49 protein-coding genes and 3 tRNA genes (2 of these 52 cut by a window edge) are annotated in these 57671 nt (G+C 43.4%); 10 read left to right on the forward strand and 42 right to left on the reverse strand.

Annotated elements, in window-relative coordinates; all coding sequences use genetic code 11:
- Nucleotides 1–996, reverse strand: partial view of an endonuclease/exonuclease/phosphatase family protein gene (locus QL886_RS08360; RefSeq protein ID WP_290178341.1) — the 5' portion only. Its footprint begins 135 nt before the window's first position; only the first 996 of its 1131 coding nucleotides appear in the window; its start codon is at nt 994–996; its stop codon lies beyond the left edge, outside the window.
- A 439-nt stretch (nt 997–1435) separates the two neighbouring features.
- On the opposite strand from QL886_RS08360, the gene asd reads away from it, so the two are divergent.
- Nucleotides 1436–2569 (forward strand): aspartate-semialdehyde dehydrogenase, encoded by a 1134-nt coding sequence (asd, locus tag QL886_RS08365; protein ID WP_290178342.1) that lies wholly within the window; start codon nt 1436–1438, stop codon nt 2567–2569.
- Between the two features lie 64 nt (nt 2570–2633).
- On the opposite strand, the gene QL886_RS08370 is transcribed toward asd, so the two are convergent.
- Complete coding sequence (locus QL886_RS08370; protein WP_290178343.1) at nt 2634–3227, reverse strand: heme-binding protein; 594 nt, start codon at nt 3225–3227, stop codon at nt 2634–2636.
- A gap of 321 nt (nt 3228–3548) precedes the next feature.
- On the opposite strand from QL886_RS08370, the gene tgt reads away from it, so the two are divergent.
- Nucleotides 3549–4700 carry a tRNA guanosine(34) transglycosylase Tgt gene (gene tgt / locus QL886_RS08375; protein WP_057759140.1) on the forward strand — a complete coding sequence of 384 codons (1152 nt, stop codon included), beginning with the start codon at nt 3549–3551 and terminating at the stop codon, nt 4698–4700.
- A 125-nt stretch (nt 4701–4825) separates the two neighbouring features.
- Here tgt and QL886_RS08380 read toward each other — a convergent pair whose 3' ends face one another.
- From QL886_RS08380 to rimO, 12 genes are all read right to left on the reverse strand, one after another.
- Complete coding sequence (locus QL886_RS08380) at nt 4826–6178, reverse strand: sodium-dependent transporter (RefSeq protein ID WP_191114912.1); 1353 nt, start codon at nt 6176–6178, stop codon at nt 4826–4828.
- Nucleotides 6179–6479: 301 nt separating this feature from the next.
- Nucleotides 6480–7259 (reverse strand): acyl-ACP--UDP-N-acetylglucosamine O-acyltransferase, encoded by a 780-nt coding sequence (gene lpxA / locus QL886_RS08385; protein WP_057759135.1) that lies wholly within the window; start codon nt 7257–7259, stop codon nt 6480–6482.
- 172 nt (nt 7260–7431) lie between these two features.
- Nucleotides 7432–7968 carry a 3-hydroxyacyl-ACP dehydratase FabZ gene (gene fabZ / locus QL886_RS08390; RefSeq protein ID WP_057759133.1) on the reverse strand — a complete coding sequence of 179 codons (537 nt, stop codon included), beginning with the start codon at nt 7966–7968 and terminating at the stop codon, nt 7432–7434.
- A 52-nt stretch (nt 7969–8020) separates the two neighbouring features.
- Nucleotides 8021–9037, reverse strand: coding sequence for a UDP-3-O-(3-hydroxymyristoyl)glucosamine N-acyltransferase (gene lpxD / locus QL886_RS08395; protein ID WP_290178345.1), 1017 nt, complete (start codon nt 9035–9037; stop codon nt 8021–8023).
- A 146-nt stretch (nt 9038–9183) separates the two neighbouring features.
- Entirely contained in the window at nt 9184–11577 is a 2394-nt protein-coding gene (gene bamA / locus QL886_RS08400; protein ID WP_290178346.1) for an outer membrane protein assembly factor BamA, read from the reverse strand.
- Between the two features lie 262 nt (nt 11578–11839).
- Nucleotides 11840–13216, reverse strand: coding sequence for an RIP metalloprotease RseP (gene rseP, locus QL886_RS08405; protein WP_290178347.1), 1377 nt, complete (start codon nt 13214–13216; stop codon nt 11840–11842).
- Nucleotides 13217–13312: 96 nt separating this feature from the next.
- A complete protein-coding gene (gene ispC / locus QL886_RS08410; protein WP_290178348.1) occupies nt 13313–14521 on the reverse strand; it encodes a 1-deoxy-D-xylulose-5-phosphate reductoisomerase in 1209 nt (402 codons plus the stop codon).
- Nucleotides 14522–14700: 179 nt separating this feature from the next.
- Entirely contained in the window at nt 14701–15510 is an 810-nt protein-coding gene (locus tag QL886_RS08415; protein WP_290178349.1) for a phosphatidate cytidylyltransferase, read from the reverse strand.
- Between the two features lie 184 nt (nt 15511–15694).
- Nucleotides 15695–16453, reverse strand: a complete 759-nt coding sequence (gene uppS / locus QL886_RS08420; protein ID WP_290178350.1) for a polyprenyl diphosphate synthase — start codon at nt 16451–16453, stop codon at nt 15695–15697.
- Nucleotides 16454–16842: 389 nt separating this feature from the next.
- On the reverse strand, nt 16843–17397 hold the full coding sequence (frr, locus tag QL886_RS08425) for a ribosome recycling factor (RefSeq protein ID WP_057759123.1): 555 nt from the start codon (nt 17395–17397) through the stop codon (nt 16843–16845).
- Nucleotides 17398–17509: 112 nt separating this feature from the next.
- Nucleotides 17510–18235 carry a UMP kinase gene (gene pyrH / locus QL886_RS08430; protein ID WP_057759121.1) on the reverse strand — a complete coding sequence of 242 codons (726 nt, stop codon included), beginning with the start codon at nt 18233–18235 and terminating at the stop codon, nt 17510–17512.
- A 172-nt stretch (nt 18236–18407) separates the two neighbouring features.
- Nucleotides 18408–19994, reverse strand: coding sequence for a 30S ribosomal protein S12 methylthiotransferase RimO (rimO, locus tag QL886_RS08435; protein ID WP_290178351.1), 1587 nt, complete (start codon nt 19992–19994; stop codon nt 18408–18410).
- Between the two features lie 135 nt (nt 19995–20129).
- Here rimO and QL886_RS08440 point away from each other — a divergent pair, with 135 nt between their 5' ends.
- The 3 genes from QL886_RS08440 (at nt 20130) to QL886_RS08450 (ending at nt 23677) form a co-directional block, all read left to right on the forward strand.
- Nucleotides 20130–21494, forward strand: coding sequence for an ATP-binding protein (locus QL886_RS08440; protein ID WP_290178352.1), 1365 nt, complete (start codon nt 20130–20132; stop codon nt 21492–21494).
- 98 nt (nt 21495–21592) lie between these two features.
- Nucleotides 21593–23374 (forward strand): sigma 54-interacting transcriptional regulator, encoded by a 1782-nt coding sequence (locus tag QL886_RS08445; RefSeq protein ID WP_290178353.1) that lies wholly within the window; start codon nt 21593–21595, stop codon nt 23372–23374.
- Between the two features lie 218 nt (nt 23375–23592).
- Nucleotides 23593–23677 (forward strand) — tRNA-Leu (locus QL886_RS08450).
- 213 nt (nt 23678–23890) lie between these two features.
- Here the strand turns inward: QL886_RS08450 and QL886_RS08455 are convergent.
- The 3 genes from QL886_RS08455 to QL886_RS08465 form a co-directional block, all read right to left on the reverse strand.
- Nucleotides 23891–24289: a ribbon-helix-helix domain-containing protein gene (locus tag QL886_RS08455; protein ID WP_191114902.1), complete on the reverse strand. Its 399-nt coding sequence runs from the start codon at nt 24287–24289 to the stop codon at nt 23891–23893.
- A 57-nt stretch (nt 24290–24346) separates the two neighbouring features.
- A complete protein-coding gene (locus QL886_RS08460; RefSeq protein ID WP_290178455.1) occupies nt 24347–24907 on the reverse strand; it encodes a DJ-1/PfpI family protein in 561 nt (186 codons plus the stop codon).
- A gap of 167 nt (nt 24908–25074) precedes the next feature.
- On the reverse strand, nt 25075–26100 hold the full coding sequence (locus QL886_RS08465) for a protein kinase (protein WP_290178354.1): 1026 nt from the start codon (nt 26098–26100) through the stop codon (nt 25075–25077).
- A 192-nt stretch (nt 26101–26292) separates the two neighbouring features.
- Between QL886_RS08465 and QL886_RS08470 the strand changes: the two genes are divergently transcribed.
- On the forward strand, nt 26293–27264 hold the full coding sequence (locus QL886_RS08470) for an ATP-binding protein (protein WP_290178355.1): 972 nt from the start codon (nt 26293–26295) through the stop codon (nt 27262–27264).
- Nucleotides 27265–27304: 40 nt separating this feature from the next.
- On the opposite strand, the gene QL886_RS08475 is transcribed toward QL886_RS08470, so the two are convergent.
- From QL886_RS08475 to QL886_RS08505, 7 genes are all read right to left on the reverse strand, one after another.
- Complete coding sequence (locus tag QL886_RS08475) at nt 27305–28441, reverse strand: ribonuclease Z (RefSeq protein WP_290178356.1); 1137 nt, start codon at nt 28439–28441, stop codon at nt 27305–27307.
- A 103-nt stretch (nt 28442–28544) separates the two neighbouring features.
- The gene (locus QL886_RS08480; protein ID WP_102078140.1) at nt 28545–28856 is read right to left on the reverse strand and encodes a hypothetical protein; all 312 of its coding nucleotides are present in this window, start codon (nt 28854–28856) and stop codon (nt 28545–28547) included.
- A gap of 94 nt (nt 28857–28950) precedes the next feature.
- Complete coding sequence (locus tag QL886_RS08485) at nt 28951–29619, reverse strand: glutathione S-transferase (protein WP_290178357.1); 669 nt, start codon at nt 29617–29619, stop codon at nt 28951–28953.
- A gap of 194 nt (nt 29620–29813) precedes the next feature.
- Nucleotides 29814–30911 carry an EamA family transporter RarD gene (gene rarD, locus QL886_RS08490; RefSeq protein ID WP_290178358.1) on the reverse strand — a complete coding sequence of 366 codons (1098 nt, stop codon included), beginning with the start codon at nt 30909–30911 and terminating at the stop codon, nt 29814–29816.
- A 213-nt stretch (nt 30912–31124) separates the two neighbouring features.
- Entirely contained in the window at nt 31125–32195 is a 1071-nt protein-coding gene (gene rarD / locus QL886_RS08495) for an EamA family transporter RarD (protein WP_290178359.1), read from the reverse strand.
- A 176-nt stretch (nt 32196–32371) separates the two neighbouring features.
- Entirely contained in the window at nt 32372–35164 is a 2793-nt protein-coding gene (gene gyrA / locus QL886_RS08500) for a DNA gyrase subunit A (RefSeq protein ID WP_290178360.1), read from the reverse strand.
- Nucleotides 35165–35455: 291 nt separating this feature from the next.
- Nucleotides 35456–35635 (reverse strand): hypothetical protein, encoded by a 180-nt coding sequence (locus tag QL886_RS08505; protein ID WP_290178361.1) that lies wholly within the window; start codon nt 35633–35635, stop codon nt 35456–35458.
- Between the two features lie 469 nt (nt 35636–36104).
- Between QL886_RS08505 and QL886_RS08510 the strand changes: the two genes are divergently transcribed.
- Both QL886_RS08510 and QL886_RS08515 read left to right on the forward strand, forming a co-directional pair.
- Nucleotides 36105–36386 (forward strand): hypothetical protein, encoded by a 282-nt coding sequence (locus QL886_RS08510; protein ID WP_057759093.1) that lies wholly within the window; start codon nt 36105–36107, stop codon nt 36384–36386.
- Between the two features lie 55 nt (nt 36387–36441).
- Nucleotides 36442–37293, forward strand: a complete 852-nt coding sequence (locus QL886_RS08515) for a methyltransferase domain-containing protein (RefSeq protein WP_290178363.1) — start codon at nt 36442–36444, stop codon at nt 37291–37293.
- A gap of 33 nt (nt 37294–37326) precedes the next feature.
- Here the strand turns inward: QL886_RS08515 and QL886_RS08520 are convergent, their stop codons facing one another.
- The 7 genes from QL886_RS08520 to QL886_RS08550 form a co-directional block, all read right to left on the reverse strand.
- Nucleotides 37327–38652 carry an ABC transporter ATP-binding protein gene (locus QL886_RS08520; protein ID WP_290178365.1) on the reverse strand — a complete coding sequence of 442 codons (1326 nt, stop codon included), beginning with the start codon at nt 38650–38652 and terminating at the stop codon, nt 37327–37329.
- A gap of 124 nt (nt 38653–38776) precedes the next feature.
- Nucleotides 38777–40453, reverse strand: a complete 1677-nt coding sequence (locus QL886_RS08525; protein WP_290178366.1) for an iron ABC transporter permease — start codon at nt 40451–40453, stop codon at nt 38777–38779.
- A gap of 198 nt (nt 40454–40651) precedes the next feature.
- On the reverse strand, nt 40652–41776 hold the full coding sequence (locus QL886_RS08530) for an extracellular solute-binding protein (RefSeq protein WP_290178367.1): 1125 nt from the start codon (nt 41774–41776) through the stop codon (nt 40652–40654).
- Nucleotides 41777–42040: 264 nt separating this feature from the next.
- Nucleotides 42041–42763, reverse strand: a complete 723-nt coding sequence (locus QL886_RS08535) for a 16S rRNA (uracil(1498)-N(3))-methyltransferase (protein ID WP_290178368.1) — start codon at nt 42761–42763, stop codon at nt 42041–42043.
- On the reverse strand, nt 42760–44316 hold the full coding sequence (locus QL886_RS08540; RefSeq protein ID WP_290178369.1) for a 3-deoxy-D-manno-octulosonic acid transferase: 1557 nt from the start codon (nt 44314–44316) through the stop codon (nt 42760–42762). Before QL886_RS08540 ends, QL886_RS08535 begins: the two co-directional genes overlap by 4 nt.
- Before the next feature lie 132 nt (nt 44317–44448).
- A complete protein-coding gene (locus QL886_RS08545; RefSeq protein WP_290178370.1) occupies nt 44449–45948 on the reverse strand; it encodes a tetratricopeptide repeat protein in 1500 nt (499 codons plus the stop codon).
- A 119-nt stretch (nt 45949–46067) separates the two neighbouring features.
- Nucleotides 46068–47606, reverse strand: coding sequence for a cardiolipin synthase (locus QL886_RS08550; RefSeq protein WP_290178371.1), 1539 nt, complete (start codon nt 47604–47606; stop codon nt 46068–46070).
- A 388-nt stretch (nt 47607–47994) separates the two neighbouring features.
- Here QL886_RS08550 and QL886_RS08555 point away from each other — a divergent pair.
- Together QL886_RS08555 and QL886_RS08560 are read left to right on the forward strand one after the other, a co-directional pair.
- Nucleotides 47995–48070: transfer RNA gene (locus tag QL886_RS08555), tRNA-Val, on the forward strand.
- 37 nt (nt 48071–48107) lie between these two features.
- Nucleotides 48108–48184: transfer RNA gene (locus QL886_RS08560), tRNA-Asp, on the forward strand.
- A 157-nt stretch (nt 48185–48341) separates the two neighbouring features.
- Here QL886_RS08560 and modB read toward each other — a convergent pair.
- The 11 genes from modB to QL886_RS08615 all read right to left on the reverse strand — a co-directional run.
- The gene (gene modB, locus QL886_RS08565; RefSeq protein WP_290178372.1) at nt 48342–49043 is read right to left on the reverse strand and encodes a molybdate ABC transporter permease subunit; all 702 of its coding nucleotides are present in this window, start codon (nt 49041–49043) and stop codon (nt 48342–48344) included.
- 74 nt (nt 49044–49117) lie between these two features.
- Entirely contained in the window at nt 49118–49990 is an 873-nt protein-coding gene (modA, locus tag QL886_RS08570) for a molybdate ABC transporter substrate-binding protein (RefSeq protein ID WP_290178373.1), read from the reverse strand.
- On the reverse strand, nt 49983–50474 hold the full coding sequence (locus QL886_RS08575; protein ID WP_290178374.1) for a molybdenum cofactor biosynthesis protein MoaE: 492 nt from the start codon (nt 50472–50474) through the stop codon (nt 49983–49985). Before QL886_RS08575 ends, modA begins: the two co-directional genes overlap by 8 nt.
- Before the next feature lie 128 nt (nt 50475–50602).
- The gene (locus tag QL886_RS08580) at nt 50603–50884 is read right to left on the reverse strand and encodes a MoaD/ThiS family protein (protein WP_057759069.1); all 282 of its coding nucleotides are present in this window, start codon (nt 50882–50884) and stop codon (nt 50603–50605) included.
- 97 nt (nt 50885–50981) lie between these two features.
- On the reverse strand, nt 50982–51488 hold the full coding sequence (gene moaC, locus QL886_RS08585) for a cyclic pyranopterin monophosphate synthase MoaC (RefSeq protein ID WP_290178375.1): 507 nt from the start codon (nt 51486–51488) through the stop codon (nt 50982–50984).
- Between the two features lie 30 nt (nt 51489–51518).
- Entirely contained in the window at nt 51519–52262 is a 744-nt protein-coding gene (locus tag QL886_RS08590) for a molybdenum cofactor guanylyltransferase (RefSeq protein WP_290178376.1), read from the reverse strand.
- 18 nt (nt 52263–52280) lie between these two features.
- Nucleotides 52281–52811, reverse strand: coding sequence for a molybdenum cofactor biosynthesis protein B (gene moaB, locus QL886_RS08595; RefSeq protein WP_102078147.1), 531 nt, complete (start codon nt 52809–52811; stop codon nt 52281–52283).
- Nucleotides 52812–52940: 129 nt separating this feature from the next.
- Nucleotides 52941–54053: a GTP 3',8-cyclase MoaA gene (gene moaA, locus QL886_RS08600; protein WP_290178377.1), complete on the reverse strand. Its 1113-nt coding sequence runs from the start codon at nt 54051–54053 to the stop codon at nt 52941–52943.
- A gap of 130 nt (nt 54054–54183) precedes the next feature.
- Complete coding sequence (gene glp, locus QL886_RS08605) at nt 54184–55479, reverse strand: gephyrin-like molybdotransferase Glp (protein ID WP_290178378.1); 1296 nt, start codon at nt 55477–55479, stop codon at nt 54184–54186.
- A 406-nt stretch (nt 55480–55885) separates the two neighbouring features.
- Entirely contained in the window at nt 55886–57184 is a 1299-nt protein-coding gene (locus QL886_RS08610; protein ID WP_201605350.1) for a lytic murein transglycosylase, read from the reverse strand.
- 69 nt (nt 57185–57253) lie between these two features.
- On the reverse strand, nt 57254–57671 hold the 3' portion of the coding sequence (locus QL886_RS08615) for a peptidoglycan DD-metalloendopeptidase family protein (RefSeq protein ID WP_290178379.1). Its footprint extends 371 nt past the window's final position; the window shows 418 of its 789 coding nt (coding positions 372–789); its start codon lies beyond the right edge, outside the window; it ends in the stop codon at nt 57254–57256.

Below are 57671 nucleotides of genomic sequence, written 5' to 3' on the forward strand. Positions count from 1 at the left end.
TGCTTCTTCTGGCTCATATTGCAAGGTAGTCATCACAGGGAAATGATCAGATCCTACGGACGGCATACGCTGAATATCAACTACCGTAAAGCAGGCACTATGGAAAATATGGTCTAGAGCCCAACGCAGAAACGGGTATTTAACATGAAAGGTATTAATAAAATGTCGACCAATGCGAGGATCTAGCAAGCCAGAAATACGCTGAAAGCGACGAGTAGTTTTTGACCATGCGACATCATTGAGATCACCTGCCAGTATCGCCGTTTGGTCGTTTTCTTTTATATGTTTACCTACCATGAGCAGCTCAGCATCACGCGTAGTGGACTTATCAGCTTCAGTTGGACTAGGCGGCATGGGATGCAAGCAATATAACCAAATGACGCGGCCTCCTTGCAAACGCAGTTGTGTATGAATAGATGGTATATCATCTATCATCAAATACTTAACTTCAGGATCGATAAGCTCAAGCTTAGAATACAAGTGCATACCATATAAATTATCTAGTGGCACTTTTACAGTATAGGGATAGTCAGACTCAACTTGGTGTAAGGCTTGCTCCCATTTCTTATCACTTTCTAATGTAATTAAGATATCAGGCTGCTTTTGCTTAACTAAATCGACCAGCTTTTGCGTTTCGTCATTGGGCGTCAATACGTTTGATACCATGATTTTTATTTGATGCGCTTGCCCTTCTGGCTTGTCTTTTGCCTTTTGAACTTCTTTTTTCCACAGCTTAGTATATGGCAGTACCATTCTCAGCTGAAATGCTAACGTACCGCTCAGTACAACAAACAATATCCACTGCCATAATTCCCACTCTGAGAAAAACACTATCATGCCAACCCAAGCGATAATACCAAGCACCATTATTTGGATGCGTGGAAACTCAACACCACGCACCCACCAGTTATCTAGCGGCAGCCAGCCCCAGATTGTGACAAAGGCGATGAATCCTGCTAGACCTTGTAAGGCGTAATATAATAGTGAGAGATCCATAAGTAGGTACTAACCGTTGATTGAAATGTTGATAGAGCCGATGATGTATATTGGTTAAGCTTTTGTTTGATAAGAAATATCGTGTTTGTAACCCGCCTGACATCAAATAACTAACGTCGAGTAATTAGATTTGAGACTTACTTTAGCATTTCAGAAGATTCTCGCCTACTGGTGAGTCTCAATTATGCGACAACTATCATAAAACGTTACAATATTGGCTCATTCAATATAATGAGTGCTTTATTAAACATTATATTTTCGAGGTCGTCAGATAGCCAAGTATCTCTTCAATAGTAATAACTTAAAGTTATAGTCGACATAGTTAATAGTGTATGGAAAACGACCAAATAATAGCCAAAACGCCTTGCTTTTTCGCGCCATTCACGGCATTGTTATCGGTTGACGATGCAACAAATAATTGTAAATAGGATTGAACTTCATGAGTGATTTAACAGTAGGTTTGGTAGGCTGGCGCGGTATGGTAGGGTCAGTATTAATACAACGTATGCAGGAAGAAAATGACTTCAACGGTATTACACCGGTGTTTTTTTCAACCAGTAATGCTGGTGGTGATGCACCAAAATTCGATGGTATTGAAACCGGCCAACTAAAAGATGCTCATGATATTGAAGCACTTACTGCTTGTGATGTCGTTATTACTTGCCAAGGTGGTGACTATACGTCAAAAGTCCATCAACCATTGCGTGATAGTGGTTGGAATGGCTATTGGGTTGATGCGGCAAGTACGCTGCGAATGAAAGATGACAGCATCATCATTCTTGATCCAGTCAACCGTAACGTTATTGATAGTGCCCTAGCCAATGGTAAAAAAGACTTTATCGGTGGTAACTGTACCGTATCATTGATGCTGATGGCTATCGGTGAGTTGTTTAATAAAGGTTGGGTCGAATGGGTCAGCGCGATGACATATCAGGCTGCTAGTGGCTCTGGCGCAAACAACATGCGCGAGCTTATCAACGGTATGGGTGTGTTACGTGATGCCGTTCAAGACGAATTGGCTGACCCTGCTAGTGCGATTCTTGAGATTGATAAAAAAATTGCTCAGACTCAGCGCTCAGCAGACTTCCCTACACAATACTTCGGTGTACCACTGGCAGGTAGCTTGATTCCTTATATCGATGCTCAGCTAGAAAACAAACAGTCGAAAGAGGAATGGAAAGGCGGCGTCGAGACCAATAAGATCTTGGGTAATGATGATACCAGTACGATTCCTATTGATGGGATGTGTGTACGCGTCGGCGCTATGCGTTGCCATGCGCAAGGCCTAACGATCAAGCTGAAAAAAGATATTCCGCTAGAAGAAATCGAAGCTGCACTCAGAAACAGTGGCAACGAGTGGTTGGACTTGGTCGAAGATGACAAAGAAGCTACCATGAATCGCCTAACTCCAGTGGCAGTGACTGGCACCTTAACTGTTGCTCTAGGGCGCTTGCGTAAGTTGAATATGGGCCCTGAGTATCTGGGCGCATTTACCGTTGGTGATCAATTGTTATGGGGCGCAGCAGAACCATTACGTCGTATGCTTAATATCATCCGTGAGCAAAACGTCTAACTCAGATACCTTAAATAAAGCACAAAAAAGACAGCGATTGCTGTCTTTTTTTATGGATCGATTACTAGTTAGATTGATACGCAATCATCACCTCATTACGACGTAAAAATGGTAGCGTCCAAGGCGGGTTATAACGTGCCAATTCAGGCTCGCCTGTAGGCGTCAAATTCTGGTCTTGCATCCATGTTTGCAGCGCTTCGGTTTTTTCCGCTACTTTATCTTCTCCTGCGAGCCAAGAGAACTTAATCACACCGTACGTCTGTGCAGGCACCTCGATAATCTCAACGTTTGGATTATTTGGTTTAGGCAACGTTTGCATTGTATATTTACTAGGCATCGTAAATTGCACGCGCCACTTACCATCATCTTGTTGCATACTGACTGGTGCTGTCATGGCAATTTTCTGTGACTCATTATCACTTTCTTTGTTATCAGCTTGCATCGTGACAGGTGCCGTCATACTGATTTTACTACTGTCTCCACTTGGTGCGGTGTTATTACCAAAAATATAGTCCGCTAAAACCTTAAACCCTTCACGACTTGCTGCGTCTTGATCACCACTCACCCATGTTTGCGCTACTAGCTGCTCATCATAGCGACGCAACTCAAAGTCATCTACTTGGGTCAATACTGTGTATTTCGGCTCTTCAGTAGCCATAGCCCCTCCTGATATCAATAATGAACCACTCAACAATAAGTAAGCTGTCTTTTTCATATAATGTCTCCAGCATCTAAAAGCATGATGTGGCAATGATTATCACCTCACCTGTATAACCTCTACTGTATCAACAGACCTTTAGCACTGTCTGTGTCTTTTGGCGTGCTATCTGTGTTTTTTAGTTATGGCAAAATGCCATTAAATAAAGTCGCCAAAGAATACATTGACCACATATCGATAGCACTAAATATCCATGTCCAAAAAAATCACTAACAATGCTATAATTAGCGCCATTTTCATAGCTTAAATAGCGGTTATCATATGCAATTTGTCTTACATAAAACGGCCAGCGGTGCAACGCGTGCACGCCGTGGTACGGTTCATCTCAATCATGGCGACGTGCAAACGCCTGCTTTTATGCCTGTTGGTACTTATGGTACGGTCAAAGGCATGCTGCCACGTGATATCGAAGCCATCGGTGCTGATATTATTTTGGGCAATACCTTTCATCTATGGTTACGTCCGGGAACCGAAGTCATTGATAAATTTGGTGGCTTGCATAAGTTCATGCATTGGGACAAACCTATCTTGACCGATTCGGGCGGTTTCCAAGTATTTAGCCTCGGCGCAATGCGTAAAATCACCGAAGAAGGCGTCAATTTTAAATCTCCTATCGATGGCGCTAAGGTATTTCTATCACCAGAAAAATCTATGCAAATTCAGTACAGCTTGAACTCAGACATCGTTATGCAGTTCGATGAGTGTACGCCGTATCCAGCCACTCATGATGAAGCGAAAAAGTCGTTAGAGCTATCATTACGTTGGGGACAGCGCTGTATTGATGAGCACAACAGACTGGGCAGTACCAACGCATTGTTTGGTATCGTACAAGGCAGTATGTATCCTGATTTGCGTCAGCAATCACTTGAAGGTCTATTAGAGATCGGCTTCGATGGTTATGCTATTGGCGGTCTATCAGTTGGCGAACCTAAAGAAGAGATGATAGACGTCCTAGACTACCTGCCTGATGATATGCCAGCAGATAAGCCGCGCTATCTTATGGGTGTTGGTAAGCCTGAGGATTTAGTTGAAGGCGTACGCCGCGGCGTGGATATGTTCGACTGTGTGATGCCAACACGTAACGCGCGTAACGGCCATTACTTTGTGACGGGCGATGCAGACAATGCTGGCGTGGTACGTATTCGTAATAGCCAATATCGCAATGATGAAGGCCCACTAGATCCTGAATGCGACTGCTATACTTGCCAAAACTTTAGCCGTGCTTATCTGTACCATCTTAACAAGTGTAAAGAGATGCTAGGTGCTCAGTTAGCGACTATTCATAATTTACGCTATTACCAACGTTTGATGCAGGGTATTAGAGATGCTATCGAGCAAGATAAATTTGATGAGTTTGTCAGCGAGTTTTATGCCAAACGCGGTCAAACGGTTCCTGAGTTAAACTTGCGTTAATCCTGTTTAATATTTACTACTTGTTATCTAAATCTGTTGAAATAAAAAAGGGCTTAAGAATAATCTTAAGCCCTTTTTCTGTGCTGCTCTTATCATTTAATGATTCGAATAGTGTCCTTTGACTACTATCCCATCAATGACGTCACAAATACTACAATAACAGCGATTGGCGCGATGAATTTTGCAACGATTTGCCACAGCTGCCATGTACCATTGGATAAACCAAGCTCTTGCTGAATGTTACGTTGATCCATTTTCCAACCAACAAATACAATTGCAGCCAGACCTGTTAGAGGCAATAGGAACTTACTAGTAAGCTTATCTAATGCATCAAAGATACCATTACCCATGATAGTGAAGTCAGACCATAGGTTGAACGATAGCAATGCTGCAATACCTAACAACCAGATTACTGTACTTGCCACGATGGTCGATACAGTACGACTCATCGACGTACGCTCTTCTAACAGCTCAACGGTTGGCTCAAGTAACGAGATAGATGAAGTAATAGCGGCAAAGGTAATAAGCAAGAAGAACAATGCACCAATGATAGTACCCGCACCCATGCTACCGAAAGCAATTGGCAAGCTTACAAAGATAAGACCAGGACCTGATGCAGGATCTAGACCATTGCTAAAGATGATTGGGAAGATGGCAAGACCAGCAGCCAACGCAATAACCGTATCCAAAATAACAACGGTACGTGCTGTTTTTAGCAAGTTTACTTCACGGCCCAAGTAAGAGCCATAAGCGACCATGATACCCATACCAATTGATAGGGTGAAGAATGCATGGCCTAATGCTGCAAGCATAACATCAGCCGTTAGTTTGCTAAGATCTGGCGTAAATAGGTAAGCAACTGCTTCACCGAATCCACCGTTCATTACGTTGTAACCAACGATAACGAACAGAATCACACCCAATAATGGCATTAAAATCTTAGCTGTTTTTTCGATACCACTTGTCACACCAATACCAACGATGACAGCGGTTAAAATCATAAATACCGTATGCCAGATCGTCAATGTACCAGCTGATGCAAGCATAGCATCAAAGGTTGCAGCAACAGAATCACTGTCTTGACCAGCAAAGCTACCTGTTGCAACTTTAGTGATATAGTTAAGCGCCCAACCACCGATCACACTATAGAACGATAGAATTAAGAAGCCACCCAAAACACCAGTAGCACCAATAATACCCCAACTACGCGACTTACCTTCATTCGCTGCTACGTCTGAAAAAGTATTGACTGGGTTTTTTTGACCACGTCGACCAATTAACCATTCAGCAACTAATATCGGAAAACCGACCAGCGCGATACAGAACAAATAAGCAATAACGAAAGCCGAACCACCGCTTTCGCCAACCATGTATGGAAATTTCCATATGTTTCCTAAACCAACTGCTGAGCCTACTGCTGCCAATACGAAGCCAAAGCTTGAGCTCCATTGGGCATGTTCTTGTTTATTGATAGCCATTTTTTCCGTCCTCGTGCTTCAATTAACGTTACTGATAATCTTCCTTGATCAACATAAATAGTCAGCTTTACCATTGAGCTATTTAGTAAACGCTTCGATGTGAAGCGCCCAGCAACATTAAGAAAGAATTGATTACAATATCGTAAACGCTCAGTTTCTGCTAAGCGACCAAAAAAGTCAAGTGCTCATAAATATAAAAAGCCATAACAAATAGTTATGGCTTCTACGTAATTCGCCTTCATTCCATAAGAATTTAGCTTATTAAAAGTATCAAACTCATCATTAATCGATTTTTATTTTTTTAGCGCACAACACCACGACTGCTATTTTGTAATGAATCAATAAGCAGCTGAATTTTTGGCTCTTTAGCCAATAGCTCACTATGTAAGACTTCCAACGCTTGTGCAGTGGTCAAACCTGATCTAAAAATCGTACGATACGCTTGACGTAATACATTAATAGTTTCTTTTGACCAACCTTTACGGCGCATACCTTCGATATTGAGTCCATGAGCCTTTGCTGGATTACCAGATACCATCGTAAATGCAGCCACATCTTTTAGAATGAGGCTTGCTCCGCCAATCAAGCTATAATCATCTACTGTACAAAACTGATGTATGCCTGAGTTACCACCGATGATGGTATGGTCGCCAATAGTCACATGCCCTGCCACACCAACATTGTTAGCCAGTACGTTATGATCGCCGATAACACAATCGTGTGCGACATGGGTGTTTACCATCAGCAAATTATGACTGCCGATTTTAGTAAGCTCGCCGTCTTGCGCTGTACCACGGTGTAAGCTACAGGCTTCACGAATCGTATTGTGATCGCCGATTTCAAGCCAAGTGCGCTCACCTGCATATTTCAAGTCTTGAGGATCTTCACCAATACTCGCAAATTGATAAAACTCATTGTGTTGGCCAATACGAGTCAGTTTAGTCACAACCACATGTCTATGCAAAACCGTATGCGCACCAATGGATACTTCATCACCAACGATACAATAGGGCCCGATGATAGCAGTTTCGTCAATCTGCGCGGACGGTGAGATGAGTGCTGTAGGATGAATCTGACTCATAAGATGGGCCCTTGTATCATTTGATGCGAGTAAATAATAAAAAAGTATCGCTATTTCAGTCTTGCTAACGAAGCTAATACCAGTTGCGTTGTTGAGTTTACATATAGCTGTTTATTGTAGTTATAGTGAGCGAATTGATATCACTCTTTATACAGTATGGCTTATTAAAAACTTAAGCACCCTTCGTGTTCGCAGGTTTTTGCTGTTCCTGACGTGCAATCATGATTTGGGCACTAGCAGCCAGTTCATCTTCGACATGGACAGTACAATCAAATTTGTAGATACCATGTCTTTGCATCACGGTTTTTGCACGAATGATAAGCTGATCACCAGGAATCACACGGCGTTTAAAACGGACCTTATCCACACCTGCAAATAGATAGAGGTAACCGTCTTCTGCTGTCAGTCCTGCACTGATAAAACCAAGTACTCCTGACACCTGCGCCATCGACTCCACCATCAATACCCCTGGCATAATTGGCTCATCAGGAAAGTGACCGTTAAAAAACTCTTCATTAATAGTCACGTTTTTGATACCAGTAATACACTCGCCTGGCGTACAAGCTACAATACGATCTACCAGCATAAAAGGATAACGATGCGGTAAATAATGCTTAATCGTATGATACGTCAATGGTAGCGTAAGACCTTGCTCAGCCAAGCTTTTAACGTCTTCATCAGTTGGGATATCTATATTGTTATTGCTCATAATGACGCTTCCTTGCTGTGTTTTGAATATCTATTATTTGTTTGTGTTTGCATTAGTTATTGCCTAGCTGACGAAAACGTACAGCCGCACGTCGCCAATTAGCAGTCGGCATTGCAGCAGTACCAGATGAATATGAGCCAGCGGTTTTAATGGATTTGGTTACCATGGTCATGCCGGACAAAACAACATCGTCTGTAATCTCGATATGCCCTGTGATACCGACAGCGCCGCCTATTATACAGCGCTTCCCTATCGTAGTACTACCCGCAATGCCAGTTTGAGCAGCAATAGCAGTACCATCACCAATACGGACGTTATGGGCAACTTGTACCAAATTATCAATAATCACGTGATTACCAATAACAGTATCATCAATAGCGCCACGATCGATACACGTCTGGCTACCAACTCGTACATAATCACCAATAATGACACGGCCTAACTGGGCAATGCGCTCCCAACCTGTGTTACTAGGATCTTTAGTAGGCGCAAAACCGAACCCTTCAGATCCGATACTGACCCCTGCATGCAATCTAACGTGATTGCCAATGACACACTCAGGCCCGACAACAACTTGCGACTTAATGACACAATCGGTACCGATACTAGTATTGGCCTCAACCACGACATGAGCATCGAGTGAGCTACGCGCCCCTATTTGCACATTGTCACTAATCACACAAAAAGGGCCGATATTGACTTGCTCGCCAATAACAGCACTGTCTGCAATCACAGCACTAGGATGAATCCCATTAGATAAAGAATGACGTGCAAACAGCTGACTGGCACTGGCATAAGCCAGATATGGATTTGAGACGACTAGCGCTATCGCTGAGGTAGGCACTTGATCACGATATGCTTCCGTTACCAACACCGCACCTGCGTCACTGCTAGCCAAGCTAGAGATATAGTGAGGATCTGCCAAAAAGCTTAACTGCTGCTGACTGGCTGTCGTCAAACTACCGACGCTACTGAATGGTTGACACAATTGCTCAGTATCAATCTCAGCCTTATTAATAATAGGCTGACGCTGCTCAATTCGAGTAATGAGTTGCTCAATCGTTATCATAATGACTATTAATAAAATATGGTTATAAATGAAACGGTCGCCAAAATAACAATGCGTTTTGACGACCTACTAAGCTCTAATGATATTTCTGTCTATTTGAGACAATCTTTAAAACTGCTCAAATAGATGAGAATGATGTCATTAATTTAGAATGTATTACCAATCTGGAACTGGACTTTTTCAGTCTCATCGCCTTCTTTGTCACCAAATGGTACCGCGTAACTAAGTGAGATTGGACCAATTGGTGTATACCAAGTGACACCAGCACCAGCACTGTAGCGGAAGTCATTATCTTGAGTGATCAAAGTATAATCGGTTTCTCTGAAAGTCTCGTCTTCTTTCCCAGTCGTGTCAAATACTTGACCACCTTCAGCAAACAATACTGGACGTACTTGATCTGCCCAATCACCTTTAAATGGCATTGGTAGAATCAATTCAGCACCAAACGTTGCCAATGCGTTACCACCGACTTCTTCATCTAAGTTCCCAGCAATACCATTGACGGCATCATAATAGTTTTCTGATTTAGGACCTAGCGTTGAAGATTCATAGCCACGTACAGAGCCATAACCACCAGCGTAAAAGTTTTCGTAAAATGGTAAATCGTTACCATAGCCAAGCTTGGTATAACCGCGTGCGATCACATCTTTATAAAGAGGATAATATATATTACCGCTATAAGTTAGCTTTTGATAATTAGCATCACCTATCCCAATAGTTGCATCAACCTTATGACTCATACCTTTGGTAGGGAATACTGGACGGTCTAGAGTACTGTAATCCCAACCAAATAAAAGGTTGTAGGTCTGATAATCATTCTTAAAGGTGGCAATACCATCAGTCTCGTTCTCAGGTGTTTGTGTACCACCATCATCTAGAAGCTGCTGTACATTAGATATTCCTAAATATCGACCACCACGTACAGTAGTATTATCAACATTTAGACCAGCACTCAGGCGTTTGGTTTCATCAATAGGATAGCTATAGTTCAGCGTCGCACCATATGAATCGGTCACATAGTTACTAACGTTGTCGTCATCATATTTGGTTTTGCGATAATAACCGCTGATACCTTGAGAAACACCGTTTTCTGTAAAGTACGGATCGGTATAACCTAGGCTATAAGAGTCGCGTGTTTCTGAACGAGAAAGCGCAGCTTTAACACGGTTACCGGTACCCATAAAGTTGTTTTGAGTCAGATCCAACTGGAAAGTCACACCACCACTTTGTGAGTAACCGGCTGCAATCGTTGAGCTACCAGAAGGCTGCTCTTCAACCACATAGTTCACATCAACTTGGTCTGGCTGGTTAGGCACTGGCTTAACATCGACAGTAACATTTTTAAAGAATCCAGTACGCATCAAACGCGTGCGTGACAGCTGAATTTTGTCATTGGACGATAGCGTACCTTCTAACTGACGCATCTCACGACGTAATACTTCGTCTTGCGTTTTGATATTACCCGTAAAGTTGATACGGCGAACGTAGATAGGACGTGCAGGATCGATATAGTAATCGACATCGACCATTTTAGTATCATCATTGATACGTGGGACTGGTCTGATTTGAGCTAGATAATAGCCTTCGTTACCATAGCGTCTCTTAAGGGAAGCAGTGGTTTCGTCTAGTTTTGCTTGCGAGTATTTTTCATTAGATGCAAAGCTAACTAGCTCTTTTAGCTCACTGTTCTCAAAGGTAGGTTTACCTAAAAAGTTCACTTCGCCAAACTGGTATTGCTCGCCTTCGCTTAGGCTGACTTCGATAAACACACTACTTTTATCTTCGCTGATGTTTAGTACGGCATTATCGACTGAAAAACGCACATAACCATCGTTCTGATATAGTGCCTTTAAACTCTCTAGACTGGCAGCCAGTTTTTCTTGAGCGTATCGATCAGATTTAGATAATAGACGCATCCATGAAGATTCTTTTACCGCGAAAACGTCTTTGATCTCTTCATCACTAAAGTGCTTATTACCAATAATATTGATATCGACAACTTTAGCAGGCTTGCCTTCTACAAAGCGCACGTCAAGTTTTACGCGGTTACCATCAAGTACCGTTTGATCTACTTCGATATTACTATTGTAGTAACCTTGGCTAACGTATTGCTGTTGTAGCTCATTAGCCACGCCTTGCAAAGTAGACTGCTTGAGCACGTCACCAGCAGAAAGACCAGCATTTTTCAGTCCCTGCTCAAGTCCTTCTTTTGGAATGAGCTTGTTACCTTCAAAGGTTACTTCAGCGATCGTTGGACGCTCAATGACGTCGAACCTTAGCTTGCCACCTTCGACACGGCTTTGAATATCAGCAAAGTTCTCAGTTGCATATAGTGCCTTAATACTGGCAGCTAAGCTACTATCATTCACCGTATCGCCTACCGTAACAGGTAAGACCGGATAGAGGCTATCAGGGGTTAGGCGTTGTAGACCATTAAAACCGATGTCAGTTACTACAAATTCTGCAGCCTGTACTGGCATACTCATCATCGCTACAACTAACGGCAACCCAGCCGCGCTCATAATTAAAGGCGTACGCATAAACACTATCCGTCAATAAAAAAATTGCTTAAGTTAAGTTAAAAGGCACGTATTGTCTAACCCGTGCGCATAAGGTTATAAACCCATGCAAGGGTAACTCAGAACACTTTATATAAATTGCATCACAAAATAAACTAAAAATTACGATTAGTACAGAGGCTGCGACACAGAGTAGCATGCCTATCATAACAATAATCAGCCTATAATAGGCGTAAAACCATTAGTATATCGTGCTTTATCAGCCATATTGCTCATCCGCCGATCAAAATAGCCGGCTGATGTCATTACCAATTGCTAACACCATGAAACCTGCCAGCAAGAGTAAACCGATATTTAGACCGACCATTTGCACACCTTCAGACAGTGGCTTACCACGAATCAACTCAATAAAGTGATAAACAATATGACCACCATCTAATACTGGAATCGGCAAAAGGTTTAAGACGGCAAGACTCAGGCTAATAAGCGCCGCTGTCGATAATACCATCTGCCAACTGATATCAAAGCTTTGTTTGGCGACTTTGGCAATGGTAATTGGCCCTGATAGATTGTCTAAACCAATCATACCTGACAGCATTTTTCCCATCGAGCTTACGGTCATTACTGCGAGCTGCTCAGTCTTTTCAAATGACTTAACTAACGACTCACTAGGACCGTAGACCACGGTGGTCTTGTAATCGTCAGGGATAACAATCTCAGTCTGATCCACCATTGCACCAATTTGTCCGTAATCATTACCCAAGTTGTCTTTTTTGCCTTGAGGCATAATCTGCAACTGTACAGACTTGTCATCACGCAATACCGTAAAGTTCAATAGCGTTTCGGGGTTGTCACGGATGATACGTGTGGCAGTAATCCAATCTTCGATTGACTCATTATTAATAGCAGTAATGCGGTCGCCAACCTTTAGACCTTGGCGGCTAGCGGCACCATCGGGAGCCAAACCGCCTACAATCGGCGCAATCTGCGGCTGCCATGGCAACATACCAAAGCTGGTCAGTGCGTCTTTGCCTTGAGCCTCACCTTGCATAAACTGCGTAACTGGTGCTTGATAGGTCTTAGTCGACTGATCGGTTTGGGCGTCTGACTGCAAGGTAATGCTAACATTATCCGTCTCACCCATACGTCCTGCAAGGCGATAGTTAATACCTTCCCATGTCTGCACATCATGTCCATCAATCGCAACAATCTTCTCACCGACTGGCAACTCTGCCATTGCAGCAGGCGTATCTGGTAGTACCTGTCCAATCTTAGTCGCCAACTGCTCAGATGGGGTCATAAATAGTACCCAAAATAGCGCGATAGCGATAACAAAATTCATGATAGGGCCAGCTGCAACGATAGCAATTTTCTTGAGCGGATGCTGCCGATTAAACGCAAGGTGCTGCTCATCTTTTGCGACATTACCTTCACGCTCATCTAGCATCTTTACATAGCCGCCGAGTGGCAATGCTGAGATACGATAGTCGATACCGCTCTTTTTGCTAGTCCAGCCAAAAACTTTAGGACCAAAACCGATAGAGTACGTTAGCACTTTGACACCGCAAAGCCGCGCCACAATATAATGTCCCCACTCGTGTAAGGCAATAAGCGGGCCCAAGACAAATATTGCGGCAAGAAGTGTTAGTAAAAACGTCATGATTTTTTCTCAGTATTGTCTCTCAGCATTTTTATTAACATCTTCGCTAATATCGTTTATCAATGTCATATATCAGCTAAGAGACGCTTGCTACGATTATGTCAGCTTTGCTACCAACTTATCAGTCAAGTGGCGTGCAATCTTATCAATTGCCAATATGTCTTCTATGTCAGCAGTTTCGTTCAATGGTGGCAGCTGTATGTCATTTAAGGCTTGTTCGTTAATATTAGCAATGTCCGTCAAACGAATCTTCCCATCTAGGAACGCTGCTACTGCAATTTCGTTTGCCGCATTGAGCACAATCGTGGCTTGCGTCCCTGCTTGCATAGCTTGACGAGCCAAACGCAGGCAGGCAAATTTTTGCAAGTCAGGCTCAATAAATTCCAAACCACTAAGTACAAATAAGTCTAACGGCTGTGAGCCACTATCAATTCGTTCAGGATAGCTCAGCGCGTGTGCAATGGGCGTTTTCATGTCTGGACTGCCCAGCTGTGCTAAAAAGCTGCCATCGCTATATTCTACCATTGAGTGAATGATACTTTGTGGATGAATAACCACATTTATCTTATCTTCAGGCAAATCAAATAAATGACAGGCTTCTATCAGCTCAAGCCCCTTGTTCATCATCGTCGCCGAATCGACGGATATCTTTTGACCCATTGACCAATTAGGGTGTTTGACCGCTTCTGCGACACTTGCCTGCTGCATTTGCTCGAACGACTGCTGCAAAAATGGCCCACCAGAGGCTGTTAACCACAGTTTACGGACACCATGATTTGGCTGATGGATTTGCGTATTATCTTGCTGAATAGCAAGTGGTAAGCATTGAAAAATAGCATTGTGTTCAGAATCGAGCGGCAGCAAAGTAGCTTTGTGCGTCTTGACCGCATCGATCATAACCTTACCTGCCATGACTAAGGCTTCTTTGTTTGCCAATAAGATACGTTTGCCTGCACGTGCTGCTGCCAATGTAGACGGCAACCCTGCCGCCCCTACAATCGCCGCTACAACCGTATCAGTCTGTGAGTCAGTGGCAATATCTACCAATCCTACCTCGCCTCCTACGACCTCACTAGCAATTCCCGCGGACTTAAGCCTGTTAGCAAAGTCATCTACGGCTGACGTCGGCACACTGACGCGCTTCGGCAGAAATTGCTGACAGAGCGCAAATAGCTTATCTAAGCGATGATAGCCTGATAAAGCATAGACTTCATAGGTGTGCGGTTGTGCCGCTAATATTGCTAGAGTGCTATCGCCAATCGAGCCTGTCGCGCCTAGTACGGCGATGCGTTGCGTCATAACCATCAATGCCCATGATACTTAAAAATAATAAAAATAGAATATCGTCTGTTAACTATAAAGCCACCGCTCTGATAACTTTGCTTGTCATACCAATGCATTGCTCGCTCTCGGCTGACTTATACCAATATTATGGTGAACTGACGACAGTACAGGTTCAAATAGAAAAGTGCTGCTATATAATCTTACACCACTATCAAGCCAAGCTGCTGTATCGCCCAAAAACCAAGGGCAAATATCGGTGTAGCAGACAACAGAGAATCGATACGATCAAGGATACCACCGTGACCTGGCAAGATAGTGCCTGAATCTTTGACATCAGCACGGCGCTTGAGCATTGACTCAAACAAGTCTCCAAGTACAGAGGCAAGAATAGTAATGGCCGATAACGCTACAAATACGATTAACGGTATACCGGTCAGCTGTAATTTAAAGACGCTAATAGCTATCACAACTAACAGCCCTGTAACGAGGCCACCAGCCAACCCTTCCATGCTCTTATTGGGTGAGACATTGGGTGCCATTTTTCGGCGACCAAGCTTACGACCGACAAAATAAGCGCCACTGTCTGCACACCAGACTAATAAGAATACATACAGCAGCCACCACGCAGATAACTGCCAGAGATAGAACATCGCTGTGATAGATGCCGTTAAAATAACTGCGCCCATCATTGCCAGCTGGTTACCGTACCATCTCGTCTGTGTTGGGAAGACTCGAACCCAAGACAGAGCCATCAGCCATATGACTAATGAAGCCACCCACCAAAACAACCAAGTCACCTTGAACATCAGTGAGAATATAGTAAGTGCCAAAATCAATAGAACGAATACAGCAGGTTGACGCCACTTAGGCATCAATTTTGCCCACTCATGAGCAGCGATAATAACCCCAATGGCCAACAGTGGTGCAAATAAAATAGGTGTTTGGCTCGCAAACATTGCAATACCAACGATAATAACGAGAACAATTGCCGTCTTAATTCGTTGCCACATACTTATCGAGCCTTATAATAATGAAGAACAGATGGTCAAAAAATGCATTATAGCAGCTAACTAACGATGGCCTAGTGATAGCATTCAATACTCATTCAAGCCGTTTATCATTGCATAAACCAACCCTATTGACCAGTTATACAATACTAACTGAACCGACTGAACTTATCTATCAACTCACTGCTCAGTGACCTTGCTGCTCTATCACTACCTGCTCGCTGGTTTTGCCAAAGCGGCGTTGACGTTTTGCAAACTCTGCGATCATCAAAGCCAGCTCTTCTGCTGCAAAGTTCGGCCATAATGTAGGAGTGAAAAACAGCTCAGCATAAGCAGATTGCCACAATAAGAAATTAGAAATACGATACTCGCCGCCCGTACGTACCAGCATATCTACTGCTGGGGTGTCAGCTAATTGTACGTAGTTACCTAACAACTCTTCGCTGACATCTTCCGCTTTTAATTCACCAATTTGCACTTGCTGAGCCAGCTGTTTTGCTGCATTTGCAATATCCCACTGTCCACCGTAGCTAATTGCAATCACTAGCGTCATTGCATCAAAATCCGCCGTTTTTTCTTCTGCGTCAGCCATTAGCATTTGTAATGATTCACTAAGCTGACTACGGTCACCGATGAAACGCAAGCGAATACGATACTCATTCATGCGCGGCATTTGCTCATGAATTGTCGATATGAGTAGCTGCATCAACAATGCTACCTCATTAGGCGGTCTCTGCCAATTTTCGCTAGAAAACGCAAATACGGTCAGCACCTCAATGCCTGTATTGACACAGTAATCAACGATAGGGTCGAGCGCATCCTTGCCAGCCACATGTCCTTGACCGTGGCCCAAATCATTGGCTTTACCATAGCGATTATTACCATCCATAATGATGGCGATATGACGAGGAAGAATAGCGGGCGCCAAAACGGCTGAAGTGGACATAGGCTAACTTGCTTATTGTTAAGGTAAAATAATAATAACGTGTGTAACGGCGATTAAAAAGCGCCATTTATATAATTCACTAACTTATCACAATTGCATTGTTAGTTTTTAGCGTTCAGAATGCGATGGACATAGTTCAATCAACCACACCTTTAGCTTGCTTTAGATATGGCTTGATATAGTTGATTCAGTTTAAAAGAGAGACAGGGCAACCGAGTGCAGAGGTAACTGTGATACTTCAAGCGAGGTTAACGCTGTCACTATTTTATAGAGGACTGACTATATCAGCCTACACAATAATAAACAGCCAATAGCTATAAAGTATTGGCTGCTCAATTACAGATAATCTTACGAACTGATTCTTGCTATAAATACCAAATATATCAGTATTAAACTTCCATCAAATCGCTTTCTTTCTTGCTCAAGCGAGCATCGATCGTTTCGATATATTTGTCAGTGATTTTTTGTATATCATCACTAGCGCGGCGCTCATCATCTTCTGAGATTTCTTTTTCTTTTGCCAAGTCTTTGATATCGTTCATCATGTCACGGCGAATGTTACGGATAGAAACTCGGCTGCTCTCAGCTTCACCACGTGCAAGTTTTTGCATATCGCGACGGGTATCTTCTGTTAATGCTGGCATCGGCACACGAATCACATCAGCAGACATTGGGTTTAGACCCAAATCTGCTTCACGAATGGCCTTATCTACTGCTTGTACCATCGTACGGTCAAACGGTTGAACCAGTAAGGTACGTGAGTCTTCAACGTTGACGCTTGCTACTTGGTTCAATGGTGTATCAGAACCATAGTAGCTAACCATCACACCTGACAACATACCTGGATGCGCACGGCCAGTACGAACTTTACTGAAAGTGCTTTCAAGCGCTTCCAACGTTTTTTGCATGCGTGCTTCGCCGTCTTGCTTAATCTCTTTAATCATTGTGTATCCTTATTTATCGTTACCGACAAATCTTTTATTTGCTATTGGGATATTAATTATTTGTTGCTAATCGTTAGCTATTTACTGACGTTAGTTGCCAGTATCGCGTCAATTAATGAAAAACTCGTGTGCCTTCATTCTCACCCATAATGACATTCAATAATGCATTAGGCTTAGTCATATCAAACACTTGTAGCGGTACGTTATGCTCACGGCACAATGCGATAGCCGTTAAATCCATGACGCCTAGCTTTTGCTCTAGTACTTCATCAAAAGTCAGACCGTCATACTTGACTGCATCATCATGTAGGCTCGGGTCTTTGTCATAAACGCCATCGACCTTAGTCGCTTTTAAAATCAAACCAGCTTCGATCTCGATACCGCGCAAACATGCAGCGGTGTCAGTGGTAAAGAATGGGTTACCCGTACCTGCGACAAAGATACAAACTTCACCATTTTTGAGATAACGAATGGCATTACGACTGCTATAGCTTTCGGTGACTTCACCAATCGGTAACGCTGACATCAAGCGCGTTTTGATATTGCGACGCTCAAGCGCATCACGCATTGCCAGTCCGTTCATAACGGTCGCTAGCATGCCCATCTGATCACCAGTAACACGGCCAACGAGACCTTCTTTTTGCAACTGCGCACCGCGATATAAGTTACCACCGCCGACCACGATACCAACTTGGACACCAAGTCCACGCAAGTGAGCGATAGACAAGCTCATTTTATCGAGCACTTCGGTATCAATACCCATGTCTTTACTACCAGCTAAGGCTTCACCGGAGAGTTTCAGCAAGATACGAGCGTAACGCGGGTTTTTGTCAGACATGAGGTCACCTTGTTATCATGAAATTATAAAGAAAATTATCGGTAAAATACAAATCGAGTTTGCCCACAACGCTACACTTACAGCTAAGCGTATTAAAAAGGCTAAATTGCGCTAATTGTAGCAAAAACTGCCCGCCATTGGGCAATTTTCACTCGCATATCTTATTGGATATCTAGCCTTGATAACTGGCGAACAAATCGTATTCGCTAGCATCATCGATAGTCACGGTTAAGAACTGCCCTACTTTAACTTGAGCGTTGATGTCGTCAACATAGACATGACCATCAATTTCAGGTGCATCAGCATAACTACGGCAGATAGCAATATTTTCATCGCTATCAATTTCATCGACCAATACCGTTAAGGTTTTGCCGACTTTTTCTTGTAGCTTTTGCGCTGAAATATCTTGCTGTAGCGCCATTAAACGCTCATAACGAGACTGCTTGACGTCTTCAGGGACATGATCAGGCAAGTCGTTGGCCACTGCGCCTTCTACTTCTGAATAAGTAAATGCGCCCACACGATCGAGGCGTGCTTCAACTAACCAGTCAAGCAAGCACTGAAAATCTTCTTCTGTCTCGCCAGGGAAGCCAACCACAAAGGTCGAACGAATCACGATATCAGGACAGATATCACGCCACGCTTTGATACGGGCCAAGGTGTTTTCGCTATGTGCAGGACGTTTCATCGCTTTTAGGATACGATGACTAGCATGCTGGAACGGAATATCTAGATAAGGAAGCAGTTTCTTCTCACCCATCAACTCAACGACTTTGTCTACATGTGGATACGGATAGACATAATGCAAGCGAACCCAAATGCCCAAATCGTTCAATGCTTGGCATAAGTCATAAAACTTAGACTTGAGCGGAATACCATTCCAAAAGCTAGTTTTATACTTTAGGTCAAGGCCATAAGCTGAAGTGTCTTGCGAGATGATAAGTAATTCTTTCACGCCAGCTTTTTTGAGTGCCAGTGCTTCGTTCATTACATTATCAATCGGGCGCGATACCAAATCACCGCGCAAGCTTGGGATAATGCAGAACGTACAACGATGATTACAGCCTTCTGATATTTTTAGATAAGCATAATGGCTTGGGGTCAGTTTGATACCCGCTTCATTAATCAAATCTATTTTTGGATCATAGTTGGCGTCCTGACTGCGATTTGGCTTAGGCACATGCTGCGCTACTGCCGTAATCACTTCGTCATAGGCATGTGCGCCTGTCACTGCTAGTACAGCTGGATGCATCTCACGGATTTTGTCCGCTTCTTTGCCCAAACAACCAGTGACAATCACTTTACCGTTTTTGCTAATGGCCTCGCCGATCGCATCAAGTGACTCTTGTACCGCTGACTCAATAAAGCCGCAAGTGTTTACCACGACCAAGTCAGCACCGTCGTAATCACTAGCTACTTGATAACCGTCACGGCTTAGCTCAGTGATAATACGCTCACTATCCACCAATGCTTTTGGACAACCTAGTGACACAAAACCAATCTTTGGCGCTGCACTAACTGGCATCGTAGCAGTCGCATTGGCAGTCGTAACATCGCTGCTTTGAGCTACACTACGGTTCTGATTATGATTGGCTTTATGATGGTAAGGTTGTTTAGTATCTGTTTGACTGGCATCTGCCTGACTCTGCGCTTGTACTATGGTAGGCGCGGCAGGATTGAAGATAGTGGCAGTGTCTTTTACGGCAGATAGAGGAGCTGCTGCTGTCGTATTCACTGACTCGGTAGAAGTTTTGGACATGGCTGACCTTGCTAGAGATAAATTGGCTGAGCGCATTGTACGTTTTTTTTGCAAAAATCACCAGTTTTGCCGCTCTATAGTCTTGATTTGTGGTTAAATATTATCTCAAGCATCTGACTTTTTTGGGCCCTACCGATGAACGCTGATTTTATAACCGCTAAAACAACCCCTGACCTCGCATTTATATCTCAGCATTTATTCACCGCTATTCTATGGGTCAACGATGAGCTATCAATCACGCGGTTGAATGCTCAAGCCGAGCAGTTACTTGCCATTAGTAGCGGCAGACTGATCAATCAATCCATCTTGACACTGCTCGCACCCGATGAGTTAAAGACTAAAGATACTGCATTTATCGATAATAATAGTAATGATACAAATGAAAACGAGCCTTCGAGCGAGCCAGCTTACTCGTTGACCGAGCGCTTTGTGCAAGCACAGAACTACCAACAACCTTTTATTGATCATGACCACATCATAAAAACACCGCTAAACGGTAATTTATCATTGTCAGTCGACTATAGCGTCACGCCTGTCATCTATGAACAGCAGCCTTATTTTATTATCGAGATGTGGGGCAAAGATCGTCAAAGTCGTATCTCTGAGGAGCAGCGTCAACAACAGCAGTATACAGTGGCCCGTCATATGCTACGCTCAGTGGCACACGAAATAAAAAACCCTCTTGCTGGTATTCGCGGGGCAGCCCAGCTGTTGCAACGGCAGTTTATTAAATTCAGCGACGCATCTACTACTAACACCTCTAGCGCTGATAATGCTTTGACAACTACTAACATTGACACGCAGCATGATTTGCAAAAAATGAATCAAAAACTGCGCAACTATACGGACATTATTATTTCAGAAACTGATCGATTAACCCATCTTATTGGGCAGCTTCTGGGTTCCAATCAACTGCCAAACTGGCAAACGCTTAATATCCATGAGCCTTTGGAGCATGTCTTAACCTTAGTGACCAATCAGTATCCACAGGTAGTGTTACAGCGTGATTATGATTTATCATTGCCAGAGTTGTGCGCTGATAAGGATCAACTGATTCAAGTGTTTTTAAACCTCATTAATAATGCTTGTGAGTCGATGACTGAGTTCGAACAAACGCTACAGCAGAATAGAATCTCAGCGTCTCAAGAATCACCACAAGCTGCCATACAAACTGAGAGCAATTCTGACTATCAACCCACATTACATATTCAAACGCGAGTTGCCTTTCAGCATACGATCGTAGGGCAGCAGCACAAGCAAGTGATGCAAATTACCATTACTGATAATGGCTCAGGTATTGATCCAGCATTGATCGGTCAGATATTTTTCCCGATGGTCACTAGCCGTGCAGCCGGTACAGGTCTTGGATTATCCATCGTCCAAGATATTATCAGTCATCATCATGGTATGATTGATGTGAGCTCGACAAAAAAGCAAGAAGATAAGCAAACCCGATTTACGCTATATCTACCATTTACTCAACCCATCACTGAGACATAAAACAAATTATGAATTTATGAATTAAAGGCTGCTAAGTTTCATAACGCCAACTCCCAATCCCCAACTTACCATCAATAATTGCTGATTAGGCCCAATACATGACTGAATATAGCGACGACCTCCAACCTAAAAGCGATGATCAATCACCACAATCACAAATAGTAACTGTGAATAATGCACCCAGCGACCACCCTGCAACATTGTGGTTAATCGATGACGATGCAGCCCTACGTATGGTGTTGGCAGACACGTTTGAAGATGCTGGATTGACCGTTATCAGTTTTACTCAAGCCCAAGCAGCATGGACTCGCCTTAATGATGTGTTAAAACAGCAAGAGTCAGCTGAACAATTACCAGACGTCATATTGACCGATATTCGCATGCCAATGATGGATGGATTGTCTTTTAGCGACTGGGTCCATCAGCATTTTCCCAAAATGCCAATCGTAATTATGACGGCACATTCAGACCTGACCTCTGCTATCAATAGCTATCAGACAGGTGCTTTTGAATACCTGCCCAAGCCTTTTGACTTAGATGACGCGGTTGCAACGATTTATAAAGCCATCAACTACCAGCCTAATTTAGAAACAACAACTGTTTCCCTTTCAGATAAAACCAATACCAATATAGCGCCTGACACGTCTACTGAAAAGTTGCTAAAACCTAAAGTAGCACCTGCCAGTAAGACAACCAAAGACAATAAGAACAAAGGTGCCGGCGAAGGCAAAAGTAATAGTAACCCTAGCGGCATCATTGGACAGTCACCAGCCATGCAAACGGTGTTTCGTGCTATTGGCAGACTGGCTCAATCCCCCATTTCTGTCTTAATCACTGGTGAGTCTGGAACGGGTAAAGAGTTAGTAGCCAGTGCTTTACATCAACACTCCCCGCGTAAGCAGCAACCGTTTATTGCGCTTAATATGGCAGCCATACCGCATGACTTGATCGAGTCTGAGCTATTTGGTCACGAAAAAGGCGCGTTCACTGGTGCAACGACAATGCGTCAAGGCCGTTTTGAGCAGGCAGACGGCGGTACTCTATTTTTAGACGAAATCGGTGACATGCCTTTTAGCACTCAGACACGGCTGTTACGCGTCCTGGCCAATGGTGAGTTTTATCGTGTTGGTGGTCAGCAGCCAATAAAGGTCGATGTACGTATCATCGCAGCCACCCACCAAAACTTAGAAGAGCTAGTGAAACAAAGCCGATTTCGCGAAGACTTATTTTATCGACTCAATGTCATTCGATTACCCCTACCACCACTACGTACACGCCCTGAAGACATTCCTGCATTAGCCCTCTACTTTATGCAGTCTGCCGCAGAGCAAATGAGTACCACCCCAAAGCATCTACATCCTGCCGCATTGCAAATTATGCAGACGTTTGACTGGCGCGGTAATGTGCGTCAATTAGAAAACGTCTGTTTATGGCTCACCGTGATGGCCACTGGTGATACGGTGATGGCGACAGACTTGCCACCAGAGCTACTTGAAAACATCTCACCTAATACGGTGCTTTATGAAGAGCATGGCTCATCAAAGGAAGACGCTCAAGAGAACTTGGTACAAAGTGGCGATGTATTAAATAGTAGTGTGTTAAACAGTCATCAAAATGAGCGAAGTAGCCAGATGCCTAAAAGCCAAAGTTGGCAGCAAGCACTGGCTGATTGGGCTGAGCAGTCGTTAAGCACGGGTGAAACTGATATTCTGCAAACAGCAACCCCTGAGTTTGAGCGCGTTTTATTAACAGCAGCACTCAATCATAGCGGCGGTAAAAAGATAGAGGCAGCGAGTTTACTTGGTTGGGGACGCAATACTCTGACACGCAAATTGCAGCAATTGGATATCTCTGCCCCGAGAGTACCAACTAAAGAGTAAATAAACGCATAAAACACGATAACAAATTATGATTAATATCAATTACTTAAAATTAATATCGAAAATAAATGATAAATAATTAAAAATAATTGCAAATAGGGGTTGCCAAACAATTAAAACTCTATATAATAGCCAACCACTGAGACGCACTACCGAATCAGTTAACTATCTAGATAGCGTTTGAGTTTAATCGCTTTTGATGATAGAGTAACGAAAATGGGGCTGTGGCGGAATTGGTAGACGCACCAGATTTAGGTTCTGGCGCCGCAAGGTGTGAGAGTTCGAGTCTCTCCAGCCCCACCATTTTCGGATAGTACATCTTAGACCAAATATCAAAACCTGCTTTTTAGCAGGTTTTTTTGTGTCTGGAATTTGGTGTTAAAACTATAAAATAACTTATCAGAAGTATTAATCTACTTTTATAGCCTTTCTAAGTCATGCAGCACCTCATCCGTACTTTTATAGCACCTCTCTACCCGCTTTGCCAATATTTGCATATACCTGCTATAGGCATAATTAATTAATAGAAAGGTTTCCCTCACTATCGTTGAATAATGCACTACGTTGATTTTTACGGAGGGTTTCACGTTGAATGATATTTTTTGCATCGACTTTTTCTAAAGGCAATCTTGTTTCGCGGGAAAGATCGCCATCGGCTATTAAAGATAAATAACGAGAACAACACACTCTTAAAAAAGAGGTGAAATTGCCAATATCATGATCAGCATCGAGAGATTCAAGGTATAGCTTGGTAATCAGCTGATTGACTGTCATTTGATCGCGAAATGACAACTCTTCTAATATATCCCAAAAAAATACTTCTAAACGAATTGAGGTGACAACTCCCTGAATTCGAAGTGATTTGGTCTTAGAGCTCCACAAGCTGTCGTCAGCACTAATAAAAAGTTGGCACATATATATTCTCTCTCGATATTGGGGTCTATTGAACGTTCAACAGACCCGAATTAACGCTTATAGCAAGGCAACAAACTGCTTTAGCATCGCTGGGTGGGCGGGCCATGCAGGTGCCGTTACCAGTTGGCCATCTGTAATAGCGCCATCCATAGGTAACTCGATATACTCAGCGCCAGCCATTTCTATTTCTGGCTGACACGCAGGATAAGCAGATACTTTTTTACCCTTTAATACGCCAGCAGCCGTCAGCATTTGTGGCCCATGGCAAACCGATGCAATCGGTTTATCAGTATTTGCGAAATGCTGAATCATTGCAATGACCTTAGCATTCAAGCGCAAGTATTCTGGCGCACGTCCACCCGGTAAATACAAAGCATCGTAATCTTCTACATTGATATCAGCAAAAGACGCATTAAGGAAAAAATTATGACCGCGTTTTTCGGTATAAGTTTGATCACCTTCGAAGTCGTGTATTGAGGTAGCAATGCTATCACCTGCCACTTTATCTGGGCAGACCGCATCAACCTCATGTCCCATCGCTAGTAGCGCTTGGAACGGAACCATGTTTTCATAGTCTTCAACAAAATCACCGGTTATGATAAGTACTTTAGCCATGATATTCTCACTGTATTGTAATAAAACATTGTAATGAAATATGGGAACCCAAATTAGTTTATAGCGACTTCGCTTAAAATGAGCCTGAATATCCATTCAAACATAAAAAACAACGACTGGGTAATATGTGAATACTACAAACAATCACTTTTTAAAATAAAATAATAAATTCAGCTGTTGTCTAATAACTTCAAATCTATCAATATCTTATCCATTTCCTGATACCGTCTCTCTACCCGTTTCGCCAATGCTTTGTCGACAATACATTGATAGTGACTACATTCTGCTGATAACGTTGGAATAGGTTGTTGGCAATGCTGAATCGCCCACACTTTTAATTTCTCATTGCTATTGGCGCTTACCTGAAACGGGCGCTTGCCTGTTAGTATCTCAACCATCATTACGCCAAACGCGTAGATATCACTTTGCACCGTTGCACGCTGTCCTTGCCAGCGCTCAGGTGCGAGATACGCTGGTGTGCCAGCAGGATTTGGTTGGCTATTAGCCACCGTCATATGTTGTGATAAAGCAAAATCAGTGAGTAACAATCTAGGAGTCAGATCATTACTCATAGTATCTGCCGGCCATTTATCGTCAGGACCTTCAAGCAAAATATTACTAGGTTTAATATCATTATGTAGCCAGCCAGCCTGATGCAAATTGACTATCAAGTGTACAGACTTCATGATGAAATGATGCTTTTGTGACGCTATCAATGACAGATATTTTGAAGCGGTCAGCTGACTCACCAAGCTACCATTAGGGTAATAAGGCATGACCACTATAACTAGGTGTTGCAACTGCTCTAGTATCTGAACATTTACGCAATAATGAGCCAATAGCGGCGGTGCGATAACGTTATCTTTGACTATCAATGAAGCATTTACAGCAGCTAAAATATCCGCTTCATGAGTTAAATCAGAAGCGATAGGATAAGCGCCATCACTCAACTGCCATTTAATCATCACACTGCCAAATTGCGGATGCTGGGCACGTGTTAGTCCTTGGAAATAAGTCTTGTCGATATGTTGCGTTTTGACATCTTGCATTTGCTCTGTGCTTTGCTGAGCAATACGTTGATGCACTACCTCCCTAAAATATTGTGCGTCCAGTTCTTGGTTGATAATAGGTAATAGCTGTATCGCCTGCGCTTGCAAGGCTTGCGTAATAGACGGATTACTGGCACTATTTTCCATGGTATTGTTTCTCATAATATAGTGAGATTACTGCCTTCCCATTCGTATCATTTCCAAAGATAATAATAGCGCGAATAATGATTACAAGTACTACGCTTAGTAGGTACTAAGATTGTAGGCACTGAAATTTCAGCAGCGTTAATTGTATTTTTGGGTATGGTATTAAAGACAACCTTAATTGCTAGAGCCACTATGTCACAACCAACTATCCCGACCACGCCATCTGATCAACCTACTTATGCCCTACCCGCACCTTTGTTAGACTTACTCAGTCAGTACTTACAAGAGCGAGTCACACCAACTATTGAAATCGACCCGAGACAGCTTGCTTATCGCTGGGTTGGTGGACGCACTGGTTACCTGCAGCCTTTGTCGGTCAATTTGTTTTTGAGCTTAGATGACTTGCATGGTATCGATACGCAAAAGTCGAAACTGGTACAAAACACCCGTCAGTTTATTAAAGGTTACCCTGCCAACCATGTATTGATGTCAGGCACCCGCGGTGCTGGTAAGTCATCATTGATTCGCGCTTTGCTACAAGCCCATCATAGTGAAGGCTTGCGTATTATTGAGGTGGCCCGCGATGATCTGCAAGTATTGGATAAGATTCGTGCTGCTATTAATGCCCTACCAGCAGATTGTCATTGCCGCTATATCGTATACTGTGATGATCTCGCTTTTAATGGTCAAGACGAAAGCTATCGTGCGCTAAAGAGCGTGCTCGATGGCTCGCTAGACTCTGAGCAAGACAAACTACTGGTCTACGCCACTAGCAATCGCCGTCGCTTGCTACCGCAGATGATGAAAGACAATGTCGATATTTATAATGGGCAGACGGATGAAGTCAATCCCTATGAGGCCATTGATGAAACCGTGTCATTATCAGATCGATTCGGTTTGTCCCTTACCTTCCATCCTATGGATCAGCAGACTTATCTGCAAATCGTTCAGCATTATTTGAATTTAGAGCAGCAAAAAATCTCCGCTGATCTGGATAATGATGCTAAGGACATTTTAGCAAGTCAGTCTATGCCTGACACGATCAGAAAGGATGCGCTACGCTGGGCCTCAGAACGTGGTGGTCGCTCAGGACGAGTTGCTTATCAATTTAGCCGTTTTTGGAGTGGTGAAACACAATTGGCTATCGAAGACAGTAAGTGCTAGGTCATATTTAACGCTAAATCATATCTAAGCTTAGCCATATCTAATCACTGCGTGCAGAGCCTATATACTGCACGCAGTTGTCCTTTTGACTGCCCTCTTGATTGCTTGCCGACTCAATTGCACCATCAACCATATATTGGTCAAAATCTGCGGCTAACCAAAGATTACCTTCATAAACGCTCTCAGCATCTAAGCGAATATGTGCCATGTTTGGCGTCTTGCTATTAGGGTTATCAAAACCCTGATAGCGAGCGCTAAAGTGGGTCAAAATGATGTTTTTCAGGTTCATCTTTTGCGCGAATGTACCCACCACATGCGCGCTACTATGCATCGGATCATAGTCTGGGTTTTTAGCGTGAATCTTAGTCAGCACCTCGTGGGTATACGTCGCTTCATGCACTAATAAATCCGCATTGATAACGGCTTTGCTTAACAAGTTTGGCGTATCATTGTCTCCTGCCACCACCACTCGCGTCCGCTGTATCTCATTGTCAACATAATCTACTGAGCGCAATTGTCTATTACCCTCAGTCGTGACATCTTCGCCTTGCTGTAACTTGCCCCATAGTGCACTTGCTGGAATACCATCTGCCACAAGCTTATCTGTATTAAGGATGCGGCGGCTAATAGTCTGAGTAATACCAAAGGCATGAGAAGCAACCCGATGTGATAGCGGCGTGATATCAATATCAAGCTGATGTTGGTCGCTTAAGCTAATGTTAACCTTATTCGTATCACCTTGCTCAGCTAACACCTCTTCAATCGCTACAAAATTGAGAGCAAAGGGTAGATACAGCTCTGTAGTGACGATAATGGCATCAAGCAAAGTAGCAATCGCTTTTGGGGCAATCAAAGTTAATGGTTCACGGCGTCCTGACATAGCAGCGCTTGCTAATAGCCCTGGCAGACCGTAGCAATGGTCACCATGCACATGAGTGATGCAAATAGCAGCCAATTGATGCAATGAGAGTTTGGTATGTAGCAATTGCTGCTGTGTGCCTTCACCGCAATCAATCAGCACCCATGGGCGCGATTTCTTACTCTGATTATTCTGTTGACGACTCCCTTGCTGTACGCCAGAGCTATGCGGATTCATACACTCTATTGCCAATGCGGTCACATTACGCTGTTTGGTCGGTACACCTGCAGAGGTACCCAAAAAGGTTAGCTTTAGCATAAGGATGCCTTTTATTTATCAGGAGTACTGGCTCAGAAGTACGAGAGCTTCTCTTCATTCTAAATCAATGACAGAAATAAGATAAACGAAGAAGATGCCCTAGCTATGACAATTGGCATATCATGGTTTTTTGACCTTCAACCATTTGTCCACCATTGGCGGTGCACTCGTTTACCATATTCGATTCGTAAGATTTCCAGCCACCATAAAAGCTCGCTGCACACAGAATTACCACTAGAATTTTCTGTGACCACGACTTGATAGAGACTTGCTGGCTATTAATCTGCTGTCTATTATTTTCTTGCATACTGGTATCTTGCTTATTAAGTGATGTTTGAGTTGCTGACTGATTGTCATCTTTATCTAGGCTATCTTGCTTTAGATTGTCTTTATTCGAGGTGTTTAGATCTGTCATAACATTATCCTAAAAAAGGCTTTGTTTATTCATAAACAAAGCCTTTGGTCTACATGGCTACTTAAGCGTTGAGGGAGGATTATACCAGCATCCTTTAAAAATTCAGACGGCCGCCCTTTTTTTCTGCTCGCTTAAAGGCATCTCGTTCTTCGCAGCGTTTGAGCCAGTTCAAAAGATTGGTATATTTACTCTGATCTAGACCTGCACCAGCATTGGCACCCAAGACTGCAAGATGCATTTGAATATCAGCGGCGCTAAATTCACTACCTGCAAACCAATGGTTTTCATGTAGATGACGCTCCATCATATCTAGCATTTTCTCCAAACCGCTACTGATCATGTTTTTTTCAATCTGACCTTGGATTTTTTTGCTGATAGGTTTGATTAGCATCGGCGACTGAGACACTACTTTTGTGAATACCAAACGCATGACCAACAGTGGCATTAATGAAGCCTCTGCAAAGTGTAGCCAAAACGTATAGGCTTCCCATGCTGTTTCGTTCTTATCGTCAGGTTTGAACTGCTTTTCTTTGTCGTAATGCTTAATCAGATATTCAATAATGAATCCTGACTCAATCAGCACACGATTGTCTGCTTCTAGTATCGGCGCATTACCAATCGGATGCACTTGCTTTAGGCTATCAGGAGCACGGTATGCCTTATTGCGCTCATAGCAAGTCAATTTATAATCGGCGCCGAGCTCTTCCAACAGCCAGATAATACGAAACGAGCGCGAGTTTGCTAAATGATGAAGATGTAACATAAACCGTCCTAGTTATATATTGTAGTAAATCAGCCATAGTATCTCAGATATAGCGCCATATGTTCACTCAATCGCGGCACTACTGCTCTCGATAATAGCGTAATTTCTACTCCTTTAATACTGTGAGTTGGCAGACATACTGGAAAACTATGCCTACCGAATCGATACTATCTAAGACGGTGTACTCTTTGACATCAATCTAAATGCAATGCTTCAATCTTACGCGTCATTTTATCTATCTTTTGCTGATATTTTTTGATTTGGCGGAATCGATGCGCGATTAGCACGCCTTTGATACGGCGATTTTTCAGACGACGACGTGGTGGGAAACTGCCTACTTGTGGCTCATTGTAGCCATGTAAGCGGTCTTCACGTTTACGCGCCATATAGCCCAGCGCACTATCAGCAATCATAATCAGCAGTGCGATAAAAATCATGCTGTACATCAGCATGGAGCCACCATCATGTAAGTTACGATCTAAAATTGCGATTGAGAAGATGAACAAGAATATTGGCTCAAGGTAACACAGAGTGCCAAATAGTGAGACAGGCAGCTTCTGACTGGCTACCATCGTCAGTGACATCGCAGCGGTACTAATAATGCCCAATAGTGGCAGCAGATACCAAAGCTTGTGGTTAGTGATTGCTACCTCAAAACCGCCATTCATATACAGCGCGACCAATACCACTGGTAACAACAATACAAGGTCTGAGATAAGACCAGTAATAGGCGGCACGGCCAACTTACGACGTAGTAGATAATAAGGAGGATAACCCAAGCACACAAACAAAGTCGCCCAAGAAATAGCACCATACTCAAAAATATCGTAAGCGATACCAAGACCTGCACATACGATAGCAGCCCACTGAAGTAAGCTCATATCTTCGTTGTAAAAGAACCTGCCGACAACAATCATAATCATCGGATATAGAAAATAACCCAACGTTACCTCAAGTCCCAAACCATTGACTGGCGCCCACATAAATATCCAGATTTGCGCGCCCAAAATCGGTGTGGGTAGTATAAATAAAAACCACTCTTTCGCGTTCTTTAGTGTTTTTAGATAATCAAAAATGTGCTGCCACTGCTTTAGTACACTGACCAGCAGTACTAGACTAAAAAACATCGTCAGCACGCGCCACGAAGCGACTTGCGTACCTGATAATGGTTGCAACAGTAGACCAAATAAGAACAGTAATGAGTATAAAAAATTTGCAGCGACAGCAGTGATTGTACCCTGCGAGGTTTGGTTAGTAGTCAGCATCACAACAGCCTTTAAAGATTGGGGCACATCCATGGCAATTTTTAAAAAAAACAAAAGCCTCAGACGAGAACGTCTGAGGCTTTTGCATATAAGGTCGTCGCGCAATCTAAGTTGAACGCTTTTGATGTGTTAGGCTTACATCATGGTCGGCATTATGTCAAAATCAGAATGAATAAGCAATGCCACTGTTCATCTAGTGTCTAAACTTTTAAATTGAGTGAATTTAATGCAGGTAAGTGCTTATTTTGCATCAAGTTGTTCGATTTTTTGCTGTATCTTATCCATCTTCTTTTGGTAACGACGAATCTTGCGAAAACGATGGGCTTTTAGCACGCCATCGATACGCTGATTGATAAAGTGACGACGCGGTGGAAAGCCGCCAATCTGAAGCTCTCTATAGCCATGCAAGCGGTCATTACGCTGACGAACGAGGTAACCTTTTACGCTATCGGCCATCATGACCAGTAACGCAAGCGTAATCATCCCGTACATAAAGAGTGAACCACCTTCTTCAAGGCTTTGACTCAGAATCGTGATAGACAATACGAATAACAGCATTGGCTCGATATAACTTAATGCCCCAAACAGTGATACTGGCAACTTGCTACTGGCAATCATCGTCAGCGACATCGCAAGCGCACTAAAAGCACCAAGCAGCGGCAACAGATACCAGAACTTCATGTCTTGCGCCGCAACATCAAAACCGCCCGTCATATATAGCACGATCAGCACGACTGGTGTCAACAGCGTCAAATCAAACAATAAGCCCGTAATGGGTGGTACAGAAAGGGTGCGCCGTAGCAGATAATACGGTGGATAACCCAAGCATACAAACAGTGTCACCCAAGAGACTGAACCATACTGAACAATATCGTAGCCGATACCGAGTGCTGCAAATATCGCGGCAGCCCATTGCAAAATACTCATATATTCATGGTAAAAGAATCGACCAAGCACAATCATCACTAGCGGCAATAAAAAATAGCCCAACGTAACATCGAGACCAAACCCATTGACCGGCGCCCACATAAACAACCAAATCTGTCCCCCTAGGATTGGCGCAGGCAGTATAAATATTAGCCATTCTTTTGGTGTCTTTAGCGTCTTTATATAATCAAAAACACGTTGCCACTGCTTAGTCAAACTGACCAATATTACCAAACTGAGCAACATCATGAGCACACGCCATGATGCTACCTGCGTCCCTGTTAAGGGCAGCATAAACAGTCCAAACAAAAACATCATCGAGAATAAAAAGCTCGATGATACCGAAGCAACCGTTCCCTGAAAAGTTTGATTGGTCGTAAGCATAACAACAGCCTTAAAAAATAGAACCTTATTTACAGTATTGAAAAAATGAGAATGAAAAAACAAAAGCCTCCGACGATAACGTCAGAGGCTTTTTTCTAGAAAAATGCTAAGAGACTAGACTCAAAAGCTAATTACCAAGACTATTACTCGTCATCGTCTTATGCATAGTTAGTCTATTATAGATTGTCACTTGGTTTATGATCGTTTGCAATATCAATCACATCGTCGACGTCGGTAGTTGCAGTACTGTCAGTTGTCGCATCAATATCTATCTGCTCCTGACCTTCTACCTCAAACGTACCGTCTTCTCTCATGGCATCGATAAGCTCATCATCGCTCTCTTCGTGCTCAACACGCGCCATGGCAACCAGTTTTTCATCTTTTGACAGACGAATCAATGTTACGCCTTGTGTATTACGACCAGAGCTAGCGACATGCTCAACTGGGGTACGAACCAATGTGCCTTTATCAGAGATTAAAATGATATCGTCGGTAGAGTCAACCTTGGTCGCTCGTACTAGTGCGCCATTACGCTCGCTGGTCTTGATAGCGATCACACCGCCACCACCACGATTTTGTGTATTGAACTCATCGATAAAGGTACGTTTACCAAAGCCATTTTCACAAGCAATCAAGATTTCACGTACATCATCTTCGATAACAACTAATGATTTGATAAATTCGTCAGTAGTCAGACGCATACCGCGGACGCCTTTTGCCGTACGACCCATCGCACGCGCATCATTCTCATCGAAACGAATGGCTTTACCACTTGAAGCGAACAACATCACTTCTTGGCTACCATTAGTAATACGAGCGCTGACCAATTTATCACCGTCTTCTAATCCAACTGCAATCAAACCGTTCGATCTGATATTGGCAAACTGCTTCAGCTCTACCCGCTTCACTGTACCGTTGGCCGTGGCAAAGAAGACAAAAGGCGGCTCTGCTTGGTTGCTATCTTCTACCGAATCGTCATCATTGCTTACTTCTGATACTTCACTTACTACTGATGTATCTTCCACAATTTTTGGAATTGGTAGTATGGTTGTAACGGTTTCGTCGCTATTTAGGCCAATTAGATTGACTAATGGACGACCACGAGCACCGCGACTGGCAATCGGCACTTCAAAACCACGTAAGCTAAAGACACGTCCACTATCAGTGAAACACAGTACCGTAGAATGCGTTGATGTCACGACTAAATGATCAATTACATCATCTTCTTTCATTGCCGTAGCAGACTTACCTTTACCGCCACGTTTTTGTGCAACATAATCGTCAATCGGCTGAGTCTTAGCATAGCCAGTACGCGATACCGTCATGACGACCGTTTGCTCAGGAATAAGGTCTTCGCGACTAAAGTCCATACGTGAATCGATGATATCGGTACGGCGCTCATCACCAAAGTTATCACGAATCTCGATCATCTCATTAGAGATAATCGCCATCAGCTTATCAAAATCGCCAAGGATAGACTCTAAGTGTGCGATTTCACGTAATAGGTCTTGGTACTCTTCAGTCAATTTATCTTGCTCAAGACCAGTCAAACGATGCAATTGCATATCTAAAATCGCATTGACCTGCTCAAGTGACAAGCGATAACGTTCTTCGCCTTCGATCAGACCAAACGGCGCTTTAGGATCTTCGCCATCGATAAACTCAGGACGCACTGATTGGCTACCAGCAGCTGTGAGCATCGCAACAACGCTACCTGAGCCCCATGTGTTATTTAATAAACTTTCACGTGCTAGGCCACGGTTTGCAGAAGCTTTAATCGTCGCAATAATTTCGTCGATATTGGCTAGAGCAACCGTTAGACCTTCTAGCAAATGACCACGAACGCGGGCTTTGTTCAATTCATAAATCGTACGGCGGGTCACCACTTCTTGACGATGACGGACAAATGCAGCGATAAGCTGACGCAAAGTCAATAGTTTAGGCTGACCATTATCGAGCGCCACCATATTGATACTAAAGCTAGACTCTAGCGGCGTTTGTAGAAATAGGTTATTGACAATAACTTCAGCGGTCTCGCCACGACGCAAGTCAATAGCGATACGCATACCGTCTTTATCAGACTCATCACGAATTTCGCTAATACCTTCGATTTTTTTATCACGAACCAGCTCTGCAATACGCTCGATCAGCTTGGCTTTGTTAGCCTGATAAGGTACTTCGGTAAATACGATGCGCTCACGATCACGGTTGACGCCAGCATTGCTCATCGGCTCGATATGATAACGACCACGAATATGCAAACGGCCTTTACCGGTACGATAAGCATCTAAAATGCCCGCGCGACCATAGATAATACCACCTGTAGGGAAGTCAGGACCTGAAATATGCGACATTAGCTCTTCAGCTGAAACTTGTGGGTTTTCAGCATACGCAAGACAAGCATTTATTACTTCGGTCAAGTTATGCGGTGCCATATTGGTCGCCATACCAACGGCAATACCCGTCGCGCCATTGACCAATAGGTTAGGAATACGCGCTGGCATCACGCTTGGCATGCGCTCAGAGCCGTCGTAGTTGTCTTCCCAATCGACCGTATCTTTATCCAAATCAGCGAGCATCTGGTGGGTCAGTTTAGTCATACGTACTTCGGTATAACGCATCGCTGCCGGAGGATCATCATCGATCGAACCAAAGTTACCTTGACCATCAACCATTGGGTAGCGCAAGCTAAAATCCTGCGCCATACGGACGATGGCATCATAGACGGCACTATCGCCATGTGGATGGTACTTACCGATAACATCACCAACCACACGTGCTGATTTTTTATACGGTTTATTATAATCGTTTGATAGCACGTGCATGGCATACATCACGCGGCGGTGTACAGGTTTGAACCCATCACGCACATCAGGCAGCGCACGCGAGACGATCACGCTCATCGCATAATCCAAATACGACTGCTTTAGCTCATCTACGATGCCAATAGGACTGACCGATTCGCTCATATACACTCCTTCACTCACATTTTTTTCTAACGTTGACACATCGCTTATGGCACCCGTAGATCATATAAAAATACTGCCACATAAATGGGCAGTCATGACCAAAATACTTACCATAAAAAAACACTGCTACACGTGCAAAACAATAGGAAAATAGCGATAGTTTTAATGTTTAATAAAAGAAGCTATTTTAGCACAAATTTGCTGATTTAGGGGTTCTGACCACCATTAAAATCAAGCTAGGCGGTTCATTTGCAGTGATATTTTGAATTATTGACACACGCTAAAATAATTCTAATGGCAGGTTTTTTTTGATTGGCTGATTTTGCCATTTTTACAAACAAACTTACCATCTGCTGAGCAATGTGACACCCCGCCCATTTTACCTGAACAGGGCGTATTTCGAGCTTGTGCTTGGCTCATAGATGTAAAGGCAAATACTAGGGCGAGTAGCGCTGTGGTGATTGATTTCATTGTTTATTCTCCGTATCTGATGGATATTAAATAGAAAAATACTATACTCATTCAGTACAGCTCGACAAGATTTATTTTGACTAACTGAGTGAATACTTATGTTTCTATCTACAATTCAACACGACATTTAATTTAACGCTAAAATCTTGAGCATAGAACTCATATGTGGTTTGCATATAAGCTCTATTGACCAAACAACTAGGATGCTTAGAATATTTAGCCAATACAACAACACCTACAACTGTCTCTGACGTGAACTGATGGTTTTTATGGTTATATAGTTTTCACGACCATAATGCTTTGCCATGAGCTAATAGCTTTCAAAATCATATTATTTTAGTGAGCACATTATGATTTAAACCACTTTAATGCGGTTATTTTCTAGTGATGCTGGACAAAAAATTTCTAAACGCTACACTAACTCATCTTTTATAGCACTTAAATAACGACCTAATAGGCTACTTTTATTATGGATATCATTCTTGCAATTGTTTGGATTTTAGCAATGGTGCTATACAGCTTTTCGAGCGATTACGTTGCTAGCTTTCCTAACCATAACAATCGCGCTGTCCCTTATGTCCGTTGGGGAGCACTTCTAGTCGCTATGGCTTTATCAGCATACTTGTCAAAAGCCTATCAAGAAAATCTACAAGGCAATGGTATGTGGGTGTTTGTTATCGTGGTATTTGTCGTTATTGTTTTAGCGAAATTCGTTTTTAAATGGGTAATTAACAGACGTTTGAAACGCTAGTTAATACTAAATAGTTTTATTAATTTGACCCTCTTACTCATTGATCTAAATACCTATGACAACTAAACATCAATATAGCCAGCCTGACTCAAACCTTTCTATACCAGCAGAAGACAAACGAGCAGATCGTAGCTTCGATGCCATTGCCGAACATTTTGAAAAGAAGGTTTATGGTGGTTTAAAAGGCGAGATTCGATTGGCCGTGTTACGACGTGATATTTTTGAATATAGTTCACAGATGAGTGAGACGCTTGGGCGACCTTTACGTATCCTGGATGTGGGTGCAGGGCTTGCGCAAATTGCGATAGAACTTGCTGCTCAAGGTCATAGCGTAGTCATCAATGACATCTCAGCGAATATGCTTGAGAAGGCGAAAGCGAGCGCAGAAAAAATTGATAAAAAGCTAGACATCACTTGGTATGTTTGCCCTTATCAAGCGCTTGAAGAAAAACTGGCTCAGACAGAGACAGAAAGGTTTGATTTGATTATGTCGCACGCGCTACTCGAATGGTTGGCAGAACCAGCAGCGGTCATGGACTTCTTTGATCAATATCTAACAGATGATGGCGCGCTATCTTTGTGCTTTTATAATCCTGCAAGCTTTGATTATCGTAACCTTATCATGGGAAATTTTAATCTACTCGATAATACAGACTATAAGGCAGACAACAAGAAAAGTCTGACACCCAATCATCCCGTCGCTAAAGAAGAGGTTCAGTCTTGGTTAAAGGCGCATGACTATCAGACGGTGCGCAGCAGTGGCTTGCGGGTATTTCATGACTATGCACCGCTCAAACGTGGCGGTCATAACGACCCAGATGCAGTGATTAGAATGGAGTTACGCTACTCACAGTTAGAGCCGTACAAATGGCTTGGCCGTTACTTACATATTCTAGCTAAACGGTAAATTGAGACAACAGCTCAAGAATGGTAAATGCTACTAAACCTCTTCATCCATTCTTGATGACCTATCGTATTCTGACCAAGTAGTGGCATTGATGTCTTTTTCATCGAAGACTACGACATGCTCTAGCAAAGGCAGAATGCCAATATGCGAGCCGATTGCATGATTATGATGGCTCGCAACCAAGGATAAGACAGTCTGTCCGTCGTCTAACTGCAGACGGTATAAATAGTTGGCACCGCGAAACACACGTCCAATAACTAAAGCTGTCTGTGTACTGTCGTCATCATGAATAATATCATCAGGGCGCACGAGTACTTTAATGGGCGTGCCATTTGGATAATCATATTCGCAGTACTGTGGCTGGCCTGATTCGTCATAGACTTCCATGCGGCGATAGATATTCCCCAGTGCTGTCTCAACATGACCTTCTTTGATAATGCCGTCTATCATCGCGCCTTCGCCTACGAATTCAGCGACAAAAGGACTGACAGGCTCATGATACAGTTCGCTTGGTCGCGCCCACTGTACCAATCGTCCTTTGTCCATTACCCCTACTTTATCCGCTAGCGCAAACGCTTCATTTTGATCATGAGTGACCAAAATCGCTGTGGTATTAGTACGTTTGAGAATATCACGGACATTCATTGCCAATGACTCACGCAGTACCACATCTAGATTAGAGAATGGTTCATCAAGTAATAGTAGTTTTGGTTTGGGGGCTAGCGCTCTTGCAAGAGCCACACGCTGCTGCTGACCACCAGAGAGCTCATTAGGACGTTTATCCGCATGCTCAGTCAATTCGACTAAGCTTAGCATCTCAGCCACACGTGCTTTTTTGTCAGCAGCTGACCATTTATTGAGACCAAAGGCGATGTTCTTTACCACGCTTAAATGACCAAAAAGCGCATAATCTTGAAACACCATCCCCATGCCGCGCTTGGCTGGTGCCACGGCAAATGAGTGCCGAGCTGTCTTTTCTGTTAAGCGTTGATTGTTTAGATAGATAGTGCCGCCGCGACTTTGCTCCAGTCCCGCGATTGCTCGAAGCGCTGTTGTCTTCCCGCAGCCGCTATAACCTAAGAAGCAACCAATCTCTCCTTGCTCCAGCACCAACGATAGACCATTAACGACGATAGTATCGTCATAGCCTACGATGAGATTTTGCACACTAAAATAAGGATCTGTCGCGATATGTTTCTCAGTATTTTGTTGTGAGGTACTGCTTTGTTCTACAGTTTTATTCGGCTGAACTGGATTGATTCTATTTTGTGACAGTGGTGATTTTGCTACAGGCATATGATTAGCCCGAGCCTTTTCTGACTTAGAATTTGTGGAGTCGTTCATTGAATCAGTGTACATAGACGGTACCAGTTCGCTATTAGTAAGTAAAACCATCGATAAAACAGAGCAAATTATAATATAGCTGACACTACGAGTGTGCTGTTAAACTTATGTCAAATTATTGCTATTAGATTTGTTGTTACTAGCTGTGTTTGTCACTTTGACGCAGTAGTATCCAGACAGGAAGCAAGCCAACTAACACGATTAGCAAACTCGGCAATGCGGCTCGTCCCCACATACCTTCGCTCGTCATTTCAAACACTCGTACTGCAAGCGTATCCCAGCCTTGACGCCGTGTCATCAGCGTAATGGGCATCTCTTTCATCACTTCGACAAAGCCCATCAGTAATGCAGTCAATACGCCAGGGCTAAGCACAGGCAGCATCACATGACGCCAGCGCTGATAAGGACTGTCGCTAAGTAATTTTGCAGCAGCTTCTTGATTGACTGTCAATCGTTGCAGTTGTCTGTCAACTGGCTGAAAACTCACTGTCATAAAACGTGTCGATAGCGCCAGTAGCATAACAATGACGCTGCCAGAAAGCACTTGCTGTGAGGTGATACCAAAGGCAATCATTTGATTATCAAGCCACGCAATAGGTATAAATATCCCTACCGCCAACACAGTCCCCGGTACGACATAACCCAAATTGGCTAAAGTGGTCATTAGCTTAGTCGACTTATCAGGATACTGCCGTTTAATCCACGCAATGATAACGGCCAAAAAGGCAATAAACAACGTGGTCATACTAGCAATCATGAGGCTGTTGGTAACAAAATCAATGTAACGCGCATCAAAATCTTGGCGAAAGTTAAGTGCTGTCCAATAGATGAGCTGTAAGAAAGGAATTAAAAAGGCAACTAAAAAGATCAGCGTACACAGCAGTGTCATGGCGAGCTTAGCAGGTTTACTGGCGTCAAAGCGTTGGCTGCTACCTTGGGTAAGTGAGCTACCACGCTTCGCTTGCCAATACTGCTCAAGCAATACCACAATGAAGATCACACCAATCAGCAAGGCTGCTAACTGAGCCGCTGTGGTCAAACTGAAAAAACCAAACCATGCTTTATAAATGGCGGTAGTAAAAGTATCGACATTGAATACGGATACTGCACCGAAATCTGCTAAGGTTTCCATACTGGCTAGCAACAAGCCGCCAATGATCCACGGTAGTGCTTGCGGTAGCGCCAGTCGAAAGAACACACGGCTACGACTCAAACCTAGCATCTGCCCCGCTTCTATCGCTCGCCTGCCTTGCGACAAAAATGCTTGACGCGCGAGCAAATATACATAAGGGTAAAACGCTAGCGACAATATCAAGCCTGCGCCCCATACATTCCTTATCGACGGTATGGCAGTACTAATACCGGAATCGCGCAGAGCTGTCTGTAGCGGCCCACTAAAATCAACAATGCCGATAGTGACAAATGCCAATACATAAGCAGGGATGGCAAGTGGCAACATCAACGCCCACGAAAAGAAACGCTGACCAGGGAAACGATACATACTAGTGACCCAAGCCAGAGCAGTACCAATAGTGCCTGAAACGACAGTCACCATAAGCAATAAAATCGCCGTGTTCTTGAGCACTTGCGGCAGTACATAGTCTGCCATGTGTGTCCAAATCTCTGCCACTGGCTGAGTCCACGACAGCAGCACGATTAAAATCGGTACTAGCATAAACAATGAAATCAGCCCTAAGACTGATTTCGAGATAATACGTTTACGAAGGGCGTGGTCTTGGCTGACAGTCTGCTTGTCATTAACACCATCATTGACAGTATCGTTTTGACTAACAGACGCATCTGGCGTTGTGATCATATTATCATTACCGTGTCATACGTATAGAGACCTTGTAAGCTTATACCAACCTTAAAATCGTCATTACATGAATAACTGATCTGTAATGACTAACCTTTGAACCTATTCTTTAAAAGCTGTTGTTTAAAAGCCGTGCTTTGAGAACTATTGTCTAAAAGTTATGATTTTGAGATTGGTATCAGTATTACTGGCGACCCCTTATTTATAACCCGCTTTATCCATCATTTGGATAGCTTGAGTTTGTAGTTCACCGAATTTCTGTACATTGATATCGTCTTTTTTGAACTCGCCCCATGATCTGAGCATGTCTGACTCATCGATACCTACTTTTACTGGGAATTCTTTGTCAGAGCTAGCATAGAGACCTTGAGCTTCGTCAGATGACAACCACTCTATCAGTTTAAGCGTACCATCTGGATTGTCCGAACCTGCAACCACGCCAGCGCCTGAGATGTTTACGTGCGTACCAGTCGTATCTTGGTTTGCCCAGAATATCTTAACAGGGAAGTTTGGTTTTTCGTTCAATAGACGACCATAGTAGTAACTATTGGCGATACCTACTTCACACTGACCAGCAGCGATAGCTTCTAGCATCGCAACGTCATCACTGAACACATCAGTCGCTAGGTTATCAACCCACCCTTTGATAACCGCTTCGGTTTTTTCCTCGCCCAAATGCTCCATCATGCTAGCAACAAGCGATTGGTTATAAACCTTCTTAGAGGTGCGTAAGCATAGTTTGCCTTTCCATTTTGGATCGGCCAAATCTGCATAAGTAGACAACTGGTCGGCAGTAACTTTGCTTGGGTCATAGAAGATAGTACGTGCACGTAGTGACAGACCTGTCCACTGACCTTTTGGATCACGGTATTTTGCAGGAACGTTAGCCTCTAACACAGTAGATGATACTGGCTGCAATAGGCCTTGCTCTGCAGCCTGCCATAAGTTACCAGCATCAACGGTCAATAGCATATCAGCCGGAGTATTCTGACCTTCAGCTTTTAGACGCGCCATCAAAGGCCCAGTTTGGTCTGTAACCAGTTCAACTTTTACACCTGTTTGCTCAGTATAGCGATCTAACAATGGCTTAATCAGCTGCTCATTACGTGATGAGTAGATAGTAATCGTCTGACCATCAGCAGTCGTAGCTTCGTCAGTTGCTGCTTGCTGCTCAGCACCTGTTTCTGTTGACTCTACTTCTACGCTCTCTTCTGTGGTTGAAGAATTACTACAACCTGCCAGACCCAACATCATGCCAAATACGGCTGCAGGTAGGATAAGCTTCGTAGAGGTTAGATTAGCGCTGATAGCGTTCAATGACATGGTTTTCCCCATAGTAATGCTATAAAAAAAGTAAGACGGATGGTGAGACAAAATAACAGTGATTATAACGATGACTTGCTAAGCGTTAACAGTAATCAGGCCATAATATATTAAAGCAACATACTAATGGAAGTGAGATTAATTATCAATACATTTGTTTAACTGGTAAATATGCCTGTGATGAGTCTTGAGCATTGATTTTTAAGAACTATTTTTCACCAGCTCTTTCAATAGTTTGGTCTAACGACGCGTTTTAGTGTCCATCTAAAGCAACCATTGGCCTAAAATTGCATTGACCGCAGCTTCCGTGCGCAAAATACGAGAGCCTATATGTACAGGCGTGCAACCCTGCGCTGTCAGCAGTTCTATCTCATAGTCAATCCAGCCACCTTCAGCGCCTATGCAGACTATACTCGGTAGCTCTCGTGATGGTTGTAGTTGTAAAAATTCAGAAAAGGACTGCTGACTGTAGGGATGTGCGACAATCGCTGGATTGCTCATTAGGCTTGCAAGTGAGTCTTCGACAAATGGCTTAAAACGTTTTTGTAGCGTAATACTAGGAACAATTGTATCGATGCTTTGCTGTAAGCCTTCTAATACAAACTCGTCTATCCGCTCAAGCATTGGGCTTTGCCAATAACTTTTTTGGGTACGGTAGCTATTGATAAGAATGATATCGCGTACACCAAGCGCCGTCATATCCATGATCAATCGCCGTAGCACTTTAGGACGTGGTAACGCCAAAATGACAGTTAAATCCAATTTGGCTGGCGGCACAGTATTGAGCTGGACGTTACCTAGCTGAAGGCTGTCAGAGGTAATACTTTCAATGATAGCAGTACCAAGGTTGCCGCCGATCTGGCCAATTTTAAGCGTATCACCGACTTTCGCGCCCAACACTTTAGTCACATGGCTGACTTGAGACAAGGAATCGATGTTCGCTGTGTCTACTGAGAAGTTTTCAGCAGGCAATAATATACAGTTCATAAATTATCTTGGTTGGAGGACAGTTCGATTGCGTCTTCAATCATAGTAAATTGGCGGGTCAATACCGCTTGCTGCTGTATCGTCATTTGCTCGCCAGCTTGCCCTGCCTGCGCGGCCAATGGCAAATTGCGTAGCCAAGTCTCTAGCTGCGTATAAATGCTCACAGCGTCTTCACGGTTATAAGCTGTTTTCTTACGAGAAGATTTTTTATTCGCCTTTAACTGATCTTCAATGACCATCTGTGCATCCGAACTATTTGACTTGTTTGACTCGATTGGACAATAAAAATCATTACTTGGCTGATATAAAGCGCCTACTTCAGCCAATTTGTCTATCACGCTTTGGCACGACTGAGTGTAACGACCCATCAATACAGGCGTAGCCACACTTGCAGGCTCCACTGGATTATGCCCGCCAATATCTACCAGTGAGCCGCCCACAAATGCTATATTTGCCAATGTATACCAAGTCATCATCTCACCCATGCTATCTGCTAGATAGACTTGCGTATCTGCACCAATCATATCTCCATCACTGCGCCGAGCCATATTTAACCCAGTTTTCTGAATGAGCTCTGCTACTGCGTCAAAACGCTCAGGATGCCTAGGCACGATAACAAGCAACGTATCTGCTAATGTCGCTTGAGACAGTAGTTGCTGCTGCAATGACAACGCTGCTGCCTCTTCACCATCGTGAGTACTTGCAGCTACCCACACAGGACGATCTGCTATACCAAACTCTGCTCGCAGTTCAGCTTTCTTATTATAAATACCATTATCTTCTACCGCTTTGTCATTGAGTTTGGACGCATTGATTACCCACTTTAATGAGCCTGCCACACGAATTTGGGCGCTACTAGCCCCTAACTGCCGAAAGCGTTTAGCAGAGTCACTGTCTTGCGCAATAATTAAGGAGAGGTTTTTCATCATACTGGCGCTGACTGCACCAATTTTTTGATAACTCTGAAAAGAAGAAGCAGATAATCGACCATTGACTAGGATACTTGGAATACGGTGCTGAGATAGTTTGGTCAAGATATTTGCCCATAGCTCTGTTTCTACAAACAGTGCAGCGCTCGGCTGTACATGCGTTAAGAAAGTCTCGATCACAGCAGGGCTGTCGACTGGCACATAGCTATGACTCATCTGACCTTGAGCTATCTGTTCTGCAAAACGACTGGCCCCACGAGCAAAACCTGTCTGAGTCGTATTGGTCAACCATATCTGATAGCCATTAGCCAATAACATATCTAGTAAAGGCGCGACCGTATTGGTCTCACCTAATGAGACTGCGTGGCACCAAATTACCCCTTTGTCGATATCAGCATTGACCACTGGACGCGGTGGATACTGCTTACCAAAACGCTGATCGATTTCCTGCTGATAATTGTCATTTCTATGAGATCGACGCCATACTTGCAGACGATATAGTGGCTTTAGTAGCCCAATAAGAGACTGATAATATAAAGGTGTCTCGTATACCATACGACTAGGTGATGATACAGGGTCCATTGGATTCGCAGAGTGGTCAGACGGGGTATTAGATGATGGCATGGAACAGCCCAGATTAGTTATGAATCAAACAATAAAAGGGTAAAGGTAAAGCGCGCCAATTCTACCTGAATTTAAGCTGTAACAATAAGCTTTTAAAAAGTTACTGAGTAAATATTTATTAGGTAATGATTGTTAGATAATGACTATTATCAATAAAGCGACTGCGATGATTGCACCAATTAACAGCTGATAACGCTTGGTGCTATGCTGCTCTTGCTTCTGTGTGGTCAGCAGCATTTCTGCTTGCTGCCATTGCTTGACCAGATTGGCCGCTTCGGCATGACCATTATCTGCCGCTTGCTCTAACCAGTATTTACCGCTATCTATATCTTGAGACACCCCTACTCCTTGGTAATACATCTTACTGAGTAGACGCTGAGCACGGCTATCATTTTTGCTAGCGGCTTGATTAACCCACTCTACGCCAGATTTTTTAGAATCATCGCTATTTGTAGCCAAACCTTCACCTAACAATTCATACATGGCCAAACGTAACATAGCAGCTGTATTATCATCTTCAGCAGCCGATTGCAGTATTAGAAGCGCTTTATTTTTTGCCGTGTTGTGATCATTTGAAAATATAACTTGGCGACGAGGCTTGTTCTGCTTGGCAATATGCTGCTCGAACTGATCCAGTACTTTACGTGCTTGCTGATACTGCATATCACCAGTTGGTTGTGGCACCGCTATCTCATCTAACTCTACGAGCAGTTGCGTAAACATCTCTGGCGTTGATGTGTTTTTTACAGATGACGTAGGCTTGGTTGTTGGCTTCGTTACTTTAGTCAGCTCAGGCTTTATTGGGCTCTCAGATTTAGGAGATACTACGCTTGTTTGCAACTCAGTTATAGTATCAGGCATAGCAGACTGAATTGCGCGACTCTCACTGTCAGTTACAACTGCATTAGCTTGATTATGCTCAGCTCCTATCGATACTTCCTCTGGCTTATTAAGAGAAACATTTAATTGGCTAGTACCAACATGCGTATTTAAATCGGTGCTCGGAGCGATGCTTTCAGTGACTTGATGAGTGGTTGCTTTATACGCTGTTAATTCGGACACTGAATGAACGTCTTTACTTAAAATAGTTGGCAGTCTAAGGCTAACCGCTTGATACAGCCCACTATCTACTTGCCCGCCTTGTACTGGGTCAAACTGCCGATCAATATGACCAAACAGACGCAGCCCTATTGGCTCTAGGGCAAAAAATAATTGCTCTTTAACCCCGCTATCATCATAACCAACAGCCATATGCTGATAGAAGTCATCTGTGACCAATGACAACTCAGGGTAACGTTTACGCAGCTCAAACTGACCATACCAATGTGGCTTGTTTTGCCACTGCTGCGCCAATACACGACCGGCATAAAACGCCAAAAACACCATGAAATTACGATAGCGCTCATCGATCAGCAGCGTCGCCTCTTCCCATATACTGCTCTTGATCATATCTCGGCGTACTTGAGACAATAGCGTATCGATACGCTGTAAACTCTCAAGCGACTCATCTAGCGTACAAGCGCGCAGCTCAGTTTCGTAGGCGATACCGCCTACAATAGGACGCCCAGCCAAGAAGTCTTGCCAGTAGCCTTCTGCAATATAGTCCAGTGGCGTTAAAGGTGATGCAGACATAGACGGACGTGACCTCTTTGCAGATAGATAAACCAAAAAAGTATAGGCTATAAAAGTGCTGCTATTACTAAGATAATAGAACAATACTAGTAGATTACCTTACCCTAAAAATCCGAGTGCTACAATAAAGGACTGAACAAGCGCACGACATTATCAAACAAGCGTTTTGATCCATGACGCTGTTGCCATTCATCACTATCCAAGATTCGGCAGTTTTCTAAATAGACTTCCTGACAGTCCGCTACTTGGGCGACCATTTCTGGCGTATAAATCGCTAAGCTGACTTCCATATTTAGATAAAAGCTGCGCATATCAATATTGACGGTGCCAAATAGACAGTAGTCATCATCGATAACCACTGTTTTTGCGTGTAGCAAACCACCTCTAAACAAGGCAATCGTTACCCCTGCATCCAATAACTCTTGATAATAAGCCTGAGAAGCATGTTGTACCAGAAACGAATCAACCTTTTCAGGAACAATAATCGTCACATCAACGCCGCGCTTAGCTGCTATCGTCAGCGCGCCCGATAGTGACTCATCAGGGACAAAATAAGGCGTGGTAATACGAATACGCTTATTGGCACGATGAATCACGGTAACTAACGTATTGTAAATCACATGAGCCGTTAGCTGCGGTGCTGAAGGTATTAGCTGCGCCAGAACTTTGTCCACGACAGGCATCTTTGGTACGACAATCGAAGTGGCACCTATATCTGGCTGCTCATGATCATCAATCGTATCCGCCAATACCTTCACTCGGCTATTTAGGTCATTGATGGTCGGATGCATCACATATAACTTACGAGTATAGTTATTAACCCGTTGATGCAGTTCAGCAAGATTGTCATTACTTTCAGCACCGATGTCGGTAACAATCACCTTAGCCATCGCTGTATTAATACTAATCGAGTGCTGGCTAGTCGTTCGTAGCGCCACATCAATCCATTGACCAACGTTTTTATTTTGCTTAAAAAACCTTGGATCAACCAGGTTGAAGCTGCCGATATAGCCGATATGTTCATCGATAACCACCATTTTACGATGGTTGCGCAAATCAGAGCGTTTAAATAATGTCTTAAACAATCCTACTGGCAATGACTGATGGACATAAACCCCTGCTTTTTCTAATTTACGGTGCACGCTGCTATTAATAAAGCTAAAGCTGCCCACACTATCGGCCAATATATGACACTCTACGCCGCGCTGAGCCGCTACGGATAGCGCCTCTATGACTTCTAGCACCTGTCCTTTTGGATAAACAATATAAAATTCCATGAGGACAATACGCTGGGCGGCATGGATATCTTCAATCAAACGCTGAAAGATAGAAGCAGGATCCGTCAACAGCTGCATTTTATGATTGGGAAATACGCCAAACCCGGTCCAGCGCGTTCCTATTTGGCTAACACCGCGGTAGTTGGCTGGCAATAAGTCCTGCCCTTTGTCAAAAATCAGATGCTCACGCCTTGCCATATCATTCATCAAGATACTGGCTTGATCAACACGTTCACGATAGCGCCGCCCAATCATCGGCTCACCGAGCAGGATGTAAGCCACAAAACCAAATATTGGCAACGTGTAAAGCACAGCCACCCAAGCAATAGACACGCCAATATTGCGCTGTACAGAAACCACGCGCAGCGTCATTACTATCATAAGTACAATATGCAGCACCAGACCTAGACCTAGACCCGCTAAGTCTCCCCAGGTCCAGCTAGTAAAAGTATCTTTAATAGTAAAAGTGTTTATATTGGCCTCCATCAACCGTGTTCAACGAATAAAGCATCCATAGTATAGTAGCTTTTCACCGCCAAACAACAAATAATGATAATAAGTGGATTTTTAGAAATGCTATATAATACATGGCTTTGAATGCTATTTTTGATAGATTACAAGTCCGATTTATAATTATTTTCTAAAAACATTAAAATAATATTTGACACCCAACTGTAAATCTATATAATACACACCCACAGCAACGGAGCTTAGTGACAAACTTAAGAGCTCAGTTGATGTTGAATAAATTGCATAGCAATTGTTCGAAGGGTGATTAGCTCAGTTGGTAGAGCGTCTGCCTTACACGCAGAATGTCGGCGGTTCGAATCCGTCATCACCCACCACTTCTTAGCAAGTGGCTAAACAAGCTAAGAGACCTAAGCAGCGGTAGTTCAGTTGGTTAGAATACCGGCCTGTCACGCCGGGGGTCGCGGGTTCGAGTCCCGTCCGCTGCGCCATATTTAAAACGAATTTAAACTGTTAAGTTTAAGCAAGTTTCGCCTCAAACATTAGATTGTTTGAGGTTTTTTTGTGTCTATATATTCTGCTTGGACATTGTTTATATAGCTACTGCGCCAGCTAACACGTCTTAACTCGCATACAAATGTTCCAGTGCTATGGACGTTGACTTATTCGGCTTACGCTAGCGATTAACGCTACCATCACTACACCCATAATAATCAGAATACCAGACATCATATGCGCCGCATCATAGTTGAGCGCTTCTACCTGCTCATATATCGCAATCGATACTACTTTAGTTTCGCCTGAGATGCTGCCGCCTATCATCAGTACAACCCCAAATTCCCCAATGGTATGAGCAAAGCTTACCAAACTACCCAAAATAATACCCACGCGCGCTTGCGGTAAAGCCACTTTCATAAACCGTCGCATACGACTTGGTTCTAGGAGATGAGCGACTTCCGTGACACTTTGCGGAATACGCAAAAACTGTGCATAGACAGGCTGTATATAAAAAGGCAATGAGTAAATAATAGAACCAATGACCAGACCTTCAAAGGTAAAAATTAGCGGGCTAATATTATGTTCGCTTAACCATTTACCGATACCCATACTAGGACTGAGCAGTAACAGTAGATAAAATCCAATCACGGTAGGTGGTAGCACCAGAGGCATCGCAATGATGCCCATGAGCAGTACCTTAAGACGTCCTATTGCTTTTATACGGTTCGGCTTAGCCAACCAGTAAGCGATAGGCGTTGCAAATAGTAATAGACATAAGGTAGTCACACAAGCGAGCTTAATGCTCACCCAAAATGGACTGAGCATATCTGACATAAGAGACTGGTCGATCATATAATGTCACTGCTCGTTCTGTGATGAGAGGATTTAGGGTCTGTTGAACATTCAAGTAACCCTAGTCTAACGTATTACTGGATGGCCAGATAGCCTGCTTGTAAGAAGTGGTGCTGCCCTGCTTTTGAGCGCAGGTAGTCGGTGAAGTCTGCTGCTTGGTCAGTGTTATTAACGATTATCCCATCTTGTAAGATAGCTGGATAAGACGCTGGCAGCAAAGTGATAAACTGCTCAGGCTTGGCTTTAATCGCAACAAGCTGAGACTGTGCCACAAACCCATAGTCTACGCTACCTGTATGAGCGTATTGGAACGCCTGACCGATATTCTCTGACTGTATCAAACTTTTCTGAGCATTCAACTTATCATACATACTTTGTGATTGCAGATAGGCTTTTGCAGAGGCACCATAAGGCGCAAGATCAGGGTTAGCGATAGCCACCTTGCTGTCCTGAGTAAAGTCAGCACTGGTAAACATATCGCCTAGCGATGTTGGCGTAAAATCGTTTAAAGGTTTGGTGACACTATAGAGTGCTAATTGACCTCTGGTATACGTAAAAGGCTTGGTTAGTTTATGCTCTTTACTAGTAACATCAGCTGAATTCTCATCAGCCAATTTAGCAGGGAAATCTTGATTGGCAGACAAGAATATATCATACGGCGCCCCTGCTTTGATTTGTGCATATAACTTACCAGAAGATGCGTAAGTAACTTCAATATCTGAGATACCTGAAATATTTTGGACAGATGAGTTGTTATCAGCCTGATAGCTATCAATAATATGAGGGAGTACATCAGATAAGTTAGCAGCCGCAGCGATACGCAATGTGTGAGATTGCTCAGTGGTATCAGCAGCAAGCGTCGTATTGGCGTCTTTGTCTTGCGTACAAGCACTTAGTGACAATAGCAGACAAGCAGATACACAGACAGTAACTAATGACTTAACCATTATTGCTGAGCCATTTAGATGAGTCGTCTTCGTAGTATTCTTGCTTCCACACAGGAATATCCGCTTTGATAGTATCTAATATCCAGCGACAAGCATCAAATGCTGGATAACGGTGCGCTGACACGACTCCAACCCACACAGCCACGTCGCCAATTTCTAACGCACCGATACGATGTATGGCAATAGCATGCGTAATTTCAAAACGCTTTTTGGCTTCTTCTATAATGGCGCGGCCTTGATTGATGGCCAAATCCTCATAACCATAATAGGTAAGACGATCAACGCTCGCGGCATTATTATGATTGCGCACTCGCCCTTCAAAACAAACAAACGCGCCGCAGCTGTCATTGTCTAACGTACTTTTTAGCCTATCTTCGTCAATCGCAATATCTAGTAGCGCAAAACCATCACGCTCAGCGATAAGGTAAGCCTCGTCAGCACTACGTTTGATGCTCATTGAATGATCGTGGACATTGTCGGTCATTTTTCTTCTCTATTTATTATTTTTTCTTTGTAACCACTGAATAGCTACTGACACTGAATAGCCACTGACACTGAATAGCCACTGACACTGAATAGCCACTGACAAAATGGACACTAGTAAACGCTTATCTAACCACCAGCGACTGGCGTGATGAAAACCACGCTATCACCATCATTTATCTGGTCAGTCCATTTAGCAAAGTAGTCATTTACTGCAACACGTAGCTCCGACTGCGGACGGCTAAAGCGATGCTTTTGACTAAGCTGTTCGTATAGTTCAGTCAATGACGTATCTTGCTGTACGCTTACTGTCTCTTGCTGACAATTGGCCTCATCAGCCAAACTGGCAAAATACATGACATTAATATTCATCGTTGATTCGATATTAGTTGTCATATCGATAGCACTCATAAACCTCTCCATCTTATACAAGCTTCCTTGCTTGGTACTTAGCATATTTTTAATAATTGATTAATTGATTGACGACGCACTCTGCAATGTTGTCATTTTAAGCATGACTGTAATCTGACTTACCACCTGTCTTCTTAACCAAATGAATATTATCTATAACGATGTCATGTGATAGCGCTTTGGTCATATCATAGATAGTTAAGCAGGCAACGCTGACCGCTGTTAGCGCTTCCATCTCGACCCCTGTCTTATGCGTAACCTTGACTACAGCACTAACCGTAATACTACTAAGCGCGTCGTTGTACTCAAAGCTCAAACCTATCTTGTCTAGCGGTAGTGGATGACAAAGCGGTATAAGATCATGAGTGCGTTTGGCCGCCATGATACCAGCGATATGAGCTGTTTGCGTGATGCTGCCTTTTTTGGTCATCCCATCAGCCGCTTTAATCTGCGCATAAATCTCACTGGGAAAGCGTACTTGTCCAGTGGCATTGGCTTCTCGCATCGTTGCTGTCTTACCGCTGACATCGACCATGGTAATATCACCATCACTATCTAAGTGAGATAAAGTAGATTGCTGGTTTATCTGAACGCTGTCATTCATTTATATAACCTTTCTTATGTGATATTTTTATTATTTTAGTAGAGCAGCACATGCCTGCTTAAAATCTTCGGGCGTATTAAAGTTGGTCAAACTTTGCCACTCTTTTCTAAATGGTACGGAGTGTACAAAAGGTTGAATAAACTGCATCACTCTACGCTGACCGTTATCTATATAGGCCTTCAAATCAGGCTCAATGCTTAACTGATACAGCCCTAACAATGGATATAGGTGACTGTCATCTTTTAAGCAAATCACCTTCTTATCAGCATCAAGGCTCATTTTGCATTGTAGTTTCTGCCACAAGTCAGTTGCTGGTATTAAGCTATCACAGCTAATAACCAGTAACCATAATGCTTGTACGTTTTTTGATATGCCTGAGTTATTCAAGCCGATCAATGTTTGGAAGGCTGATTCAATAGCGACCAATGCGCCGCCAGTTTTGATCTGCTCATCATGCTTATTAGAGTCAACATCAGTACCATAATCAGCAATGTAAATAATAGGCGAATTGGTTTTTTCTGAATGGACATCTAAACCAGCTTGAAAGCCGCGACCATTATCTGAAATCAATATAGGAACCTGTAACTTGCTCGCATGACGGACATGATAGTCTAGCAGCTGCTCACCTGACGGTAGTGTCAGCATCGCCTTAGCCGTTCCCATACGTCTAGATGCGCCGCCTGCCAAGATAACCACACCTGCCAAACCATCCAGATCATTTGAGCAATCTGTCATTATGCCATTACCTGTCAGGCTTGATTGTATATCGCTCATAGCTCAATTATTTATAACTCAATCATGGCTAGGATTTTGTGCCAGAAAGTGCGGCACAAAATTGCATGGACGAGTACGACTGTCAAACTGATCCTTTAAGATATTTTCCCAACCCGTACGGCAAGCACCAGAAGAGCCTGGTAAACAGAATATACCCGTACCATTGGCCATGCCAGCAACTGCTCGCGATTGTACGGTAGACATACCGATTTCATCTTTTGAGATTAAACGGAACATTTCACCGAAACCATCGATTGATTTGTCAAACAGCACACTCACAGCTTCTGGCATGCTATCTCTGATGAAGAACCCTGTGCCGCCAGTTGTGATAACCGCATGAACGTCTGGACTAGCAATCCAGCCACTAATGACTGCGCGAATCTGGTAGATATCGTCGGTGATTAATTGACGGTCTGCTAAATGATGCCCTGCTTCGGTCAAGCTATCTACTAAGTACTGACCTGACGTATCTTCTGCCAGCGTACGGCTATCAGAAACAGTCAATACAGCAATATTAAGCGGTGTAAATTGTGCAGCAGGCTTACTCATAAATAATCCTTTATAGATGTCATTTTATAATTGTATTAAAAGGCGGTTGTATCAAAAAAAGTTATGTAGAAAAATGATTGCGTTGGAAAACAGTCTCTATCAGCGTCATAACCGCAGACTCAAAATGTTTTATCCGCCGATTATCGATAGATTGTGCATGATGCCACTGTTAGAGTCATGGAGATGATGATGCTCAGGCTTGATTGGCATAAAGCTATGTAAAGTGTTCACCAGTCCTTGGATATCGTCTTGCTGTAAGTATGGACGGATATCGTAGTTGCCTTGATCAAACAGACACAAATGCACCTTACCTTGGCTGCTTACGCGCAAGCGGTTACAGGTATCACAGAAGTGCGCCGCATATGGGGCAATCATACCGATACGACCAACATAATCAGGGTGGCTATACTCTACTGCTGGACCATCGGCACTACCGCGTTCGTGCGGCTGCCAGCCATTTTCTAACAAGTAATCAGTGATAATATCAGACTGAGCATGCTGCGCAAAAAACAAATCGCTATTATCACTGGTCTGCATAAATTCAATAAAGCGATAGGTCACTTGTCTGTCTTTGACATAGTCGATCGCCGTGATTAAGTTCTCAAAAGCAGTCTCCGCCATTAAGACACTATTTATTTTCAGTTTGATATCAGTCGTTTCTAACAACGTATCCATGTCAGCCAATATCTGCGGCAAGGTATCAAAGCCTGTCATTTTATGAAAAGTAGCGGCATCAAAACTGTCCATACTGATATTGAGCTGGTCAAGTCCAGCAGCTTGCCAGTTGGCTATATGTTTACCCAATTTATAGCCGTTACTGGTCATCGCGACCGTCTCGATACCGTCAGTCTGCTTAATCGTTTCGATAATTTCGACAACATCACGACGAATAGATGGCTCACCACCTGTAATTCTAACTTTTTTGGTACCTACTTGAGCAAAGCCGCGCACCAAGGTTGCAATTTCAGAGATACTCAGCTCATCATCAGGGCGCTTACCTTGATAACCATTTGGCAGGCAATACTCACAGCGAAAATTACAGAAATCAGTAATAGACAGACGCAAATAAGTCAGACGCCGTGCAAACCCATCGGTTAGCGGCTGGTGATAGTCACTCATCTGCTCAGTGGGCACGACCAAGGAAGGCTCTATGTAGCCATCAGATAATGCCGGTGCCAAGCTCGGTGAATACAGTTGCGGGCTGTCTATTTTGTGTTTGTCATCTATGTTGTCATCAATCATATGTTACTGCCATCAGTACTACTTACTATAAGCACTACTTTATTATTCGTGTTTAGCATACCAGTGTAAGGTTACAGGGTTGCTCTTTAGCTTTGTGCGACCACCTTACAATAAATTGGCAAACGATGAATTAGCGATGTAGCCAAGGAAACGGTTGTACAACGACGTCATTACCAGCTGCTACGTTCCCACTGTCTTTGTCCAATACAATAAAGCAATTGGCGCGGCTTAGCTGTTTGATTCTATGTGACTGCTGTCTTGAGAAGCACTCAACTTGATAATGACCTGTCTCATCTCGTGACAGTACACCACGCTGAAAGTCTTTGCGGCCGGTGGATTTTCTGATATCACTGATGAGTTTGGCTTTAATAGTTAGCGGCATCGGCTGCTCTGATACGCTAGCGGCTGACATTTGCCATAATGCAGGAATCACAAACTGTAGCGTACCTACAACCGTAGAGAGCGGATTGCCCGGTAGGCCAAAATACAATACCGGCTTATCAATATTTTTATTCAATTCACCAAATACGAAAGGCTTACCAGGTTTCATCGCTACTTTATAATGGTTAATTTGACCTAATGTTTCGATCACAATGGTTAAAAAATCATAGTCACCAACTGAGACACCTGCTGTCGATATCAGTACATCACAGTCCTGCATGGCCTCATTGACTGCGATAGTCGTCTGCTCTAGGTTATCAGGAATAATGCCATAATCACGAATAGTGATAGGCAGATCTGATAGCAGGCTTTTGAGCGTTGGGGTATTAGAGTTATATATTTGGGCTAGGCTTTGTAGCTCATTGCCAATAGCCACGAGCTCATCACCTGTCGCTAGCACACCTACGACAAGCGGTTGGAACACGTTCACTTGGCTAATACCAAGGTTGGCAAGTAAGCTAATATCTGCAGGATTTAGTCGTTTACCGATTTTCAAAACGGCTTCCCCAGACTCAATCTCTTCGCCTTGCGAGCGGATATTATTGTCAACTTTGGCCGTTTGTGTGAGCGTGATGTCGTAAGATCGAGATTTATCAACGGTCGCTTTGATATCTGCAAAATTTGTATTCTCTTGCATAATGACCGTATCACAGCAATCTGGCACGACTGCACCAGTAAAAATCCGTACCCCTTGCCCTGCCGCTGTCTCACCAGTATAAGCACTGCCAGCTTGCGACTCACCAACGATTTCGATAATACTGTTTTCTAATAACTCACTACCTTTGGCAATCGCATAGCCATCCATTGCAGACAGGTTTTGTCGCGGCACATCAAAGGGTGAAGCAATATCTTGAGCCAGTATGTGGTTTAGGCTGCCCAGCAACTCTAGAGTGTTAACGGCTCTTTTTTGTAGTGGAAAGTCAGTAATATGATAATTATCTATTCGCTGCTGTATCGCAGCTTGTAATTCTTCCATGGTAATCATAAGGTCACGCTCTTTCTGTCGTTCTAATTATTTATAATCGAAACTGTTATTTAAAATGGTCGTTAAAAACTGTTACTAAACACTATGAGTAAAAGTCATCGTTAAAAAACACATTATCTAGAGTCTATCATTCAAAGTATCAACTTTCTTGTATTAACCTTGTCCTGATAAGTTTTGAATAAAGCCAGATTACACTGGTCTTAATATTTGATATTTATTGCATGGTCCATTGTGTTAAAGATGTCAGCAAAATCAGACATAGATTGAGACAAAAAAAGCACCTTGGCAAGGTGCTTTTTGTAGAACAAATTAAATTATCGTTTGATGACTAGTGGCTGATGCATAATGGCTAAGCACGATTAAAAAGAGCCACTTTTATACAGTGTATAAACACCGTCAGCCTACCTCACCATCCAGCCAATGAGGACGCACTGTTTTGAGTAATAAATCCATCTGGCGTTTGACCATTATCTGCTTGCCAGCGCTGGAATGCCATACGAGTATTGGTACCCACGATACCATCAGCGCCTTTGGTATCATAACCCATGCTAGTCAAACGACGTTGTAGGTTCGTCACTTGCGTGGTCGATAATGGACGCTCATAACGAGGCCAAGATTTTTGCAACCCGCTTTGTCCATTAATCGTTTTGCCTAGCAGACTAACACCCAACGCATAACTTGATGAGTTGTTATAGACTTTGATCACATCAAAGTTTGGGCTTAGCAATAATACTGGACCGTCTTTACCAGCAGGTAACCATAGCTCCATCTGAGTATTGGCATCTAGGTAAACGTCCGCTATCGTATCGACACCCATCGCAGCCCATCTAGCAGCAGGTTGTTTGCTACCAACTACGGAATAATCAAACGAGGCTGGCACCGTTGCTTCATAAAAAGGCGCTAAGCCACGAACCCAACCTGAATTACTAAGATAGTTGGCCGTCGAGGCTAGTGCATCACCAGTCGCCCAAGGATTGCGATGTCCATTGCCATCACCATCAACCCCTTGTTTGAGCCAAGTCTCAGGGATAAACTGGGTTTGTCCCATGCCGCCTGCCCAAGAACCGTCGAGCTGCGACCATGACACGTCACCGCGTTGTAGCAGTGTCGCTAACGATAGCAACTGCGTTTCAGCGAATTCTTGACGACGACCATCATAGGCGAGGCTGGCAAGCGAACTTGGCAAATCGCTATTACCGGTCACAGCGCCATACGATGACTCCATGCCCCATATCGCAGCGATAATCTCTGCATTAACCCCATACTGAGACTCTAGCTGAGACAAATAAGCACGCTGCTCAGCAAATTTGCGTTTACCTACACTGACGCGTCCACTAGATACCGCAGAATCTACGTATTCCCACGGCATCTTGGAAAACTCGGGCTGACCTGAATCTAATGAGATGACTTGCTGGTTTAGATAAGCAGAATCGAGCAATCGACCAATAACTTGGGCATCATAGCCTGACGATATGGCACGCATAGAAAAGTCTGACTTCCAATCAGAAAAGCTACTGTAGCTAGGCTTGGGCGCAGGCTGCGGTTTTACGACTGGCGCAGGTGTTGGTTTGACCTGAACGGTTTGGGTTTGAGTAATCTCAACGCCGCCTTGACGAACAGGCTTACTTTGCATTGCCTGCTGGCTTGTACACCCGACCATCACTAATGCTGGCACAAAGGTGAGGTATTGCTTTTTTAATCTCATAAAAAATCTCAAACATGAATAAATAAAATGGCTCACAGTGGCCAAGCTATCCGTAGCTATTATTTAAGTCTAACGCCCAAGTACGCTACGTGGGTCAATAGGATTACCATTCAAACGAACTTGAAACTCTAAGCCTACCTCATTAGTCTGCCCACTGCTGCCCATACTAGCAATGCGTTGACCACGCTGTACTGTATCGCCCTCTTGCACCAATAATTGGCTATTGTGCGCGTAGGCTGTGATGTAGTTATCACTATGACGAATCATAATTAGATTGCCATACTCTGGCAGACCGTTGCCTGAGTAAAGCACAGTTCCTGATTGGCTGGCAAGTACTGGGTCACCAACTTTGCCTGCAAACCACATTCCCATATTGCCCGCAGCAGGGTCAATATTACGAGTTACTGGGTTGCGCGTAGGATAATCATAACCAGAGGTCGAGTTGGCAGTGGCTCCATAAGCTGGTGCTTGAGACTGGGTCACAGGT

Origin of the sequence: Psychrobacter sp. APC 3281 (assembly GCF_030407815.1) — a bacterium.
Lineage (GTDB): Bacteria > Pseudomonadota > Gammaproteobacteria > Pseudomonadales > Moraxellaceae > Psychrobacter.

Coding starts and splice junctions, on each gene's coding strand:
- QL886_RS08525 (WP_290178366.1), bottom strand. CDS start 40,453: ATGATCACAACGCCAGATGCGTCTGTTAGTCAAAACGATACTGTCAAT.
- QL886_RS08505 (WP_290178361.1), bottom strand. CDS start 35,635: ATGAAATCAATCACCACAGCGCTACTCGCCCTAGTATTTGCCTTTACA.
- QL886_RS08485 (WP_290178357.1), bottom strand. CDS start 29,619: ATGTTACATCTTCATCATTTAGCAAACTCGCGCTCGTTTCGTATTATC.
- lpxA (WP_057759135.1), bottom strand. CDS start 7,259: ATGAGTCAGATTCATCCTACAGCACTCATCTCACCGTCCGCGCAGATT.
- QL886_RS08520 (WP_290178365.1), bottom strand. CDS start 38,652: ATGTACACTGATTCAATGAACGACTCCACAAATTCTAAGTCAGAAAAG.
- QL886_RS08545 (WP_290178370.1), bottom strand. CDS start 45,948: ATGTCTGCATCACCTTTAACGCCACTGGACTATATTGCAGAAGGCTAC.
- modB (WP_290178372.1), bottom strand. CDS start 49,043: ATGATCGACCAGTCTCTTATGTCAGATATGCTCAGTCCATTTTGGGTG.
- QL886_RS08465 (WP_290178354.1), bottom strand. CDS start 26,100: ATGGAAAATAGTGCCAGTAATCCGTCTATTACGCAAGCCTTGCAAGCG.
- QL886_RS08415 (WP_290178349.1), bottom strand. CDS start 15,510: ATGTGGCAACGAATTAAGACGGCAATTGTTCTCGTTATTATCGTTGGT.
- QL886_RS08515 (WP_290178363.1), top strand. CDS start 36,442: ATGACAACTAAACATCAATATAGCCAGCCTGACTCAAACCTTTCTATA.
- bamA (WP_290178346.1), bottom strand. CDS start 11,577: ATGCGTACGCCTTTAATTATGAGCGCGGCTGGGTTGCCGTTAGTTGTA.
- glp (WP_290178378.1), bottom strand. CDS start 55,479: ATGATTACCATGGAAGAATTACAAGCTGCGATACAGCAGCGAATAGAT.
- QL886_RS08550 (WP_290178371.1), bottom strand. CDS start 47,606: ATGATAGTAATGACGCTGCGCGTGGTTTCTGTACAGCGCAATATTGGC.
- pyrH (WP_057759121.1), bottom strand. CDS start 18,235: ATGTCTGACAAAAACCCGCGTTACGCTCGTATCTTGCTGAAACTCTCC.
- tgt (WP_057759140.1), top strand. CDS start 3,549: ATGCAATTTGTCTTACATAAAACGGCCAGCGGTGCAACGCGTGCACGC.
- gyrA (WP_290178360.1), bottom strand. CDS start 35,164: ATGAGCGAATCGGTCAGTCCTATTGGCATCGTAGATGAGCTAAAGCAG.
- rseP (WP_290178347.1), bottom strand. CDS start 13,216: ATGACGTTTTTACTAACACTTCTTGCCGCAATATTTGTCTTGGGCCCG.
- uppS (WP_290178350.1), bottom strand. CDS start 16,453: ATGTCCACTTCAGCCGTTTTGGCGCCCGCTATTCTTCCTCGTCATATC.
- QL886_RS08380 (WP_191114912.1), bottom strand. CDS start 6,178: ATGGCTATCAATAAACAAGAACATGCCCAATGGAGCTCAAGCTTTGGC.
- QL886_RS08535 (WP_290178368.1), bottom strand. CDS start 42,763: ATGAACTGTATATTATTGCCTGCTGAAAACTTCTCAGTAGACACAGCG.
- modA (WP_290178373.1), bottom strand. CDS start 49,990: ATGGTTAAGTCATTAGTTACTGTCTGTGTATCTGCTTGTCTGCTATTG.
- QL886_RS08455 (WP_191114902.1), bottom strand. CDS start 24,289: ATGTGCCAACTTTTTATTAGTGCTGACGACAGCTTGTGGAGCTCTAAG.
- QL886_RS08370 (WP_290178343.1), bottom strand. CDS start 3,227: ATGGCTACTGAAGAGCCGAAATACACAGTATTGACCCAAGTAGATGAC.
- moaC (WP_290178375.1), bottom strand. CDS start 51,488: ATGAATGACAGCGTTCAGATAAACCAGCAATCTACTTTATCTCACTTA.
- lpxD (WP_290178345.1), bottom strand. CDS start 9,037: ATGATAACGATTGAGCAACTCATTACTCGAATTGAGCAGCGTCAGCCT.
- QL886_RS08475 (WP_290178356.1), bottom strand. CDS start 28,441: ATGCTAAAGCTAACCTTTTTGGGTACCTCTGCAGGTGTACCGACCAAA.
- QL886_RS08510 (WP_057759093.1), top strand. CDS start 36,105: ATGGATATCATTCTTGCAATTGTTTGGATTTTAGCAATGGTGCTATAC.
- rimO (WP_290178351.1), bottom strand. CDS start 19,994: ATGTCCAAAACTTCTACCGAGTCAGTGAATACGACAGCAGCAGCTCCT.
- moaA (WP_290178377.1), bottom strand. CDS start 54,053: ATGATTGATGACAACATAGATGACAAACACAAAATAGACAGCCCGCAA.
- QL886_RS08445 (WP_290178353.1), top strand. CDS start 21,593: ATGACTGAATATAGCGACGACCTCCAACCTAAAAGCGATGATCAATCA.
- QL886_RS08590 (WP_290178376.1), bottom strand. CDS start 52,262: ATGAGCGATATACAATCAAGCCTGACAGGTAATGGCATAATGACAGAT.
- QL886_RS08440 (WP_290178352.1), top strand. CDS start 20,130: ATGAACGCTGATTTTATAACCGCTAAAACAACCCCTGACCTCGCATTT.
- QL886_RS08540 (WP_290178369.1), bottom strand. CDS start 44,316: ATGCCATCATCTAATACCCCGTCTGACCACTCTGCGAATCCAATGGAC.
- QL886_RS08580 (WP_057759069.1), bottom strand. CDS start 50,884: ATGAGTGCTATCGATATGACAACTAATATCGAATCAACGATGAATATT.
- frr (WP_057759123.1), bottom strand. CDS start 17,397: ATGATTAAAGAGATTAAGCAAGACGGCGAAGCACGCATGCAAAAAACG.
- moaB (WP_102078147.1), bottom strand. CDS start 52,811: ATGAGTAAGCCTGCTGCACAATTTACACCGCTTAATATTGCTGTATTG.
- rarD (WP_290178359.1), bottom strand. CDS start 32,195: ATGCTTACGACCAATCAAACTTTTCAGGGAACGGTTGCTTCGGTATCA.
- QL886_RS08610 (WP_201605350.1), bottom strand. CDS start 57,184: ATGAGATTAAAAAAGCAATACCTCACCTTTGTGCCAGCATTAGTGATG.
- QL886_RS08470 (WP_290178355.1), top strand. CDS start 26,293: ATGTCACAACCAACTATCCCGACCACGCCATCTGATCAACCTACTTAT.
- ispC (WP_290178348.1), bottom strand. CDS start 14,521: ATGGTTATGACGCAACGCATCGCCGTACTAGGCGCGACAGGCTCGATT.
- QL886_RS08480 (WP_102078140.1), bottom strand. CDS start 28,856: ATGACAGATCTAAACACCTCGAATAAAGACAATCTAAAGCAAGATAGC.
- fabZ (WP_057759133.1), bottom strand. CDS start 7,968: ATGAGCAATAACAATATAGATATCCCAACTGATGAAGACGTTAAAAGC.
- asd (WP_290178342.1), top strand. CDS start 1,436: ATGAGTGATTTAACAGTAGGTTTGGTAGGCTGGCGCGGTATGGTAGGG.
- QL886_RS08575 (WP_290178374.1), bottom strand. CDS start 50,474: ATGACCGACAATGTCCACGATCATTCAATGAGCATCAAACGTAGTGCT.
- QL886_RS08530 (WP_290178367.1), bottom strand. CDS start 41,776: ATGTCATTGAACGCTATCAGCGCTAATCTAACCTCTACGAAGCTTATC.